Annotated in this window: 43 protein-coding genes and 8 tRNA genes; 9 read left to right on the plus strand and 42 right to left on the minus strand. The window is 61.0% G+C overall.

The window, feature by feature from the left end:
• Positions 1–242: 242 nt before the first annotated feature.
• The 19 genes from DCO47_RS07085 to leuC all read right to left on the minus strand — a co-directional run bounded on the left by DCO47_RS07085 (position 243) and on the right by leuC (position 19317).
• Positions 243–319, minus strand: a tRNA-Asp gene (locus DCO47_RS07085).
• A gap of 93 nt (positions 320–412) precedes the next feature.
• Positions 413–489 (minus strand) — tRNA-Asp (locus DCO47_RS07090).
• A gap of 55 nt (positions 490–544) precedes the next feature.
• A tRNA-Val gene (locus DCO47_RS07095) sits at positions 545–620 on the minus strand.
• 166 nt (positions 621–786) lie between these two features.
• A complete protein-coding gene (locus DCO47_RS07100) occupies positions 787–1563 on the minus strand; it encodes an SDR family oxidoreductase (protein WP_065615016.1) in 777 nt (258 codons plus the stop codon).
• The gene (locus DCO47_RS07105) at positions 1560–2771 is read right to left on the minus strand and encodes an O-succinylhomoserine sulfhydrylase (protein ID WP_116657790.1); all 1212 of its coding nucleotides are present in this window, start codon (positions 2769–2771) and stop codon (positions 1560–1562) included. The genes DCO47_RS07100 and DCO47_RS07105 overlap by 4 nt, the downstream gene beginning before the upstream one ends.
• 70 nt (positions 2772–2841) lie before the next feature.
• Positions 2842–4347, minus strand: coding sequence for an amidophosphoribosyltransferase (purF, locus tag DCO47_RS07110; RefSeq protein ID WP_116657791.1), 1506 nt, complete (start codon positions 4345–4347; stop codon positions 2842–2844).
• A gap of 41 nt (positions 4348–4388) precedes the next feature.
• A complete protein-coding gene (locus DCO47_RS07115) occupies positions 4389–4949 on the minus strand; it encodes a CvpA family protein (RefSeq protein WP_116657792.1) in 561 nt (186 codons plus the stop codon).
• 98 nt (positions 4950–5047) lie between these two features.
• Entirely contained in the window at positions 5048–5707 is a 660-nt protein-coding gene (locus tag DCO47_RS07120) for an SPOR domain-containing protein (protein ID WP_064363925.1), read from the minus strand.
• Positions 5691–6998: a bifunctional tetrahydrofolate synthase/dihydrofolate synthase gene (gene folC, locus DCO47_RS07125; protein WP_116657793.1), complete on the minus strand. Its 1308-nt coding sequence runs from the start codon at positions 6996–6998 to the stop codon at positions 5691–5693. The genes DCO47_RS07120 and folC overlap by 17 nt, the downstream gene beginning before the upstream one ends.
• A complete protein-coding gene (gene accD, locus DCO47_RS07130) occupies positions 6995–7915 on the minus strand; it encodes an acetyl-CoA carboxylase, carboxyltransferase subunit beta (protein WP_016773939.1) in 921 nt (306 codons plus the stop codon). Before accD ends, folC begins: the two co-directional genes overlap by 4 nt.
• Before the next feature lie 199 nt (positions 7916–8114).
• Positions 8115–8747 carry a phosphoribosylanthranilate isomerase gene (locus DCO47_RS07135; protein WP_116657794.1) on the minus strand — a complete coding sequence of 211 codons (633 nt, stop codon included), beginning with the start codon at positions 8745–8747 and terminating at the stop codon, positions 8115–8117.
• A gap of 64 nt (positions 8748–8811) precedes the next feature.
• Complete coding sequence (gene truA, locus DCO47_RS07140) at positions 8812–9636, minus strand: tRNA pseudouridine(38-40) synthase TruA (RefSeq protein ID WP_042609431.1); 825 nt, start codon at positions 9634–9636, stop codon at positions 8812–8814.
• A gap of 266 nt (positions 9637–9902) precedes the next feature.
• Positions 9903–12572: a FimV/HubP family polar landmark protein gene (locus tag DCO47_RS07145; protein ID WP_116657796.1), complete on the minus strand. Its 2670-nt coding sequence runs from the start codon at positions 12570–12572 to the stop codon at positions 9903–9905.
• Positions 12573–12780: 208 nt separating this feature from the next.
• Positions 12781–13791 (minus strand): aspartate-semialdehyde dehydrogenase, encoded by a 1011-nt coding sequence (locus tag DCO47_RS07150; protein WP_116657797.1) that lies wholly within the window; start codon positions 13789–13791, stop codon positions 12781–12783.
• 235 nt (positions 13792–14026) lie between these two features.
• Entirely contained in the window at positions 14027–15139 is a 1113-nt protein-coding gene (gene asd, locus DCO47_RS07155) for an aspartate-semialdehyde dehydrogenase (RefSeq protein ID WP_064363920.1), read from the minus strand.
• A 66-nt stretch (positions 15140–15205) separates the two neighbouring features.
• Positions 15206–16288 carry a 3-isopropylmalate dehydrogenase gene (gene leuB, locus DCO47_RS07160; RefSeq protein ID WP_042609427.1) on the minus strand — a complete coding sequence of 361 codons (1083 nt, stop codon included), beginning with the start codon at positions 16286–16288 and terminating at the stop codon, positions 15206–15208.
• A gap of 55 nt (positions 16289–16343) precedes the next feature.
• Positions 16344–17111, minus strand: a complete 768-nt coding sequence (locus DCO47_RS07165; protein WP_065615010.1) for a class I SAM-dependent methyltransferase — start codon at positions 17109–17111, stop codon at positions 16344–16346.
• Between the two features lie 128 nt (positions 17112–17239).
• Entirely contained in the window at positions 17240–17884 is a 645-nt protein-coding gene (gene leuD / locus DCO47_RS07170; RefSeq protein ID WP_116657798.1) for a 3-isopropylmalate dehydratase small subunit, read from the minus strand.
• Positions 17885–17886: 2 nt separating this feature from the next.
• Positions 17887–19317: a 3-isopropylmalate dehydratase large subunit gene (leuC, locus tag DCO47_RS07175; RefSeq protein WP_116657799.1), complete on the minus strand. Its 1431-nt coding sequence runs from the start codon at positions 19315–19317 to the stop codon at positions 17887–17889.
• 139 nt (positions 19318–19456) lie between these two features.
• Between leuC and DCO47_RS07180 the strand changes: the two genes are divergently transcribed.
• A complete protein-coding gene (locus DCO47_RS07180; RefSeq protein ID WP_116657800.1) occupies positions 19457–20347 on the plus strand; it encodes a LysR family transcriptional regulator in 891 nt (296 codons plus the stop codon).
• A 64-nt stretch (positions 20348–20411) separates the two neighbouring features.
• Entirely contained in the window at positions 20412–23690 is a 3279-nt protein-coding gene (locus DCO47_RS07185) for a PAS domain S-box protein (protein WP_116657801.1), read from the plus strand.
• A 50-nt stretch (positions 23691–23740) separates the two neighbouring features.
• Here the strand turns inward: DCO47_RS07185 and DCO47_RS07190 are convergent, their stop codons facing one another.
• From DCO47_RS07190 to uvrB, 11 genes are all read right to left on the minus strand, one after another.
• Positions 23741–24184, minus strand: coding sequence for an Hsp20 family protein (locus tag DCO47_RS07190; protein ID WP_039762036.1), 444 nt, complete (start codon positions 24182–24184; stop codon positions 23741–23743).
• 119 nt (positions 24185–24303) lie between these two features.
• Positions 24304–25263, minus strand: coding sequence for a tRNA-dihydrouridine synthase (locus DCO47_RS07195; RefSeq protein ID WP_042609421.1), 960 nt, complete (start codon positions 25261–25263; stop codon positions 24304–24306).
• A 159-nt stretch (positions 25264–25422) separates the two neighbouring features.
• Positions 25423–25872, minus strand: a complete 450-nt coding sequence (locus DCO47_RS07200; RefSeq protein WP_116657802.1) for a thioesterase family protein — start codon at positions 25870–25872, stop codon at positions 25423–25425.
• A 46-nt stretch (positions 25873–25918) separates the two neighbouring features.
• Positions 25919–26752 (minus strand): alpha/beta fold hydrolase, encoded by an 834-nt coding sequence (locus DCO47_RS07205; protein WP_016773922.1) that lies wholly within the window; start codon positions 26750–26752, stop codon positions 25919–25921.
• A 30-nt stretch (positions 26753–26782) separates the two neighbouring features.
• Positions 26783–27322, minus strand: a complete 540-nt coding sequence (locus tag DCO47_RS07210) for a TetR/AcrR family transcriptional regulator (protein WP_116657803.1) — start codon at positions 27320–27322, stop codon at positions 26783–26785.
• 182 nt (positions 27323–27504) lie between these two features.
• A tRNA-Glu gene (locus DCO47_RS07215) sits at positions 27505–27580 on the minus strand.
• Between the two features lie 80 nt (positions 27581–27660).
• Positions 27661–27736 (minus strand) — tRNA-Ala (locus tag DCO47_RS07220).
• Positions 27737–27789: 53 nt separating this feature from the next.
• Positions 27790–27865, minus strand: a tRNA-Glu gene (locus tag DCO47_RS07225).
• 79 nt (positions 27866–27944) lie between these two features.
• Positions 27945–28020 (minus strand) — tRNA-Ala (locus DCO47_RS07230).
• A gap of 189 nt (positions 28021–28209) precedes the next feature.
• On the minus strand, positions 28210–29691 hold the full coding sequence (gene gltX, locus DCO47_RS07235) for a glutamate--tRNA ligase (protein ID WP_116657811.1): 1482 nt from the start codon (positions 29689–29691) through the stop codon (positions 28210–28212).
• Between the two features lie 215 nt (positions 29692–29906).
• On the minus strand, positions 29907–31922 hold the full coding sequence (uvrB, locus tag DCO47_RS07240; RefSeq protein ID WP_042609418.1) for an excinuclease ABC subunit UvrB: 2016 nt from the start codon (positions 31920–31922) through the stop codon (positions 29907–29909).
• A gap of 337 nt (positions 31923–32259) precedes the next feature.
• Here uvrB and DCO47_RS07245 point away from each other — a divergent pair, with 337 nt between their 5' ends.
• Complete coding sequence (locus tag DCO47_RS07245) at positions 32260–33456, plus strand: amino acid aminotransferase (RefSeq protein ID WP_083353170.1); 1197 nt, start codon at positions 32260–32262, stop codon at positions 33454–33456.
• A gap of 247 nt (positions 33457–33703) precedes the next feature.
• On the plus strand, positions 33704–33904 hold the full coding sequence (locus DCO47_RS07250) for a hypothetical protein (protein WP_016773917.1): 201 nt from the start codon (positions 33704–33706) through the stop codon (positions 33902–33904).
• Here DCO47_RS07250 and DCO47_RS07255 read toward each other — a convergent pair.
• Positions 33901–34131 carry a hypothetical protein gene (locus DCO47_RS07255; protein ID WP_042609416.1) on the minus strand — a complete coding sequence of 77 codons (231 nt, stop codon included), beginning with the start codon at positions 34129–34131 and terminating at the stop codon, positions 33901–33903. The genes DCO47_RS07250 and DCO47_RS07255 overlap by 4 nt on opposite strands.
• A gap of 220 nt (positions 34132–34351) precedes the next feature.
• Here DCO47_RS07255 and DCO47_RS07260 point away from each other — a divergent pair.
• A tRNA-Asn gene (locus DCO47_RS07260) sits at positions 34352–34427 on the plus strand.
• 199 nt (positions 34428–34626) lie between these two features.
• On the opposite strand, the gene DCO47_RS07265 is transcribed toward DCO47_RS07260, so the two are convergent.
• Entirely contained in the window at positions 34627–36150 is a 1524-nt protein-coding gene (locus DCO47_RS07265) for a nucleobase:cation symporter-2 family protein (protein ID WP_042609415.1), read from the minus strand.
• 301 nt (positions 36151–36451) lie between these two features.
• Between DCO47_RS07265 and DCO47_RS07270 the strand changes: the two genes are divergently transcribed.
• Positions 36452–36787, plus strand: a complete 336-nt coding sequence (locus DCO47_RS07270; protein ID WP_042609414.1) for a BrnA antitoxin family protein — start codon at positions 36452–36454, stop codon at positions 36785–36787.
• Here the strand turns inward: DCO47_RS07270 and DCO47_RS07275 are convergent.
• The 10 genes from DCO47_RS07275 to DCO47_RS07325 all read right to left on the minus strand — a co-directional run bounded on the left by DCO47_RS07275 (position 36784) and on the right by DCO47_RS07325 (position 51140).
• Positions 36784–37617 (minus strand): arylamine N-acetyltransferase, encoded by an 834-nt coding sequence (locus tag DCO47_RS07275; protein ID WP_116657804.1) that lies wholly within the window; start codon positions 37615–37617, stop codon positions 36784–36786. The genes DCO47_RS07270 and DCO47_RS07275 overlap by 4 nt on opposite strands.
• A 101-nt stretch (positions 37618–37718) precedes the next feature.
• Complete coding sequence (xth, locus tag DCO47_RS07280) at positions 37719–38513, minus strand: exodeoxyribonuclease III (protein WP_083353173.1); 795 nt, start codon at positions 38511–38513, stop codon at positions 37719–37721.
• 84 nt (positions 38514–38597) lie between these two features.
• Positions 38598–40040 carry a mechanosensitive ion channel family protein gene (locus tag DCO47_RS07285; RefSeq protein ID WP_042609411.1) on the minus strand — a complete coding sequence of 481 codons (1443 nt, stop codon included), beginning with the start codon at positions 40038–40040 and terminating at the stop codon, positions 38598–38600.
• A gap of 227 nt (positions 40041–40267) precedes the next feature.
• Positions 40268–41134 (minus strand): pirin family protein, encoded by an 867-nt coding sequence (locus DCO47_RS07290; protein ID WP_116657805.1) that lies wholly within the window; start codon positions 41132–41134, stop codon positions 40268–40270.
• 155 nt (positions 41135–41289) lie between these two features.
• Entirely contained in the window at positions 41290–44496 is a 3207-nt protein-coding gene (locus DCO47_RS07295; protein ID WP_116657806.1) for a transporter substrate-binding domain-containing protein, read from the minus strand.
• Positions 44497–44505: 9 nt separating this feature from the next.
• Complete coding sequence (locus tag DCO47_RS07300; protein WP_042609408.1) at positions 44506–45138, minus strand: response regulator transcription factor; 633 nt, start codon at positions 45136–45138, stop codon at positions 44506–44508.
• 128 nt (positions 45139–45266) lie between these two features.
• Entirely contained in the window at positions 45267–45701 is a 435-nt protein-coding gene (locus tag DCO47_RS07305) for a chemotaxis protein CheY (protein ID WP_116657807.1), read from the minus strand.
• Between the two features lie 228 nt (positions 45702–45929).
• On the minus strand, positions 45930–48629 hold the full coding sequence (gene mgtA, locus DCO47_RS07315) for a magnesium-translocating P-type ATPase (protein ID WP_116657808.1): 2700 nt from the start codon (positions 48627–48629) through the stop codon (positions 45930–45932).
• 558 nt (positions 48630–49187) lie between these two features.
• Entirely contained in the window at positions 49188–50525 is a 1338-nt protein-coding gene (locus tag DCO47_RS07320) for a lysine N(6)-hydroxylase/L-ornithine N(5)-oxygenase family protein (protein ID WP_065614999.1), read from the minus strand.
• Positions 50526–50657: 132 nt separating this feature from the next.
• Positions 50658–51140: a sigma-70 family RNA polymerase sigma factor gene (locus tag DCO47_RS07325; protein ID WP_041478511.1), complete on the minus strand. Its 483-nt coding sequence runs from the start codon at positions 51138–51140 to the stop codon at positions 50658–50660.
• 280 nt (positions 51141–51420) lie between these two features.
• Here DCO47_RS07325 and DCO47_RS07330 point away from each other — a divergent pair, with 280 nt between their 5' ends.
• From DCO47_RS07330 to DCO47_RS07340, 3 genes are read left to right on the plus strand one after another with little or no spacing between them, the layout of a single operon-like run.
• Positions 51421–52584: an efflux RND transporter periplasmic adaptor subunit gene (locus DCO47_RS07330; protein ID WP_064363904.1), complete on the plus strand. Its 1164-nt coding sequence runs from the start codon at positions 51421–51423 to the stop codon at positions 52582–52584.
• On the plus strand, positions 52585–54555 hold the full coding sequence (locus DCO47_RS07335; protein ID WP_116657809.1) for a MacB family efflux pump subunit: 1971 nt from the start codon (positions 52585–52587) through the stop codon (positions 54553–54555). It begins immediately after the preceding gene.
• A 7-nt stretch (positions 54556–54562) separates the two neighbouring features.
• On the plus strand, positions 54563–55948 hold the full coding sequence (locus DCO47_RS07340; RefSeq protein ID WP_116657810.1) for an efflux transporter outer membrane subunit: 1386 nt from the start codon (positions 54563–54565) through the stop codon (positions 55946–55948).
• The last annotated feature ends 630 nt before the right edge of the window (positions 55949–56578 follow it).

Below are 56578 nucleotides of genomic sequence, written 5' to 3' on the forward strand. Positions count from 1 at the left end.
CTTGTAGGCGTGAGCCTGCTCGCGATGGCGGTGTATCAGTTGCGGATACCGGCGACTGGAATATAGCTATCGCGAGCAGGCTCACTCCTACAGAAGGATTTGTGCAGGAGTTCGAGAGGGGAATAGCCAAATTTCAGACACAAAAAACCCCGGTCTTTCGACCAGGGTCTTTGCTATCGATCCGATTCAGCCTGTGGCTGGTTTCGGCGCTTCAAGGCGTTCAGTGGTCCTTGAGGCAGATATGGCGCAGCGGACGGGACTCGAACCCGCGACCCCCGGCGTGACAGGCCGGTATTCTAACCGACTGAACTACCGCTGCGTATCGCTTTGAGCTTGCGCTCAAGTAACTCGTGTTGATCGCAGGCTTCGGTGCCTGGCAATCGCGAATCAGATAAATCTGACTCGTAAAATATGGCGCAGCGGACGGGACTCGAACCCGCGACCCCCGGCGTGACAGGCCGGTATTCTAACCGACTGAACTACCGCTGCGCGTCGGTGCAGGCACTTTCAGCCTACTCTCTTGCTTGCGCAAGCTTCTCGGGAGTGGTGGGTGATGACGGGATCGAACCGCCGACATTCTGCTTGTAAGGCAGACGCTCTCCCAGCTGAGCTAATCACCCGTTTGCATCTCCGAGGCCGCGAAATTTACGCAGGTGGCGAAGCTAAGTCAATAGCAGGATTGGAGTTTTTCTGAAAAAGACAAAATTGCTTCATTCCTGAAGAAGCCATCGACCCATAGACCGCATTCGCGAGCAGGCTCGCTCCCACAGGACGCGGCTTCGCTTGTTATTCGCTGTAGATCATCTTTTTCGTCATACCGCCATCGACGACGAATTCCTGCCCGGTGACAAACCCGGCATTGCGCGACAGCAGCCAAGCGACCATCGCCGCCACGTCCTCGACGGTTCCCACCCTGCCCGCCGGATGCTGAGCATGATCGGCGTCGGCCAATGGTTCGGCGCGACGCACCGAGGGATCACGCGCATCGATCCAGCCCGGGCTGACAGCATTCACACGAATTTCCGGCCCGAGGCTGATTGCCAGCGCATGGGTCAGCGCCAGCAACCCGCCCTTGCTTGCAGCGTAAGCCTCGGTATCCGGTTCCGACTGCGCGGCGCGGGTCGAGGCCAGATTGACGATCGAACCGTTGTGCGCACGCAGATAGGGCGCACAGTGCTTGGCGAGCAACATCGGCCCGCTCAGGTTCACCGCCAGCACCCGATTCCAATAGGCAAGATCAAGGCTTTCCAGGGTGATGTTGTGCGGATCGGCCACCGCTGCGTTGCAGACCAGCGCATCCAGGCGACCGAACTGCCCCAGCACCTCGGCCACGCCCAGCGCGACCTGATTTTCGTCTGCGACGTCCATGGCGATGAACCAGGCGTTCTCGCCGAGCACCTTCGCCACTTTCGAACCACGCGCCCGATCGAGATCGGTCAGCACCACCTGCCAGCCTTCGCTGATCAGCCAGGCGGCAATTCCGAGGCCGATGCCGCGCGCAGCGCCAGTGACCAGCGCCACGCGGCCATGGGTATTGGCCGCCGGTGTGGACAACTCGATCACAACGCCGCCAGACCGCGCGCCAGATCAGCTTGCAGGTCAGCCACATCCTCCAGACCGACCGCGACGCGGATAAGGCTGTCGCGAATGCCTGCCGCTTCACGCTCCTGGGGCGCCAGACGGCCGTGGGAGGTGGTGCTCGGATGGGTGATAGTGGTTTTGCTGTCGCCGAGGTTGGCAGTGATCGAAATCAACCGCGTGGAATCGATAAAGCGCCACGCGCCCTCTTTGCCGCCCTTGACCTCGAAGCTGACCACGGCACCGAAGCCCTTCTGCTGGCGCTGAGCCAACTCGTGCTGCGGATGGCTCTTGAGACCGGCGTAATGGACTTTCTCGATGCCGTCCTGCTGCTCCAGCCATTCGGCCAGCGCCTGGGCGTTGGCGCAGTGAGCTTTCATGCGCAGGTTCAGCGTCTCGAGACCCTTGAGGAAGATCCACGCGTTGAACGGGCTGAGGGTCGGCCCGGCGGTCCGCAGGAAACCGACCACTTCCTTCATCTGTTCGCCGCGACCGGCGACAACGCCGCCCATGCAACGGCCCTGACCGTCGATGAACTTGGTCGCCGAGTGCACGACAATGTCCGCGCCGAGCTTCAGCGGCTGTTGCAGCGCCGGGGTGCAGAAGCAATTGTCGACCACCAGTTGCGCGTCCTTGGCATGGGCGATTTCTGCCAGCGCGGCGATATCTACCAGCTCGGCCAACGGGTTGGACGGCGACTCGACGAAAAGCAGTCTGGTGTTGGATTTGATCGCCGCATCCCAGGCCGACAGATCGGCCAGCGGCACGTAATCAACTTCGACGCCGAAGCGCTTGAAATACTTTTCGAACAGACTGATGGTCGAGCCGAACACACTGCGCGACACCAGCACATGATCGCCAGCACTGCACAGACTCATCACCACCGCCATGATCGCGGCCATGCCGGTTGCCGTGGCGACGGCTTGCTCGGCGCCCTCCAGCGCGGCGATGCGCTCTTCGAACGCGCGCACGGTCGGGTTGGTGTAACGCGAATAAACGTTGCCCGGCACTTCGCCGGCAAACCGCGCCGCCGCATCGGCAGCGGTGCGGAACACGTAGCTGGAGGTGAAGAACATCGGATCACCGTGCTCGCCTTCCGGCGTGCGGTGCTGACCGGCACGGACGGCCAGGGTATCGAACGCTACGCCTTCGAGGTCGCTGTCCAGCCGACCGGCATCCCATTCCTGACTCATGCTGTCTCTCCTTGCTGTGTTCTCGAAAAAATGTCAGATACAAAACCGGCCCCTCAGGGCCGGTGGAAACTCAGTTGTTGTACAGATCGATGATCGCACTGACTGCCTGGGTCTTGACCTTCGAGGCATCGTTGCGCGCCTGTTCGATCTTGTCCAGGTAAGCCTCGTCGACATCACCGGTCACGTACTTGCCATCGAATACCGCGCAATCGAAGTTTTCGATCTTGATCTTGCCGCCGCCGACCGCTTCGATCAAGTCAGGCAAGTCCTGATAGATCAGCCAGTCGGCGCCGATGAGATCAGCCACGTCCTGGGTCGAACGGTTGTGCGCGATCAGTTCGTGAGCGCTCGGCATATCGATACCGTAGACGTTCGGGAAGCGCACCGCGGGTGCCGCCGAGCAGAAATAGACGTTCTTCGCACCGGCTTCGCGAGCCATCTGGATGATCTGCTTGCAGGTGGTGCCGCGTACGATCGAGTCGTCGACCAGCATCACGTTCTTGCCGCGGAACTCCAGCTCGATGGCATTGAGCTTCTGGCGTACCGATTTCTTGCGCGCAGCCTGGCCGGGCATGATGAAGGTACGACCGATGTAACGGTTCTTGACGAAGCCTTCACGGAACTTCACGCCCAGGTGATTGGCCAGTTCCAGCGCCGCGGTACGGCTGGTATCGGGAATCGGGATGACCACGTCGATGTCGTGCTCAGGACGCTCGCGCAGGATCTTTTCGGCGAGTTTCTCGCCCATGCGCAGACGCGCCTTGTACACCGATACGCCGTCGATGATCGAGTCCGGACGCGCCAGGTAGACGTGTTCGAAAATGCACGGGGTCAGCGACGGATTGGACGCGCACTGACGGGTGTGCAGTTTGCCGTCTTCGGTGATGTACACCGCTTCGCCCGGTGCGAGGTCGCGGATCAGGGTAAAACCGAGCACGTCCAGCGAAACGCTTTCCGAGGCAATCATGTACTCCACGCCTTCGTCAGTGTGACGCTGGCCGAACACGATTGGACGAATGCCGTGCGGGTCGCGGAAACCGACGATGCCGTAACCGGTGATCATCGCCACAACGGCGTAACCGCCGACGCAACGGTTGTGCACGTCGGTCACGGCGGCGAAAACGTCCTCTTCGGTCGGCTGCAGTTTGCCGCGCTGGGCCAGCTCGTGGGCGAACACGTTGAGCAGCACTTCCGAGTCGGAACTGGTGTTGACGTGACGCAGATCGGATTCGTAGATCTCTTTGGCCAACTGTTCAACGTTGGTCAGGTTACCGTTGTGCGCCAGGGTGATGCCGTACGGCGAGTTGACGTAGAACGGCTGGGCTTCGGCCGACGTCGAGCTGCCGGCAGTCGGGTAACGGACGTGGCCGATACCCATGTGGCCGACCAGACGCTGCATGTGACGCTGCTGGAACACGTCACGCACCAGGCCATTATCCTTGCGCAGGAACAACCGGCCATCATGGCTGGTCACGATACCGGCAGCGTCCTGGCCGCGGTGCTGGAGCACGGTTAGCGCGTCATACAGCGCCTGATTGACGTTCGACTTACCGACGATACCGACGATGCCACACATGCGACGCAACCCCTACTTAATGGATCTGAACTGAACAACACTCACTGAGGCGTTTTCGCCGTCGGCAAGAGCTGCTCCTTGAACGGAATCTCAGCGGGTACGCTGATTCCGCTGGCAAGCCACTGACTGCTCCACCCCAATATCAGGTTCTTGGACCAGTCGGCGACCAATAGAAACTTGGGCACGAGCTGTGATTCTTTCCACCACCCGTCCTGCTGTACCGGCCCCAGGCTCAACAGCCCGACCGCCACGACCACCAGCAACACGCCACGCGCTGCACCGAAGGCCATGCCGAGGAATCGATCGGTTCCGGACAACCCGGTGACGCGAACCAACTCGCCGATAAGATAATTGATCATTGCGCCCACGATCAGTGTGGCGACAAACATGATGGCACAGCCCGCGATCACGCGAGCCGATGGGGTTTCGATGTATCCGGCGAAGTACTCGGACAGTGAGCCACCAAACATCCAGGCAACCGCTCCTGCGATGATCCAGGTCAGCAGCGATAAAGCTTCTTTTACGAAGCCGCGGCTCAGACTGATCAAAGCGGAGATGGCGATGATTGCAACGATCGCCCAGTCAACCCAGGTAAATGGCACAGTGCAGCCTACAGACGGATAAGGCGGCGCATTTTAGCAGAGCGCATGGCTGTCGGTAAGCTGCGATTGTCAGTGGTTTTCAATCGAGGTGATAGATTTCAGCCACGTTCAGGCTGAAAACGGACAACGAAGCCTTTGAGGTTCTGCTGGCGACTCAGCAGATCGCGCAAGCGATCGGCTTCGGCACGCTCGATCAGCGGACCGACGAACACCCGATTCTTGCCATCAGCCGAACGGATATAGGCGTTGTAGCCCTGGCTGCGCAGGTTTTTCTGCAGGCTTTCGGCGCTGGCGCGGCTCGACAGACTGGCCAGCTGCACCGACCAGCTCACCGACAGACCGTTGGCATCGACGCGGCTCTGCGTGGTATCGGGCTTGCTCGTTGCCGAGGTGATCGGCTGGGCCGGCGCCGGGATCGGCTTGGCCACCGGTGGCGGCGTTGCCGGGCGGGCAATCTGCGCAGGGATGGTCGGTGCTGGCGCAGCCGGGGCTGCCGGAGCAGCCGGGGCGGCTTCTTCAGCGACTTCTTCGTCCGTCGGCACCGGCTCTTGCGGCAGGGCTTGCGGTTCAGGCACGGCGACCGGATCCATTTGCACTTGCGGCATCGTCGGAGCTTGCGGCGCCGCCGGGGCCTCGACCGTCACCTGACGCTGCTCGTCCTGGCGGGAAAACAGCATCGGCAGGAAGATCACCGCCAGCGCCACCAGCACCAGCGCGCCCACCATGCGCTGCTTGTACGCTTTATCCAGCAAAGCCATTTGCCGCTTCCTCCGTGGAGCGCCGGGCCAGCCATTCAAGGGCCTCGGCGACACAATAAAATGATCCGAACAACAGAATCTCGTCGTCACTGGTCGCTACCGCGCACTGGCCTTCCAGAGCAGCGGCGATGCTGTCGTAGGACGCGACCGCAGCGCCAAGGTTCTGCAGCGCTGCCTGCAACTCTGCGACCGGGCGCGCGCGTGGCGAATCCAGCGGCGCGACAGCCCAATGCGCGACACTAGCATTCAATTCGCCAACAACACCATCGAGATCCTTGTCAGCCAGCAGGCCGAACACCGCCAGGCGCTTGCCAACCGGCGGCCGTGCGGCCAGACGCCGCGCAAGGTATTCGGCGGCATGCGGGTTGTGACCGACGTCCAGCAACAGATTCAGACGCTTGCCATTCCACTCGAATGAACGACGATCAAGGCGTCCGACCACGCGCGTCGCCCGCAATGCAGCGACAATTTGTTCGGCATTCCATGGCAACCCCGTCAGCAGATAGGCTTGCAGCGCCAGCGCGGCGTTTTCCATCGGCAGATCAAGCAGTGGCAAGTCGCGCAGTTCGACCACTTGGCCCTGTGCATCGCTACCGCGCCACTGCCAATGCTGCTCGGTGATGCCGAGATCGAAATCGCGTCCACGCAGGAAAAACGGGCAAGCCAGCTCGCGGGCCTTATCCAGCAGTGGTTGCGGGGGATTCAGATCGCCACACAGGGCCGGTTTCCCTTGCCGGAAGATGCCGGCCTTTTCGAAAGCCACGGATTCGCGGGTATCGCCCAGATAATCGGCGTGATCGACGCCAATGCTGGTGACCAGTGCGATATCGGCATCGACTACATTGACGGTATCCAGACGTCCGCCCAGCCCCACCTCAAGCACCACAGCGTCAAGCGCGGACTGCTGGAACAGCCAGAACGCCGCCAGGGTGCCCATTTCGAAGTAGGTCAGAGAAGTGTCGCCGCGGCCAGCCTCGACCGCAGCAAAGGCTTCGCACAGCTGGGCGTCAGTGGCTTCGACGCCGTTGAGCTGCACCCGCTCGTTGTAACGCAGCAGGTGCGGAGAATTGTAGACCCCAACGCTCAGGCCCTGCGCGCGCAGCAACGAAGCCACGAACGCACAGGTCGAACCTTTGCCGTTGGTGCCGGTGACTGTAATCACCCGAGGTGCAGGCTGGCCCAGCCCCATGCGGGACGCGACCTGTTGCGAACGCTCCAGGCCCATGTCGATGGCCGACGGATGCAACTGCTCGAGGTAGGCGAGCCATTCACCAAGGGTGCGCTGGGTCATACGTTGGCAGGCACCGGCGGCACCACGATCGGCTCGATCGGCGCGGCAACGAACTTCGGCGTCGGCTTGCCGGTCATCTGCGCCAGCAGGTTACCCAGACGCGGGCGCAGCTCCTGACGGTGAATGATCATGTCGATCGCGCCGTGCTCCAGCAGGAATTCGCTGCGCTGGAAGCCTTCCGGCAGTTTCTCGCGCACGGTCTGCTCGATCACACGCGGGCCGGCGAAGCCGATCAGGGCCTTCGGCTCGCCAACGATGACATCGCCGAGCATCGCCAGACTGGCAGAAACACCGCCGTAGACCGGGTCGGTCAATACGGAGATGAACGGAATGCCTTCTTCACGCAGACGCGCCAGCACGGCCGAAGTCTTGGCCATCTGCATCAGCGAGATCAGCGCTTCCTGCATGCGCGCACCACCGGAAGCGGCGAAGCAGATCATCGGGCAGCGGTTTTCCAGGGCGTAGTTGGCAGCGCGAACGAAGCGCTCACCGACGATGGCGCCCATGGAACCGCCCATGAAGTTGAATTCGAATGCCGAAACCACCACCGGCATGCCCAGCAAGGTACCGCTGACCGAGATCAGCGCGTCTTTTTCGCCGGTCTGCTTCTGCGCGGCAACCAGACGATCCTTGTACTTCTTGCCGTCGCGGAATTTCAGGCGGTCAACCGGCTCCAGATCGGCGCCCAGTTCGTTGCGGCCTTCCGGATCGAGAAAAATGTCGATACGCGCACGTGCGCCGATGCGCATGTGATGGTTGCACTTGGGGCAAACGTCCAGGGTCTTTTCCAGCTCTGGACGGTACAACACCGCCTCGCAGGACGGGCATTTGTGCCACAGACCTTCAGGCACCGAGCTCTTCTTGACCTCCGAGCGCATGATCGAAGGGATCAGTTTGTCTACTAACCAGTTGCTCATGCTTTCTTTCTCCAGTACCGGCGGCCCGAACGCTCTGGTTCGCAGCCCCGCGTATGCCCTTGAGCTAAATTCATGTGTGTGGCGATGATTGGGGAACGGTCGCGGTCAGCGCGAAACATGACTCGCATACGATTCAGCAACCCTCAGCCGCGCCTGCTTTGTGCAAGTGCATTGATGGACGGCGGCAGACTGCCAGCCGTCACATCGACGATGTATTGCCGCGCACCGCGTTGATGAATGCGCGAATCTTGTGGTGATCCTTGATGCCTTTGCTCGCCTCTACCCCGCCGCTGACATCCACCGCGTAGGGCTTGACCCGTGCCACCGCGTCGGCAACGTTCTCCGGTGTCAGGCCACCGGCCAGAATCAGCGGTTTGCTCAGGCGTTGCGGAATCAGTGACCAGTCAAACGCCTCGCCGGTTCCACCGGGCACCCCTTCGACATAGGTGTCGAGCAGCACGCCACTGGCGCCGGGAAAGGCATCGCAGGCAGCAGCAATGTCATCACCCGCCTTGACCCGCAGCGCTTTGATGTACGGACGATGCCAGCCTTCGCACTCCTGCGCGCTTTCGTCGCCATGGAACTGCAGCAGATCCAGCGGCACCGCATCGAGGATTTCTCCGAGCTCGCAACGGCTGGCATTGACGAACAGCCCCACGGTGGTAACGAACGGCGGCAGTGCCTGGATGATCGCCCGCGCCTGCTGCACGTTCACCGCCCGCGGACTCTTGGCGTAAAACACCAGGCCGATCGCGTCGGCACCGGCTTCGACGGCGGCCAGCGCATCTTCGATGCGGGTAATGCCGCAGATCTTGCTGCGAACGGCTGACATGTCAGGAAAACCTCAAGGCAAAATCCGAAAACGTCCCGGATGGTAACAAAAGCGTTCGAGGGCGTCAGCCGTCAAGTTCGGAGAAACCCGTAAGGAAATGTGGACCGATAAAGCGCTCGGGCAACGGAAATTCGTCGTGATACTCGACCTGCACCAGATACAACCCGTAGGGATGCGCCGTGACCCCGCCGGAGCGACGCTCGCGACTTTCCAGCACTTCCTTCATCCACTCCACCGGACGCTCACCGGCACCGATGGTCATCAGCACACCGGCAATATTGCGCACCATGTGGTGCAGGAACGCATTGGCACGAATATCGAGCACGATCATCTTGCCGTGACGGGTTACGCGCAGGTGATGCATCTTCTTGATCGGCGACTTGGCCTGGCACTGACCAGCCCGGAACGCGCTGAAATCGTGGGTACCAATCAGGTACTGCGCGGCCTCGGCCATGCGTTCTACGTCGAGCGGACGGTGGTTCCAGGTGATTTCTTCGTTGAGGTGCGCCGGGCGAATCTGATCGTTGTAGATCACATAGCGATAACGCCGGGCGATGGCTTTGAAGCGGGCGTGAAAATGCGCGGGCATGACCCTCGCCCAACTGACGCTGATATCGTGGGGCAGATTGATGTTGGCACCCATGACCCAGGCTTTCAGCGAGCGATCAACCTGAGTGTCGAAGTGCACTACCTGGCCGCAGGCATGCACGCCAGCGTCGGTACGCCCGGCGCATTGCAGGGATACCGGCGAATCGGCGACTTTCGACAAGGCTTTTTCAAGCTCTTCCTGCACCGTCGCCACGCCGGTCAACTGCCGCTGCCAGCCGCTGTAGCGCGAGCCTTTGTACTCAACGCCCAGCGCGACGCGGTAAAAGCCGTCGGGCGCCATTTCGGCGACCGGGTTATCTATGTTTGCCAAGGTGGGACAGCCTGCTGATTTGCAAAGGCGGGCATTATAAGGCGGCGGGCCGGGGATGCCAGAGCTCTCTGTTGCCAGTTCGGCCCCAATCGCGAGCAGGCTCACTCCTACAAGGGGTACGCATTTCAACTGTAGGAGTGAGCCTGCTCGCGATAGCGATTTTCTGAACACCGCAGAAACGGGCACAAAAAAAAACGGCAGCCTCACCGGGCTGCCGTTTTTGTTTGTTGCTGAACTCAGACCAGGTTGGAAAGCATTTCCTTCGCCTCGCCCCGCTGCTTCTCGTCACCCTCGGTCAACACTTCGTTGAGGATGTCACGCGCACCGTCGGCGTCGCCCATGTCGATGTAAGCCTGGGCCAGATCGAGTTTGGTCGCCGCTTCGTCGGTACCGGCGAGGAAGTCGAAATCATCTTCGCCCAAGTCATCGCCCAACGCTGCGTCCGCTTCGGTAAAGGTCGGTTCGGCCATGCTTTGCGACAGGCGATCGAGCTCGGCATTGACGTCGTCCAGTTCGGCCGCGAACGCATCAGGCTCGGCGGCTGGATTGGTGTCCATTTCGTCGGCCAGTGACAGGTCGAAATCGGCTGGCAACTCCAGATCATCCTGCGGCACCTCAGCGACTGCCGGCGTCTCGACCGCAGGCAAATCTTTCACGCCCTCGTCCAGATCCAGCAGGAAGTCATCTTCAGCCAAAGTGGCAGGCGATGGTTCGGCGCCAAGATCCATGTCCAGATCGAAGTCCGACAGATCGTCGAGATTGTCTTTCATCTCGGTCTGCTCTTGCAGCACCGAGGCGAAGCTCAGATCGTCTTCAGCCGGGAACTCATCCAGCTCGACCGGCGCTTCTGGCTCAACCACTGGTGCAGGGTCGACCGGAGTGATGTTGTCGAGATCATCCAGGCTCAAATCGAACGCCGTGTCCAGATCGTCAGTCGCAGGCTCAGGCGTTTGCGGCTCGTCCTGCAACAGATCCTTGACGTATTGCGCATCCAGTTCGGCAGCAACGGCGGCCGCCGCCAGCCCACCGGCAGCGACCACGGCCATGGCCGGGAAGCGGCTTTTCAGTGCTTCGACCTTGGCGAAGTTATCGCCATTGGCCACCAGTTGACGCTCTTGCGCGACGAACGCATCGCGGTCGCCCTGCTGACCGTAGACTTCCATCAGTTTCAGGCGCAGATCGCTGCGTTCCGGCTCGAGGCTGACACCCTCTTCCAGCAGCGCGGCGGCCTGATTCAGGCGACCGGCATTGATGTGCGATTGCGCCTTGTCGAGCACGTCATCCGAGCGCTCGCCGGCCGGGGCCACCAGAGGCGCGGCGATCGGCGCAGCCATCACCACCGGAGTGACAACCGGTGCGGGCGTTGGCGCAGGTGCCGGAGCAGGCGTGTTGAGCTTGACGCTCGCCGCGGGAGTTTCCAGGCCAGAGAAGCTGCTTTCCGGCAAATCATGCTCGGCGGAAAACTCTTGTTCTTCAGCCAGGGCGCGGGCCATGCGCAGATGCTTTTCAGCTTCCTGCTGGGCTTTGCGACGGCGCGCCAGCAGCAACAACAGAAGCAGCAGAACCACCGCACCGCCGCCGATCAGGCCGAGCAGGATCGGATTGGTCAGCAGGTCGTTGAAGGCCTTGTCATCGTCAGCAGCAGCCGGTGTGGTTTCGACCACCGGTTCTACAACCGGCTCCACTGGCGTTTCCGCTGGCGGCGCAATCGCCGACTCCGGGGTGGGCGAAGTCGCTGCGGCGTCCGCCGGAGTCGCCGGGGGAGTCGCGGCCAGTTCGGCGGTAATCGCCGGCACCGGCGGCACAGCACCGTTGGCGCCAGCCGCTGCGCCCGGCGCGACACCGGTGCCATCAGCCTGCATCTTCGCCAATTGATTGTTCTTCAGCTCAATCAGCTTCTGCAGCTTGTCCAGCTGACTTTGCAGATCAGCCATGCGGCTTTTCAGTTCCTCGTTGTCACGACGGGTCGTGTCGAGGTTTTCCTGAGTGATCGCCAGTTTGTTGCTCAGCGCCTTGGCATCACCTGCCGGGCCTTTCGCGCCGGGCTTGGCGTTTTCCGCCGAGACCAGGCTCAGGTTGTCCTGGGTATTGGGCGCAGCCCCCGTGTTGCCACGGCCGCGATTGGTTGCGTCGAGTTGCTGCTGACCGGTGCCTGGCTTGGCCACGTAACGACGGCCCTGACGCCAGGCTTCGTTCTGCGCCGCCACTTCAGCGATGGCCGCAGACTGTGGCAGCGCCGTGCTTTGCACCGAGTCCGGCAGACGCAGCACCTGACCGGTTTTCAGACGGTTGATGTTGCCGTCGATAAAGGCATTCGGATTGAGTGCCTGAATCGCCAGCATGGTCTGCTGCACCGAGCCGCCATTGCGCGCCTTCGCGGCGATTTCCCACAGGGTGTCGCGCGGTGTGGTGGTGTATTGATTGCGATGGGTGGCGCCAGTGGTTGGTGCGGTGATGGTCTGCGACGGCGCCGGTTGCGCGGCAGCGTCAGCGGTCTGCGGCGAGAACTTCGACGGATCCAGCAGCACGCTGTAATCACGCAGCAAGCGGCCATTGGGCCACATCACTTGCACGAGGAACTTCACCATCGGTTCCGACAACGGTTGGCTCGAGGTGACGCGCAACACGCTTTTGCCGTTGGCGTTGAGCACCGGGGTGAAGGTCAGATCATTGAGAAACGCCTGGCGGTCGACGCCGGCCTTGGCGAAATCTTCGGGTGAAGCCAGGCTCGGCACCACCTCGGCGGCGGTGAGATCCTTGACGTCGAGCAGCTCGATTTCAGCCACCAACGGCTGGTTCAGGGTCGACTTCAGGGTCAGCTCCCCGAGCCCGAGGGCATGCGCCATACCGGAGGACAGCGCCGAGGCGGCCGCTATTGCTAACACCAGTTTGCGAACTTGAACCATAGCCTCATCCTTTGTTTGAACGTTCCTCGGCCAGCGAGAAGCTTTTGAATACCGCTGCCGTAAGGCATTGCGCGCGACGACGGAAGTCGCCGCGCGCGATCATTTCTGTGCTGCCCCGGAAAGTCCCGGAGAGTGACTCGTCATCGATCGCTTCGGGCAAGCATAGCGCGCACCTAGAATCAGTCGACAAATTGTTGCCAAGTATCTTTTACAGCAGGTCTTTTATCAACAACTCAGCCAGTTGCACGGCATTGAGCGCCGCGCCTTTGCGTACGTTATCTGACGTCAGCCAAAGATTTAGTTCCGCCGGGTCGTCGACGCCGCTGCGCACGCGCCCGACATAGACCACGTCCTGCCCCACTGCATCGCCGACAGCGGTCGGATAATCGCCGGCATCAACCAGCTCGATGCCCGGCGCAGCTTCGAGCGCTGCGTTGACCTTTTCCAGGTCAACAGCACTTGCTGACTGCAAGGTCACGCTAAAGCTATCGCCAAAAAACACCGGGGCTTGAACGCAAGTGGCAGAAATCTTCAATAAAGGTTTCGTCAGTACCTGCCGCAGCTCACGTACCAGACGTTTTTCCAGCAGCGTATGGCCCTGCGCATCCGGCGTGCCGACCTGGGCCAGCAGGTTGAACGCCATCTGCCGATCAAAGAACGTCGGCTCCAGCGGACGCATGTTCAGAAGCTCGGCGGTCTGCCGCGCGAGTTCGGTGACCGCCTCACGACCTTGCGCAGAAACCGCCAGATTGGCGGTGACGTTGACGTATTGCAGGTCGATCAGATCGAGCAGCGGCGCCAACACCACCGCAAGGGTCGTGGCCGACGGGCTCGGGCTGCTGACCTGGAATGGGCTTTTCAGACTGGCGAGGACTTCGGCATTGGCCTCCGGCACCACCTGCGGCGCCTGATCCGCCGGCAAGGCGCCGGACAGGTCGATCAACGAGCAACCGGCGGCGTGGGCGCGCGCCGCGTAGCTCAGGGACACCGCAGCGCCGGCGGCGAAGAACACCAGTCTGACCTTGCTGAAATCGAACTCGTCGACCTCACGCACGCGCACGTTCTTGTTGCGGAACAGCACCGAACTGCCAGCCGATTCACTGCTGGCCAACAGGTGCAGGTTGCCGACCGGAAAGTCGCGCTCTTCGAGAATCTGTACGAGGGTTTCGCCGACAGTACCAGTGGCGCCGATAACGGCGATATCGAAAGTCTGGGTCATGGAGCTACCTCTGGCAAAACGTGGGGAGCGGCACTTTACCGGCTGACTGCCATGCAGGCAATTCGGGGGTGCCTGTAACGCCTTCTTCGCGAGCAGGCTCGCTCCCACAGGGAGAATGCATTTCAAAGGTGGGAGCGAGCCTGCTCGCGGAGATGCCAGGCAAGGCACCGCATCTTCAGGCATAAAAAAACCCGCACCTCTTGCAAGGCGCGGGCTCTTTCATCGCCTCAAGCGATCAACGCTCCAGCAGAATCCGCAGCATGCGGCGCAGCGGTTCAGCCGCGCCCCACAGCAGCTGGTCGCCGACGGTGAAGGCACCAACGAATTGCGAACCCATGTTCAGCTTGCGCAGACGGCCGACCGGGACGTTCAGGGTGCCGGTGACCTTGGTCGGGCTCAGCTCCTGCATGCTGATCTCGCGCTGGTTCGGCACCAGTTTGACCCAAGGGTTGTGCTGGCTGATCAGCCCTTCGATGTCGGCGATCGGCACGTCTTTGTTCAGCTTGATGGTCAATGCCTGGCTATGGCAGCGCATGGCACCGATGCGCACGCAGATGCCGTCGACCGGGATCGGGCTCTTGAAGCGACCGAGGATCTTGTTGGTCTCGGCCTGGGCCTTCCATTCTTCGCGGCTCTGGCCGTTCGGCAGTTCCTTGTCGATCCACGGGATCAGGCTGCCGGCCAGCGGTACGCCGAAGTTTTCCGTCGGGTACGCATCACTGCGCATGGCTTCGGCCACGCGACGGTCGATGTCGAGAATCGCGCTGGCCGGGTCGGCCAGTTGATCGGCAACAGCGGCATGGGTCGCGCCCATCTGCTTGATCAGTTCACGCATGTTCTGCGCGCCGGCACCGGAGGCCGCCTGATAGGTCATGGCGCTCATCCACTCGACCAGACCGGCTTCGAACAGACCGCCCAGGCCCATCAGCATCAGGCTGACGGTGCAGTTGCCGCCGATGTAGTTCTTGGTACCCGCGTCCAGCTGCTGGTCAATGACCTTGCGGTTGACCGGGTCAAGAATGATCACCGCGTCATCGTTCATGCGCAGGCTCGACGCCGCATCGATCCAGTAACCCTGCCAGCCGGCTTCGCGCAGCTTGGGGAATACTTCGCTGGTGTAGTCGCCGCCCTGGCAGGTCAGGATCACGTCGAGGGTCTTCAGCTCGTCAATGCTGTAAGCGTCCTTGAGCGGAGCAATGTCCTTGCCCACGGACGGGCCTTGGCCACCGACATTGGACGTGGTGAAAAACACCGGCTCGATAAGATCGAAATCCTGCTCTTCCAGCATCCGCTGCATGAGCACGGAACCGACCATCCCGCGCCAACCGATCAGACCTACACGTTTCATCGCAACTACACCTTCTTGAAAAGTGGGCCGCTGCTTTGTATTGAATTTCGCAGCGGGCCCGAGAGATTACAGATTCCGCAGCGCGGCGACTACTGCGTCGCCCATTTCCTGCGTACCGACTTTGGTACAACCGGCGGAATGAATGTCGCCGGTGCGCAAGCCCTGATCGAGCACGACGCTGACGGCTTTTTCGATGGCATCGGCAGCATCGTGCAGATTGAAGCTGTAACGCAGCATCATCGACACCGACAGGATCGTCGCCAGCGGGTTGGCAATGCCTTTACCGGCAATGTCCGGGGCCGAACCGTGGCACGGCTCGTACATGCCCTTGTTGTTGGAATCCAGCGAAGCCGACGGCAGCATGCCGATCGAACCGGTGAGCATCGACGCTTCGTCGGAGAGGATATCGCCGAACAGGTTGTCGGTGACGATCACGTCGAACTGCTTCGGCGCACGCACCAGTTGCATGGCGGCGTTGTCGACGTACATGTGGCTCAGTTCGACTTCCGGGTAATCCTTTGCAACCTGCTCTACCACTTCACGCCACAACTGGCTGGACGCCAGGACGTTGGCCTTGTCCACCGAGCAGAGCTTCTTGCCACGGACCATGGCCATGTCGAAACCGACACGGGCGATGCGGCGGATTTCGCTTTCGCTGTACGGCAGCGTGTCGTAGGACTGACGCTCGCCGTTGTCCAGCGTACGGGTGCCACGCGGCGCGCCGAAGTAGATGCCGCCGGTCAGCTCACGGACGATGAGAATGTCCAGGCCGGCGACGATTTCCGGTTTCAGGCTCGACGCGTCGGCCAGTTGCGGATACAGGATTGCCGGGCGCAGGTTGCCGAACAGACCCAGTTGCGCACGGATTTTCAGCAGACCGCGCTCGGGGCGGATGTCACGCTCGATGGTGTCCCATTTCGGACCACCGACCGCGCCCAGCAGCACGGCATCGGCAGCACGGGCGCGATCGAGGGTTTCGTCGGCCAGCGGCACGCCGTGCTTGTCGATGGCCGCGCCACCGATGACGTCGTGGCTCAGCTCGAAGCCCAGGCTGTACTTGTCATTGGCCAGTTCCAGCACCTTGACCGCTTCGGCCATGATTTCCGGACCAATACCGTCACCCGGGAGAATCAAAATCTGCTTGCTCATGCTTTCCTCGTGTCTTCAAGCGGTGCGCCACTGAACGGCGCGCCCGGAAAAATGCTTATCGCTCAGCCATCAGTACGATCACATCGGTACTGAACGAGCCGTCGGCATCAATTTCAAAATATTCACGCACTTCGCTGCCCATCGACTGCTGCAACTGGCGAATCGCCGCGCGCAGCACTTCAGGCGTGCGCATGCGCTCGACCCAGCTGTTGTACTCCAGACGCAGGCGCTGGCGCGAGGTGCTGCGCACATGCAGACCGGCCTCGCTGACCTGGCGCAGCCACTCGGCAGCGGAGTAGTCGCGGACATGACTGGTATCGCGCAGTACTTCAACGCTTTGCAGGTAAGTGTCGAACAAGGGACTGCCCGGTGACAACACATCGACGAACGCCGCCACCCCGCCCGGCTTGAGCACCCGGCGCACCTCGCGCAGGGCCAGACCGAGGTCGCTCCAGTGATGCGCCGAATAGCGGCTGAACACAAAATCGAACTCGCCCTCGGCGAACGGCAAGCGCTCGGCAGCGCCATTGACCGTGACGATATTGCTCAAGCCGCGATCGACGGCAGCGCCGGCAACCACATCAAGCATTTGCTGCGACAGGTCGTAAGCCACAACCTCCTTGACCAGCGGTGCGACATGAAAACTGACATGCCCGGCGCCACAACCCAGATCCAGCACCCGTGCCGCGCCCTGCCCGGCCAGCTCGGCCTGCAGCAGTGCGAATTCACTGCCTTGGGCGTGAACGGCGCTGCTCAGGTAAGCGGCGGCCTGTTCGCCGAATTGTGTCTGGACGACCTGGGAGTGCTGGGTGGTGCTGGTCATGGGGACATCCTGTTCAATTTTGTGTTGCTTTGGAGGGCCCCATCGCGAGCAGGCTCACTCCTACAGGGGAACGCATTTCAAATGTAGGAGTGAGCCTGCTCGCGCTAGCGCCATTCGCCATACGCAAATCAGGCGTCGCGAAACAACCACGGCTGGCTAACCCGATGCTTCGCCTCGAACGTCGCAATCGCATCGCCGTCCTGCAGGGTCAGGCCGATATCGTCCAGACCATTGAGCAGGCAATGCTTGCGAAACGCGTCGATCTCGAAGCTGTAGATTTTGCCATCCGGGCGGGTCACGGTCTGCGCTTGCAGATCGATCCGCAATTGATAACCCGGCTCGGCTTCAACCTGCTTAAACAGTTCATCAACTTCTGCATCGCTGAGGATGATCGGCAGCAGGCCGTTCTTGAAACTGTTGTTGAAGAAGATGTCGGCATAACTGGGCGCGATGATGCTGCGAAAACCATACTCTTCCAGCGCCCACGGCGCGTGTTCACGGCTCGAACCGCAGCCGAAGTTCTCGCGGGCGAGCAGCACGCTGGCCCCCTGATAACGCTCGGCGTTGAGGACGAAATCCTTGTTCAACGGGCGCTTGGAGTTGTCCTGATACGGCTGGCCAACATCCAGATAACGCCACTCGTCGAACAGGTTCGGACCAAAACCGGTGCGCTTGATCGACTTCAAGAACTGCTTGGGAATGATCTGATCGGTATCGACGTTGGCACGATCCAGAGGCGCGACAAGACCAGTGTGCTGAGTAAATGCCTTCATCTTTACTGTGCTCCTTGGATCAATTCACGAACGTCGATGAAACGGCCGTTCACCGCTGCTGCCGCCGCCATGGCCGGGCTGACGAGGTGGGTACGGCCACCGGCGCCCTGACGGCCTTCGAAGTTGCGGTTGGAAGTCGAGGCGCAATGCTCGCCGGACTCCAAACGGTCCGGGTTCATCGCCAGGCACATCGAGCAACCCGGCTCGCGCCATTCGAAACCGGCCTCGAGGAAAATCTTGTCCAGCCCTTCGGCTTCGGCCTGCGCCTTGACCAGACCCGAGCCCGGCACGACGATCGCCTGCTTGATGGTCGAGGCGACCTTGCGACCCTTGGCGATGACCGCAGCCGCGCGCAAGTCTTCGATGCGCGAGTTGGTGCAGGAACCGATGAACACGCGATCAAGCTGAATGTCGGTGATCGCCTGATTGGCGGTCAAACCCATGTATTTCAGGGCGCGGACGATTGAGTCGCGCTTGACCAGATCCATTTCCTTCGCCGGGTCCGGCACGTTCTGATCAACAGCCAAAACCATTTCCGGGGAAGTGCCCCAGCTGACTTGCGGCTTGATCTGCGCGGCGTCCAACTCGACCACGGTGTCGAATTTGGCATCAACGTCGGAAACCAGATCTTTCCAGGCTTCGACGGCCATGTCCCACTGCTCGCCCTTCGGCGCGAATGGACGACCTTTGACGTAATCGATGGTCTTCTGATCCGCCGCCACCAGGCCGACACGGGCGCCGGCTTCGATGGACATGTTGCAGATGGTCATGCGGCCTTCGACGGACAGATCGCGGATCGCGCTGCCGGCAAATTCGATGGCATGGCCGTTACCGCCGGCGGTGCCGATCTTGCCGATCACGGCGAGGACGATGTCCTTGGCGGTCACGCCGAACGGCAGTTGGCCTTCGACGCGCACCAGCATGTTTTTCATTTTCTTCGCCACCAGGCATTGCGTGGCGAGCACGTGCTCGACCTCGGAAGTGCCGATGCCGTGGGCCAATGCACCGAATGCGCCATGGGTCGAGGTGTGCGAGTCGCCGCAGACCACGGTCATGCCCGGCAAGGTCGCGCCCTGCTCCGGGCTGATGACGTGGACGATGCCCTGGCGCACGTCGTTCATCTTGAACTCGACAATGCCGTATTCATCGCAGTTGTCGTCGAGGGTCTGTACCTGCAAACGCGAAACCTGGTCGGCAATGGCTTCGATGCCGCCCTTGCGCTCCGGGGTGGTCGGTACGTTGTGGTCCGGGGTGGCGATGTTGGCGTCGATGCGCCAAGGCTTGCGCCCGGCCAGACGCAGGCCTTCGAAGGCTTGCGGCGAAGTCACTTCGTGAATGATGTGACGATCGATATAGATCAGCGCCGAGCCATCGTCGCGCTGCTTGACCAAATGCGAATCCCAGAGCTTGTCGTAGAGCGTTTTGCCGGCCATCAGACGGTTCCTCATCAGCTTGTTTCTATGCCCTGGGCTTATCAATGACCCTTTGGCTTGTGAGGCCGATCCTATGGGGTTAGATTAAATAACTCAAATTCATATTTTTCATGCTTTGGATAACCAACTGGAATGCGACATGGACCTGGCTAACCTCAATGCGTTTATTGCCATCGCCGAGACCGGCAGCTTCTCCGGCGCAGGCGAACGCCTGCACCTGACCCAACCGGCGATCAGCAAGCGCATTGCCGGGCTTGAGCAGCAATTAAAGGTGCGCCTGTTCGATCGCCTGGGACGTGAAGTGGGCCTGACCGAGGCTGGCCGCGCCCTGCTGCCACGGGCTTATCAGATTCTCAATGTGCTCGACGACACCCGCCGCGCCCTGACCAACCTGACCGGGGAAGTCAGCGGTCGCCTGACCCTGGCCACCAGTCACCACATCGGCCTGCACCGCTTGCCTCCTCTATTAAGGGAGTTCACTCGCCGCTACCCACAGGTTGCGCTGGATATTCAGTTCCTCGATTCGGAAGTGGCCTACGAGGAAATTCTCCACGGCCGCGCGGAACTGGCGGTCATCACCCTGGCGCCGGAGCCGCACACCCTGGTCAAAGCCACGCCGGTGTGGGACGACCCGCTGGATTTCGTCGTGGCCCCGGAGCACTCGCTGATCAACAATGGCGCCGCCAGCCTGGCGGACATTGCCGGCCATCCGGCGGTTTTCCCCGGTGGCAATACGTTTACCCATCACATCGTCCAGCGTTTGTTCGAAGCCCAGGGCCTGACGCCGAACATCGCCATGAGCACCAACTACCTGGAAACCATCAAGATGATGGTCTCCATCGGCCTGGCCTGGAGCGTGCTGCCGCGCACCATGCTCGATGAGCAAGTGGCAAGCATCGCATTGCCGGGCATACAGCTCACTCGCCAGCTAGGCTATATCTTGCACACCGAACGGACGCTATCGAATGCAGCAAGAGCCTTCATGGCCCTGCTGGATGCACAAATCGATCGGCCAGGGACTCCGGCCTGACTTGTGCTAATCCTATAGAGCCGCCCCCTGTGCCTAACGCCACTCAGCTCAAGGCCCGCTGACAATGCCGAAATCTGTTGACCGAATTCCGCCGATGCCGCGAATCCAGGCTGTTGATCCGCGCCATTCCGAGCAGAGCTGGGAAAGCGCGCCGCAATTGCTCGCCGCGCTCAACGGCGCGCGGCTCGGTGCCTGGTATTGGGACATCGAGCGCGGGCAGATCAGCTGGTCGCGGGGCACTCAGGCATTGTTCGGGTTTGATCCACGGCAGCCATTACCCGCCGATCTGGAATACCTCGACCTGTTGCCGCCGGAAGACCGCGCGAAAACCGTGCGCGCCTTCCACGCGGTGATCGCCGGCGCCCCGCTGGAACAGGCGATGCATCACCGCATTCGCTGGCCCGACGGCAGTCTGCATTGGCTGGAAATCAGCGGCAGCCTGTTGCCGGACAAGAACGGCCGGCCCCGAATGATCGGGGTGATTCGCGAAATCACCCACCAACGCCAGCGCGAGCAGGCCCTGAGCAGCTCGGAGAAACGTTTCGCTACACTTTTCCACCTGTGCCCTAACATGGTTCTGCTGACCCGTCAGGAGGACGGTCTGATCAGCGAAGCCAATCAGTATTTCGAAAGCCTGTTCGGCTGGCCGGTGCAAAGCGCCATCGGCCGCACCACGCTGGAACTGGGCTTGTGGGTGCATCCCAAGCAACGTGCCGAACTGGTGAAAAAAACCAAGGCCAAGGGCGAACTGATCAGCATGGAAGTGCAGTTCCGCGCCAGCAACGGCCAAGTCCACGACGGCATCCTCAGCGCGCAGAAAGTCGAGCTCGAAGGCCAGCCCTATCTACTCAGCACGTTCCTCGACACCACCGAACGCAAAGCCGCCGAACTGGCCTTGAAGGACAGCCAGGAACGCCTCGACCTGGCGCTGGACTCGGCGCAACTCGGCACCTGGGACTGGCACATCCCCAGCGGCATGCTCTACGGCTCGGCGCGCGCCGCGCAATTGCACGGGCTGGAGCCGATTCCATTCCATGAATCATTCGAGGAGTTTTTCGAAGGGGTACCCGGTGAGGAACGCGACACCATGCGCGACGCCTACCGCAGTCTGCGCGAAGGCCCCGCCGGCAATTATCAACTGACCTATCGCGTGCAATTGCCCGACGGCAGCTCGCGCTATCTGGAAAGCCGCGCCCGCCTCTACCGCGACGACAACGGCGCGCCGCTGCGCATGGCCGGCACGCTGCTGGACATCACCGATCAGGTCGAGCGCGAACAGCGCCTGGTGGCTTCGGAAGAGAAATTCGCCACGCTGTTTCAGGTCAGCCCTGATCCGATCTGCGTCACGCGCCAGGAAACCGGGGAATTCATCGAGATCAACTCCAGCTTCAGCCAGACCTTTGGCTGGAGCGCCGCCGACGTCATCGGCCACACTGCCGAAGAAATCGGCCTATGGGACGCCTCGGCCAAAAGCCTGCAACGCATCGAACGGGTCATTCGCGAACAAGGCCTGAGCAACGTGGCGATTCTGGTTCAGCACAAGGACGGCCAGTCGCTGACCTGCGTGATTTCCAGTCGGCAGATCAGCGTCGGCGATCAGCCGTGCATCGTCACCACCCTGCGTGACATCACCCAACAACAGCGCTCGGAAGCGGCGCTGAAGGCCAGTGAAGAAAAGTTCGCCAAGGCATTTCACTCCAGCCCCGACGCCATCACCATCACCGAACGCGACACCGGGCGTTATCTGGAGGTCAACGACGGCTTCTGTCGCCTCACCGGCTACCGCGCCGACGAAGTGGTGGGCAAAACCGTTTATCAAGTAGGGATCTGGGCCGAAGAAAAACAGCGCTCGACGCTACTCGCCGAACTGCAGATCAAGGGCCGCGTGCATCATCAGGAAATGCTCGGGCGCAACAAGCGCGGCGAATTGCTCACGGTAGAGGTTTCGGTCGAACCGATCACCCTTAACGAAACCGCGTGCCTGCTGCTTACGGCGCGCGACGTCAGCCTGCTGAAGAACGCCGAAGCGCAGATCCGTCATTTGGCCTATCACGACCCGCTGACCAACCTGCCGAACCGCGCGCTGCTGATGGATCGCCTGAGTCAGCAGATCGCTCTGCTCAAGCGCCACAATCTGCGTGGCGCCTTGCTGTTTCTCGATCTCGATCACTTCAAACACATCAACGATTCCCTCGGCCACCCGGTCGGCGACACCGTGCTGAAAATCATCACCGCACGGCTCGAAGCCAGCGTGCGCATGGAAGACACCGTGGCGCGCCTCGGTGGCGACGAATTCGTGGTGTTGCTCAGCGGCCTCGAAGGTTCGCGCAGTGAAGTCAGCGAGCAAGTGCGCGCGCTGGCCGACACCATTCGCGAACTGCTCTCGGAGCCGATGTTCCTCGACGGCCAACGCCTGCAAGTGACGCCGAGCATCGGCGTGGCTTTGATTCCCGATCACGGTTCGACCCCGACCGACCTGCTCAAACGCGCCGACATCGCCCTGTACCGGGCCAAGGATTCCGGGCGCAACACCACGCAGATGTACCACAACACCATGCAGAAGGCGGCCAGCGAACGCCTGCGCATGGAGACCGACCTGCGTCTGGCGCTGTCCCGCGGCGAGTTCAACGTGCACTTCCAGCCGCAAGTCGATGCCCGCGACAACCGCATCATCGGCGCCGAAGCCCTGGTGCGCTGGAACCATCCCGAACTCGGCGCGCAATCGCCCACCGAGTTCATCAAGGTGCTGGAAGACAGCGGCCTGATCCTTGAAGTCGGCACCTGGATTCTCGATGAAGCCTGCAACGCCTTCAAACAACTGATCGCGCTGAAACTCGTCGACCCGTTCAACTTCAGCCTGTGCGTGAACATCAGCCCGCGGCAGTTCCGCCAGAACGATTTCGTCGAACGCATCGAACACAGCATGACCAGCCACGGCCTGCCGTGTTCGCTGCTGAAACTGGAAATCACCGAAGGCATCGTCATCCAGAATCTGGACGACACCATCAGCAAAATGCGCCGCTTGAAAAAACTTGGCGTGAGCTTCGCCATGGACGATTTCGGCACCGGTTATTCATCGCTGACGTACCTGAAACGCCTGCCGGTCGACACGCTGAAAATCGATCAGTCGTTCATCCGCGATGCGACCACCGACTCCAATGTCGCGGAGATCATTCGCGCAATTGTCGCGATGGCCCGCAGCCTCGAGCTGGAAGTCATTGCCGAAGGCGTGGAGACGTCGGCCCAACTGGCGTTTTTGCAGGGGCTGGACTGCCATTTGTATCAGGGCTATCTGCACAGCCGGCCGGTGGGGTTGGAGGATCTGAAAAAACTGCTCGAATAGCGGACACAAAAAAGGGCGCCATCACTGGCGCCCTTTTTGTTGCCCTGGGGTTATTGCAGGACAGGCTGCTGCGCTCCATTGATCGGGATGCGCTTGGCTTTCGCTTCTTCCGGGATCACACGGAGCAGGTCGATGCTCAGCAGACCGTTGCGCAGCGCAGCGTCCTTGATCTCGATGTGATCGGCCAGACGGAACGACAGCTTGAAGGCTCGCTGGGCGATGCCTTGATGCAAGAACGTGACGCTTTCGTCAGTGTCGCGCTTGCCGCCACTGATAGTCAGCACACCCTTCTCGACTTGCAGGTCCAGGTCTTCTTCCTGGAAACCGGCGGCCGCAACGACGATGCGGTATTGGTCATCACCGTGTTTTTCGACGTTGTAGGGTGGGTAGCTGCTGCCTGGCTCGTTACGCAGGGCGGTTTCGAACAGGTCGTTGAAACGATCGAAACCTACCGAGGAACGGAACAGTGGCGCGAGGGAAAATGCAGTACTCATGATTCAAATCTCCTGAAAACAATCAGCAAGGTTTTGTGTCTCCGCGACCCGAATTCGGCATCGCGTACCCCTTAGATAGGGACCGCTGTTTTGATTTCAAGAGATTATTTTCAGATTTTTTACGCGGCCTCGACGAGCGGCAATCCGAGCAAACGCGAGACGTGATCAGGCTCGGTTTCGCGGCGCAGAACGGTGAAAAGCTCGGCGGCTTCCGGGTAGTTGCGCGTCAGCATGGCCAGCCATTGCTTGAGGCGACCGGGCGATTGGCGCGCGGTCATCTGCGCTTTGGCCTGCAGCCAGAAGTCCTGAATCAGCGGCATCAGCTCGGCCCAGGTCATCTCGACGACTTCTTCGCCGGCGCGGGCGGCAGCGATCTGCCGCGCCAGATCCGGGCGAGAGACCAGACCACGACCGAGCATGATGTCTTCGACGCCACTGATTTCGCGGCAACGGCGCCAGTCTTCGACGCTCCAGATATCACCGTTGGCGAACACCGGCACTTTGACCACGTCTTGTACGCGCGGGATCCACTCCCAATGTGCCGGCGGTTTGTAGCCGTCCATTTTCGTCCGCGCATGTACGACGATGTGCTCCGCCCCGCCTTCGGCCAGCGCCGTGGCGCAGACCAGCGAACCGTCAGGACTGTCGAAACCCAGGCGCATTTTTGCCGTGACCGGGATGTGCGCCGGTACGGCACGACGCACGTGCTCGACGATCTGATTGAGCAGCTCCGGCTCTTTCAGCAGCACGGCACCGCCGCGGGATTTGTTGACGGTCTTGGCCGGGCAGCCGAAGTTGAGGTCGATCACTTCAGAACCGAGTTCGCAGGCCAGCGCGGCGTTTTCCGCCAGGCACACCGGATCGGAACCAAGCAACTGCACGCGCAGCGGCACGCCAGACGCGGTGCGGGCGCCGTTGAGCAGCTCGGGGCCGAACTTGTGGAAGTACGCCGGGGTGAGCAACTGGTCGTTGACCCGAATGAATTCGGTCACGCACCAATCGATGCCGCCAACGCGGGTCAGCACGTCGCGCAGGATGTCGTCGACCAACCCCTCCATGGGCGCCAGAGCAATTTGCATGGGGAAACACTACTTGAGGAAAAAACGTGCGGCAGTTTACTGGATTACGCGCAAAACCGCAGATCCCTTGTAGGAGTGAGCCTGCTCGCGATAGCGGTGTGCCAGGCGATGCATACGTGGCGGATACACCGCCATCGCGAGCAGGCTCACTCCTACAGGTTAGATTTGAGCAGATTCCGGGATATGGATCGCCGGGCCGTAACCTTCGATGAACTCGGCCGGCATCCGCTTGGGCTTGCCGGTCGACAGCTCGATGCAGACGAACGTGGTCTGCGCGCGCAACAGGGTGGCGTTGTCGCTGGGGCGTTTGAGCTGGAAATGCCGGGTCATTTTCAGGCGCTGATCCCAATCGACGATCCAGGTCGCCAGTTGCAGTTCATCACCCTCATAGGCCGCGGCCAGGTAATCGATTTCGTGGCGGACGACAGCCATCGCCCGATCCAGTCGCCGGTATTCGACCAGGTCCAGGCCGAGGCGCTGCGAGTGGCGCCAGGCGCAGCGTTCAAGCCAGGTCACGTACACGGCGTTATTGGCGTGCCCGAGCCCGTCAATGTCCTCGGCGCCTACTTGCAGATCAATGGTAAACGGCGTTTCCCGATCCCAGCCCATGCCCCACTCCCGGTCAAAGTTTTCAACCGGGGCAGTGTAACGGAGCTCAGGCCGATTGGCGCGCCTGAAGGCTGCGACCGGCGAGCAGTGATAACACGCCATCAATCACTCGAGGGTCGGCCAGCACCCGTTGATGACCACCACTCTCCAGGCGCAGCAGACGGCTGTCGAACCAGGCCTCGTGAATCAGTTGCGATTCCTTGACCGAGACGAAGTTGTCGTCCTCGGCGTGCACGATCAGGCCGGGCATATCCAGTTGATAGTGGGCAACGTCAAGCGTCGCGGCGCGCATGCCGACGTCCTGCTCGACCTGACGAATGAACGCCGAGCGCGCACGCGGCGGCATGCCGACCATGCGCGCGAATCCGCGCAGTACGCCGAGAATGCGCGACGGTGCGGCGATGCTGACCAGGGTTTCGGTGCGCAACCCCAATTGCACGGCGAGCATTGCGCTGGCGCCACCCATGGAGTGACCGATCACCGCTTGCAGCGGCGGCAACTCGGCAGCGGCTTCAAGCATGGCGCGGGCGAACAGCACCACGTTGGCTTCGCGCCCGGGCGAACGACCATGGGCCGGGCCGTCGAGTGCGACGACCGTGTAACCGGCGTCGACCAGCGCATTGATCAGCGAAGCGAACTGCGTGGGCCGCCCTTCCCAACCATGCATGAGCAACACCGTAGGGCCTTGCCCCCAACGCAGCGCCGACAGGCCGAAGCGCAAAGTGATGCGCTCGGAACTCGCCAGCAGCGGCAGCTCCCAGTCCCGCAGCGGAAGCGCGCGGGGCGTCATGAACGCCAGGCGCATTTTGCTCGCCACCAGTTTCGGTGCAAACCAGCCCAAGGTACCGTTAACGCCACGAACCCACTTCAACGCGTTCATCGCACTCTCCTCAGGCTTGTTGCCTTCAGGTCAACGCACCGCCGACTTGGCGGCGCGCAGCAATCGATCGGATAACTCTCCCGGACCCAGCGCTCTTGCCAGCGCAAGACCACCTACCATCAGCGCGACATCGGCCAGGGCCTTGTCGGTGTCTTCAGGACTGGCAGCCAGTTGCGCCACCATCAGCTCAAGATGCTCGTTCAGCGCAGTGCGGAACGATTCCGGCAAACGCCCCAGTTCGCCGATCGAGGCCGGAATCGGGCACGCCGCATCGCTGGAATCCCGGTGTTTGCGCGACAGGTAGAACGCAGCCACCAAGGCGCGACGTTCTTCGCCGGTCAGGTCGGCATCCATGTCGGCGATCAGATCGCGACGCCGGCCCAGCAGCTGCTTGAACGCTTCGAGCATCATTGCGTCCTTGCTTTCGAAGTGCGCATAGAAGCCACCGACGGTCAGGCCGGCTGCGCCCATCACTTCGCCCACGCTCGGGTCGGCCGGGCCACGCTGGATCAGTGCGGCGCTGGCAGCCTTGAGGATACGTTCGCGGGTTTGAGCTTTTTTATCGTTCATCGTTGCCTCCGAATATTACGACTAGAATATTATTCGCATAATAATATTCCGCAAGTCATGAATATGACCGCTGGTCTGAAGCACAGTGTAAGGAAAATGGAGAGTTGGCCAAACGCCAGACAAACAAAAGGGCCATTCAATAATTGAATGACCCTTATAAAATCCCGCAGAGCGGGTAATCGTGGCGTCCCCTAGGGGACTCGAACCCCTGTTACCGCCGTGAAAGGGCGGTGTCCTAGGCCACTAGACGAAGGGGACACAAACCCTTCTATACAACTGATCAGTGCTGAGAGCTGATCGATTCAAGGCCGGTGTGGCCAGACCTTGAACTGTAAAATTGGTGGAGCTAAGCGGGATCGAACCGCTGACCTCCTGCATGCCATGCAGGCGCTCTCCCAGCTGAGCTATAGCCCCGGATTTTTCGCCTCGCGGCGGAGTGATCTCTTGCAACATCACTTCTGTAAAACTGGCGTCCCCTAGGGGACTCGAACCCCTGTTACCGCCGTGAAAGGGCGGTGTCCTAGGCCACTAGACGAAGGGGACGCAAACCCTTCTATACAACCGATCAACGCTGAGTGTTGATCGCTTCAAGGCCGGTGTGGCCAGACCTCGAAGTGTAAATTGGTGGAGCTAGACGGGATCGAACCGTCGACCTCTTGCATGCCATGCAAGCGCTCTCCCAGCTGAGCTATAGCCCCTCATCGCTGAGGACGGGGCGAATCTTAAGGGCGTATCGAAAGCCTGTCAAACTTATTTTTGAAAAATTTCAAAATTTTTTGTCGGGATAACAATCACTTACCGCCCTCCCCCGTAAATTCGGGAGAAACGCCGAAGGCAGGATCAAAAGATCGCAGCCTTCGGCAGCTCCTACAGAGAAGCAAAAGCAATCAAGCGATGGCGCCCAGAAGCTTTTCCCACTCTTTGTTTTCTTTCTTCGACACGCCACCCAGCAGGTCAATCGCCTGGCGCAAGCGGAAACGGGTCAGGTCCGGGCCAAGGATTTCCATCGCATCAAGCACCGACACCGAACTGGCCTGCCCGGTGATCGCGGCAAACATCAGCGGCATCGCGTCGCGCAGTTTCAATTCGAGGGAATCCACCACCGCCTGAATCGTCGCGGTGATGTTGTCCTTCTCCCACTGACGCAGGCTTTCCAGCTTCCACAAGATCAGCTGCATCAACTGGCGAACCTGATCGCCGGAGAGCTTTTTCGATTCAAACAGCTTGGCATCCGGGTTAACGCCGCCGGCAAAGAAGAATCCCGCCAGCGGTGCGACCTGGCTGAAGGTTTCGACGCGCCCCTGCACGTGAGGCGCGATCTTCATCATGTATTCGGAATTGAACGCCCACTTCTGCACGCGGGCGGCAAACTCTTCCACCGGCAGATCGCGCAGCCACTGACCGTTGAGCCACGACAATTTCTCGATATCGAAGATCGGCCCGCCGAGGGAAACGCGCTTGAGATCGAAATTGTCGACCATTTCCTGCAGCGAGAACTTCTCGCGCTCGTCCGGCATCGACCAGCCCATGCGGCCGAGGTAGTTGAGCATGGCTTCGGGCATGAAGCCCATGCGCTCGTAGAACGTCACCGAGGTCGGGTTCTTGCGCTTGGACAGCTTGCTCTTGTCCGGGTTACGCAGCAGCGGCATGTAGCACAGCTCTGGTTGTTCCCAGCCGAAGTATTCATAAAGCAGGATCAGTTTTGGCGCCGATGGCAGCCATTCTTCGCCACGCAGGACGTGGGTGATGCCCATCAGATGGTCATCGACGACGTTGGCGAGGAAGTACGTCGGCAGGCCGTCGGTCTTCATCAGCACTTGCATGTCCATGCGATCCCACGGGATCTCGACGTCGCCACGGAGCATGTCCGGCACCACGCAGACGCCTTCGCTCGGCACTTTCATGCGGATCACGTGCGGTTCGCCAGCAGCCAGGCGCGCGGCGACTTCTTCTTTCGACAACAGCAGTGCGCGGCCGTCGTAGCGCGGGGTTTCGCCGCGAGCCATTTGCTCGGCGCGCATCTGATCGAGTTCTTCAGCGGTGCAGAAGCACGGGAACGCATGGCCCATGTCGACCAGTTGCTGGCAATACTTCTGATAGATATCGCCGCGCTCGCTCTGCCGGTATGGGCCGTGCGGGCCGCCGACATCCGGGCCTTCGCTCCAGTCGATGCCAAGCCAGCGCAGGGCGTCGAAGATCTGCTGTTCGGACTCGCGGGTCGAGCGCAACTGATCGGTGTCTTCGATGCGCAGGATGAATTCACCGCCGTGCTGCTTGGCAAAGCAGTAGTTGAACAATGCGATGTAAGCGGTACCTACGTGGGGGTCCCCGGTAGGCGATGGCGCGATGCGAGTGCGGACGGTGGTCATGGCATGTCTCGAAAAAATGAAGAGCAGAACAATCAAGCGGCGAATGGTAACAGGCGACACCGGCCCCGCTCCAGCGGGCAGGGTATTTAAGCCAGATGCCCCAAGGCCTTGCGATTGTGTGAAGGCCATTCGCGAGCAGGCTCGCTCCCACAGGGACAGGCAATTGCTCTGTGGGAGCGAGCGTGCTCGCGAAGAGGCCGGTCAGGCGATGAAAATCAAACGGTGAGCAATCGTTCGCGCAGTTTGGCAATCTCGTCGCGCATCTGCGCCGCCGCTTCGAACTCCAGATCCCGCGCCAACTGATACATCTTCTCTTCCAGTGCGCGGATGCGTTTGGTGATTTCGCTGGGCGAGCGCAGTTCGGCTTCGTACTTGGCGTTCTCTTCGGCGGCCTTGGCCATGCCTTTGCGCTTCTTGCTGCGCGAGCCCGGTACCGTGGCGCCTTCCATGATGTCGGCGACGTCCTTGAACACGCCTTTCGGAGTAATGCCGTTTTCCAGGTTGAAGGCGATCTGCTTCTCACGACGACGCTCGGTCTCGCCAATCGCCCGCTCCATCGACCCGGTCATGCGATCAGCGTAGAGAATCGCCCGGCCATTGAGGTTACGCGCCGCGCGGCCGATGGTCTGGATCAGCGAGCGCTCGGAACGCAGGAAGCCTTCCTTGTCGGCATCGAGAATCGCTACCAGCGACACTTCCGGCATGTCGAGGCCTTCACGTAGCAGGTTGATGCCGACCAGCACATCGAACACGCCAAGGCGCAAATCGCGGATGATCTCGACGCGTTCGACAGTGTCGATGTCCGAGTGCAGGTAACGCACGCGCACGCCGTGGTCGGCGAGGTAATCAGTCAAGTCTTCGGCCATGCGCTTGGTCAGCGTGGTGACCAGCACGCGCTCTTCGATCGCCACACGCTTGGTAATTTCCGAGAGCAAGTCGTCGACCTGGGTCAGCGCCGGCCGCACTTCAACCTGCGGGTCGACCAGACCGGTCGGCCGTACCACCTGCTCGACCACGCGCCCGGCGTGCTCGGCTTCGTAGTTGCCGGGGGTTGCGGATACGAAAATGGTTTGCGGGCTGACCCCTTCCCACTCGTCGAAACGCATTGGCCGGTTGTCCAGCGCCGATGGCAGGCGGAAACCGTACTCGACCAGGGTTTCCTTGCGCGAACGGTCGCCCTTATACATCGCGCCAACCTGCGGCACGCTGACGTGAGATTCGTCGATTACCAACAGCGCGTCGGCGGGCAAGTAGTCGTAAAGCGTGGGTGGCGCCGCGCCGGATGGCCGCCCGGACAGGTAGCGCGAGTAGTTCTCGATGCCGTTGCAGTAACCCAGTTCGAGAATCATCTCGAGGTCGAAACGGGTACGCTGCTCCAGGCGCTGGGCCTCTACCAATTTGTTGTTGCTGCGCAGGTATTCGAGACGCTCCTGCAGTTCGACCTTGATGCCTTCGATGGCGTCGAGCAGGGTTTCACGAGGTGTCACGTAGTGACTCTTCGGATAAAAGGTGAAGCGCGGCATCTTGCGAATGACTTCGCCGGTCAGCGGATCGAACGCGGAAATGCTCTCGACCTCGTCATCGAACAGCTCGATGCGGATCGCTTCCAGATCGGATTCCGCCGGGAAGATATCGATGACGTCGCCACGCACGCGGAACGTCGCCCGGGCGAAATCCATGTCGTTGCGGGTGTATTGCAGATCCGCCAGGCGCCGCAGCAGCGCACGCTGATCGAGCTTGTCGCCACGATCAACGTGCAAGACCATTTTCAGATACGTCTCCGGGCTGCCCAGACCGTAGATGCACGACACCGTGGTGACGATGATCGCGTCCTTGCGCTCCAGCAACGCTTTGGTCGCGGACAGCCGCATCTGCTCGATGTGGTCGTTGATCGACGCATCCTTCTCGATGAAGGTGTCGGACGACGGCACATACGCTTCGGGCTGATAGTAGTCGTAGTAGGAAACGAAATATTCCACCGCGTTGTTCGGGAAGAACGCCTTGAACTCCCCGTACAGCTGCGCGGCCAGGGTCTTGTTCGGCGCCAGCACCAGCGTCGGACGCTGTACCTGTGAGATGACGTTGGCGATGCTGAAGGTCTTGCCCGAGCCGGTCACACCGAGCAGTGTCTGGTGCGCCAGCCCGGCATCAATGCCCTCAACCAACTGGCGAATGGCTTCCGGCTGATCGCCGGCAGGCTCGAAGCGGGTGACTAGCTGGAATTCCGACATACACACCTCTGGAATCGTGGCGTTCCGCGTCAGACGGAGCACCACGAGGACGACCGCAAACGACCGATGTCGCGCAAGAAAAAACCTGGATTGTGCTTAATGTGGTGGCGATTGCCTGACCTTTCAAGGCAAACGTCCTACATCCGGTAAAGACTCTGACAAAGTCAATCGACTAACGGTCAAGAAATAATCGGAAAAACTTACCGCAAAAGCCGATTCGCCTGTCGCCATCGCGCGGTGATGGCCTCTATACTAGCTCCCCGTTTGTGCACCGCTCTAGTGCATTCGGCTGGAGCGCGACACGTCCCTCCACTCTCCATTCAGAGCCGCCGTAATAATGAGCCTGTTCTCCGCTGTCGAAATGGCACCCCGCGATCCAATCCTGGGCCTCAACGAAGCATTCAACGCCGATACCCGGACCACCAAGGTCAACCTGGGCGTGGGCGTGTACTGCAACGAAGAGGGGCGAATTCCACTGCTGCGCGCGGTGATCGAAGCCGAGACGATTCGCGTCGCTCAACACGCTTCGCGCGGTTACCTGCCGATCGATGGCATCGCTGCCTACGACCAGGCCGTGCAAAAACTGCTGTTCGGCAACGACTCGCCGCTGATCAGCTCCGGTCGCGTCATCACGACCCAGGCGGTCGGCGGGACTGGCGCACTGAAAATCGGTGCCGACTTCCTCAAGCAACTGCTGCCAAACGCTGTCGTGGCGATCAGCGATCCAAGCTGGGAAAACCACCGCGCGCTGTTCGAAACCGCTGGTTTCCCGGTGCAGAACTACCGTTATTACGACGCTGCCACCCACGACGTAAATCGTGCCGGCATGCTCGACGACCTCAACGCCCTGCCGAACGGCTCGATCGTTGTCCTGCACGCTTGCTGCCACAACCCGACCGGCGTCGACCTGACCCCAACGGACTGGAAAAACGTGCTGGACGTGGTCAAGGCCAAGGGACACGTACCGTTCCTCGATATGGCTTACCAAGGTTTCGGCGACGGCATCGATGAAGACGCCGGCGCTGTGCGCCTGTTCGCCGAATCCGGTCTGACCTTCTTCGTCTCGAGCTCGTTCTCCAAGTCGTTCTCGCTGTACGGCGAACGTGTTGGCGCACTGTCAATCATCAGCGAATCGAAAGAAGAAAGCGCGCGCGTGCTGTCGCAGGTCAAACGCGTGATCCGCACCAACTACTCCAACCCGCCGACCCACGGCGCCAGCATCGTTGCGGCTGTACTGAACAGTCCGGAACTGCGTGCACAGTGGGAAGCTGAACTCGCGGAGATGCGTCTGCGCATTCGCGGCATGCGCGAGCAGATGGTTGCCCTGCTGGCAGAGAAAGCCCCGGGCCGCGATTTCAGCTTCGTCGGTCGTCAGCGCGGCATGTTCTCCTACTCCGGCCTGACCACCGAACAGGTGCATCGCCTGCGTAACGAGTTCGGCATCTACGCCCTGGACACTGGCCGCATCTGCGTGGCCGCACTGAACCAGAGCAACATCAAGGCTGTGACGGACGCGATCGTGCAGGTCATCTGATTTCGCCGCGTGATCAAAAAACGGGAAGCCTTGAACGGCTTCCCGTTTTTATTTGTCCCGGAAAGATGTCCACACCCTCTAGACTGCACACAAATCAGAACCGTAGGAGCTCGTAGGAGCTGACGAGTGAAACGAGGCTGCGATCTTTTGATCTTGTTTTTTAAGATCAAGATCAAGATCAAAAGATCGCAGCGTTCCGCAGCTCCTACCGGTTTTGCGTACACCCAAGAATTTTGAGAGAAGCCACATGAAAAACGACAACCTGCGCGCCGACCGTGACGATCTGGATGATTTCATCCCGCGCGCCCCGGCCAAGCGTGAGAAGAGCCTGGTGCTGCAAGTGGCCACCGGGGTATTCCTCGGCGGCCTGGCCCTGTGGCTGGTGCAACTGGCGGCGACGGCAGCCTATGCCAAGCTGATGCTCGGCACGATCACCTTCGGCAGTTAAGCCAGTTCGGCCGAGCGCTGAGCGGCGGCGTCGTCGTAAATCACATACAGGGATTCGGCGATCTGGCTCTTGATGGCCTTGCTGCTTTCGAGGCCGAGCACGAAACCCTCGGCCTTGCCGCCGGCACGATTCAATTCTTCGGCGGTGCTGGCGCCGGTGATGGCATCGAAAAGTTTCTCGGCGTGCGGGCCGATGCCTTTGGGCAGGCTGATCTGTGCGGTACTCATGCGAGCACCTCGGTGTTGCGAGTGATTTCAATCATTGGCGCGTACCTTTGCGGCGAATGGCCGGCAGCGCGTGTGACCACTTCCGGGCTGCCATGGTAGACCTCTGAGGCCATTCTGGTAACCGCCAATCGCTGACAAAACACCGTCTGTCCAGGCGAAACGCAAAAAACGCCAGGCGACGCTTGACTTCTCTTTTTGAATCAGTAACATACGCACCAATTCCGCAATAGCTCAGTTGGTAGAGCAAGTGACTGTTAATCACTGGGTCCCTGGTTCGAGTCCAGGTTGTGGAGCCAAATAGCAAAGCCCCTGAATCGCAAGGTTCAGGGGCTTTTTTGTGGGCGCCTGAAAAGATCAAAAGATCGCAGCCTTCGGCGGCTCCTGCAAAGAAACGCTGATCCCGATGTAGGAGCTGCCGAAGGCCGCGATCTTTTAATCTGCAAACGAAAAGGCCGATCTGTACAACCAGATCGGCCCTTCTATATTCAGCAGCAGTCAGACATGTTCGCTGCTTTTCACCTGCACCTTCGGCGCGCCATGCCCATGGTCGTGGTCATCTGGCTCGATCACCGGTACCTCCTTGCCATCGCAATCATGCAGCTTGCCGTCGCTGAAGTAGTCGCCTTCGCGCAGCGCGGCCAGATCGCGATAACGCAGGGTGCGCTCTTCCGCTGCGGCAAACACCGACTGCTGATCCGAGTTGCCAGCCGTAAAGTGGTTGAACGCCAGGTTGAGCAGGATCGCCATGATTGCCGACGAGCTGATGCCCGAATGGAAAATCGTCGCGAACCAGCTCGGGAAATGATCGTAGAAGTTCGGCGCGGCGATCGGGATCATGCCGAAACCTATCGAGGTGGCAACGATGATCAGGTTTACGTTGTTGCGGTAATCCACCTTCGACAACGTGCGGATGCCGCTCGCGGCCACGGTGCCGAACAGCACGATTCCCGCGCCGCCGAGTACCGACGTCGGCACAGCGGCAATCACCCGGCCCATGAACGGCAGCAGGCCGAGGACCACCAGGAACACGCCGCCGGTGGCGACCACGAAACGGCTCTTGATCCCGGTCACCGCCACCAGCCCGACGTTCTGCGCGAAAGCACTTTGCGTGAACGAACCGAAGATCGGCGCAAACATGCTCGACAGCATGTCGGCACGCAGGCCGTTGCCCAAGCGTTTCGAGTCGACCTTGGTGCCGATGATTTCACCCACGGCGAGGATGTCCGCCGAGGTCTCCACCAGGGTCACCATGACCACAATGCACATCGACAGAATCGCGGCGAAATGGAAGGTTGGCATGCCGAAGTGGAACGGCGTCGGGAAGCCGAACATCGGGCCGGTGGTGACACTGGAGAAATCCGCCATGCCGAGGAACACCGCCAGCACCGTGCCGATGACCATGGCCAGGAGGATCGACAACCGCGAAATGGTCGAACTGCCGACCTTGCTCAGCAGCAACACCAGCACCAGCGTTACCGCCGCCAGGCCGATGTTCTGCATGCTGCCGAAGTCCGGCGCGTGGCTGTTGCCACCCATTGCCCAGCGTGCGGCAACGGGCATCAGCGTCAGGCCGATGGTGGTGATCACGATGCCGGTGACCAGCGGCGGGAAAAACTTGGTGATACGCGAGAACACGGGCGTGATCAGCAAGCCGATCAACGAGGCGGCAATCACCGCGCCCAGCACCGATTGGAAACCGCCCTCCCCGCCGCTGCTGACAATCGCGACCATGGTCGCCACGCCGGAGAACGACACGCCCTGAACCAGCGGCAGCTGACAGCCAAAAAACGGTAGACCCAGGGTTTGCAGCAATGTCGCCAGCCCCCCCGCAAACAATGAAGCAGCAATCAACAGACCAATGTCCGCCGGCGACAGACCGGCCGCCTGGCCAATGATCAGTGGCACCGCAACGATACCGCCGTACATGGTCAGAACATGTTGCAGGCCGTAAGCCATATTCGCGCCGACCCCGAGGTTTTCGTCCTCGGGCCGTTGGTGTGAAACATGGGGCGTTTTCATGGTGGGGGGTTCCCTGGTTTTTGTTATGCGCACACTGTATTCAATCATCAGGACAAATGTCCATAGAGTTGTATACAACTTATCGGTCACATAATGGTTAGGTAGCCACCCAAGCTTCTGGCCCGCGGCTTTCGCGCCCACAAACCCGGCAACACATCCACGCTGCGTTCGCGCCAGTGCCCACTAGGCTGAAGTGTTCACGGCGACCGACGGTAAAGTCGCGCTCTTTTTTATGCATATAATGTATGCATAGTGAAATCAGTGGGATTTATTAACGACGGGAGTTAAGGAGGCTTGACCGATGAAAGACGAATATGACTTTTCTGCAGGCAAACGCGGCGCAGTAGCGCCGAGCAAGGGCAAGACGCGCATCACCATCATGCTTGATGACGCGGTGATCGAAGCGGCGCGCACCGCCGCAGAAACCGAAGGCTTTGGCTACCAGACTGTGATCAACAATACCCTTCGCCATGCTCTGCTTGATGGCGCACGCCAGCCGGAGCGCGCTGACGATTCAGGTTTGACGGGGCAATTCAAGAAAGGCATCACCGCTACCGATCTCAAGAGTCTCGAGCGAAAGCTCTCGGCAGCCATCGGCGAAATCCGTCGCGTGCTGGAGCCTGACGTGAAGCCCTAGACCGGTACTGGCGCGATTACCCGAGCCAGCGCTTGTCGCACGCCGGGTGATTCAGGCACCTGAAGATCAAACTCATGCCGCAGCAACCCCATCAACTCGTCGACGTCCGCCACTTCGCGCCGCTGACTTTCTGCCCCCATCGGGTGAATGGCAAAACTGCCGTTGTTCAGGGTCTTGCGCCAGCCATCGCCGGTACGCGCGACCATCAGGCGCTGGGCGAAAGGTGATTCTGGATGGGTCGAGACGTACCAGTTGCCGACGGTGTAATCGATGTCTTCCTGGCGTTGCAGATCAAACAGGTACATCGGTCGCCACTCTCCTGCCACCTTGGCGCGCAGCAAGTAGCCATCGGTCTGCTTGTCGATGCGGTAGGGTTCGTGCGCAGTGGATTGCTCATCTTCGCTGTCGAGCAGCAGCGGTGCCGTTGGCACCATGCCGCCGAAGCCGACGTCGGCGATATAGCGAGTGTCGTCGATGGTGACCAGGCTCAAGCGATGCGTGCGCGGCGTCCAACTGCCTTCCGGTTGATTCATCACCACGCGACCGCTGATGCCGCGCGCTTCAAAACCCAGTTCAAGCAGCAGCGCATAGAACAAATGGTTGAGCTCATAACAGTAGCCGCCCCGTCCTCGCCGTAGCACCTTGTCTTCGATAGAGACCAGGTCGATCAACACCGGCACTCCGCTGATGGTTGCCAGATTTTCGAAAACAAACTCAGCGGTATGGCGCAGCTGCAATTGACGCAACGTGTCCAGCGTCGGCGGCGGCGCTGTGTCGAATCCCAGGCGTTGCAAGTACAGATTGGTATCGGTCAGCCGTGGCGCACTCATTGCTCAGTCCTTATGCATGGGGCCGCAGAACACTGCGTGAATGTTGCCCTGTATACGGGATCAAGCACGGCTTGCGACAATTGATTTCGCCAATCGCCCGCTCAGCGCTTTTTCCGCGAGCCAATACGAATCCAGGTCGGTGCATGGTCACTGGCGTGCGGCTCATTGCGCACCCAGGCGTCGACGCCGGCGTCATGCAGATACGGAGCCAATGCCGGGTTGAGCAGCAAGTGATCGATGCGCAGGCCGGAGTTGGTTTGCCAATGATTGCGGAAGTAATCCCAGAAGGTGTAGATGCGTTCTTCGGGATACACGTGGCGCAGGGAATCGGTCCATCCCTGATCCAGCAGCCGCTGGTAGCACTCGCGGCTTTCCGGTTGCAACAAGGCATCCTTGAGCCACGAGCGGGTGTTGTAGATGTCCATGTCGGTGGGCACGACATTGAAGTCACCGGCCAGCACCACCGGATGATCGCTGCTCTGCAAGTCTTTGGCGTAACTGATCAGGCGTTCGAACCAGGCCAGTTTGTAATCGAATTTCGGCCCCGGCTGCGGGTTGCCATTGGGCAGATACAGGCAACCGACCAACACACCATGCACCGCTGCTTCGATATAGCGGCTGTGGGTGTCATCGGGATCGCCGGGCAAACCACGCCGACTTTCCAGCGGCTGCGCATCCCGCGCCAGAATCGCCACGCCATTCCATGATGCCTGGCCCTGCCAGATCGCACCGTAACCGGCCGCTTCCAGTTCTGCGGCGGGAAACGCGCTGTCCACCGATTTCAGTTCTTGCAGACAGGCGATGTCCGGCTGCTCGCGCTCGAGCCATTCCAGCAGATTCGGCAGCCGCGCACGCATGCCGTTGACGTTGAAGGTGGCGATTCGCAGGTTTTTCATCGTCCGCAACTCCTGCCCGGTGGGATTGAAAATTGTGACCCCGCGAGCGCCGCCCAGGTTGCATCGAATGACGCAGAGATAGCCTCAGACGCGATTACGCAACCACTGCAGAAAGCCTCTTTTTGGCGCGACTACGGGCGCTTCCTCGGTCAGCGATTGCGCCTTGTGCAGGCGGAAATCGAGCAATGCCTGCATCGCATCGTGGATGTCGTGGCGCGCGTCCAGGCAGGGTTTCAGGTAGGACTTCTCGATGCGATACAGGGCGCAGAAAGTCTTCGCGGAAAAATCCGCCGGCAGCGCGGTGTCCGAGAGGATCCCGGCCTCGCCGATCACCTCGCCCGGCCCCATGCGTCCGGACTCCAGTGGCGCGCCGTGGCGCTTGAGCGTCACGGAAACCACGCCGGATTCAATGATGAACAAATGATCGCTGACCTCCCCGCCCGCCAGAATCGTTTCGCCGGCGCGGAAGGTTTGCAGGGTCATGTTCTGGCTGAAGGTGTCTTTCTCTTCTTCGCGCAGGGTCGAGAAGATCGGCGAGCTTTCCAGCAGCGCCCGTGGCCGCGACAAATGCGGCGCGGCGCTGGTTTCGGTGCTCGACAGCAGATTGACCCCGGACGCCTGCAAGTGTCGGTAAGCGAGATCGAACAGCTGATTGCGCACCACGCGCTTCTCGCCCATCGAGGCGACAAACCCGCTGATCTCGTATTCCGCGCCGCCGCTGGCAGAGCTTTTCAGCGCCACGCTGGGCGCGGGTGTGTCGAGCAACTGGCGGCAGCCCTGCATCGCTCGCTCCAGCGCCTCGATCACCGAGCTGGGCCGGGCATGGGGGCTGACAGGCACGCTGACCGAAACACCGAACATGTTGCTTGGGCGACTGAAGTTGATGATCTTGGCTTTGGCCGCCAGCGAGTTGGGAATCACTGCCATGCTGCCCTGGCTGGTCTGTAAACGCGTGGCGCGCCAGTCGATGTCGGTGACGCGGCCCTCGGTGCCGTCGATCGAGATCCAGTCGTCGAGTTGATAGGGCTTGGTGGTGTTGAGGACGATTCCGGAGAACACGTCGCTCAACGTGCTCTGCAAGGCCAGACCGACAATGATCGCCAACGCGCCGGAGGTCGCCAGCACGCCTTTGACCGGCAGATCGAGCACGTAAGCCAGTGCCGCGATGATCGCGATGAGAAAAATTACCGCGCCGAGCAAGTCCTGCAACAGCCGGCCGGTGTGGCCGACCCGTTGCATCATCACCGCACCGATCAACACCGTCAGGGTGCGCGCGCCGAACAGCCACCAACCGATCTGCAACCCGGTCGCCGCCAGATGCAACGGCACGTTGTCGGCCCACGGCGCCGGCTCCATCGGATTGAGGCCTTCGTTGAACAGAACAATGCTGAACAGGGCGAAAATCAGCACCCGCACCAGCAGTTTCCATTCGCTGCCGCGAGAGCTGATCAGCCGCCACAGGCCCAGATCGAGCAGGATCAGGATCAATGCGCAAAACAACGGATGTTCGGTCAGCAGAGACAGCATCAAACAACTCCGACAAAGGCCAATCGCGAGAAGATCGCACAGATTGGCTCAGTGTAGGAGCAATTGATTTCGGCGAATGACCAGCGTCTCGAAAACGCTGAAAAACCTGTGGGAGCGAGCCTGCTCGCGAAGGCGTTCTGTCAGTCACTACCCCTTAGACTGAATCAGAGCATTCGCGAGCAGGCTCGCTCCCACAGGGGCGTTTCAGTTGCCAGTAAAGCTCAGCGTCAGGCCTGCATCTGGCCAAAGCGCCCGGACTGGAAGTCGGCAAAGGCCTGGTGGATTTCCTGCTCGGTGTTCATCACGAACGGGCCATGGCCGACGATCGGTTCGTCGATCGGCTCGCCGCTGAGCAGCAATACCACAGCGTCTTCGCTGGCTTGCAGGGTGAGTCGATCACCGTCGCGTTCGAACAGCGCCAACTGCCCCACTGCCACCGATTCCGCGCCGTTGACCTGCACCGAGCCCTTCAACACCACCAGCGCGGTGTTGCGTCCTTCGTGCAAATCAAGCGTCAGCAACTTGCCAGCATTGAGGCGCAGATCCCAGACGTCGATGGGCGTGAACGTCCGCGACGGGCCGGTGTGCCCGGCGAATTCACCGGCGATCAGACGCAGGCTGCCGGCGTCGTCCTTGAGCGCGATGTTCGGAATATCCCGATCGAGAATGGTCTGGTAACCCGGCGCGGCCATTTTGTCCTTGGCCGGCAGGTTGACCCACAGCTGGACCATTTCCAGCTTGCCGCCGGTTCTGGCGAAGTTCTCCGAATGAAACTCTTCATGGAGAATGCCGGACGCTGCGGTCATCCACTGTACGTCACCCGGGCCGATGGTGCCGCCACTGCCAGTGGAGTCGCGGTGCTGCACTTCACCGTCATAAACGATGGTCACGGTTTCGAAACCACGGTGCGGGTGCTGGCCGACGCCACGCTGTTCTGTGGTCGGGGTGAATTCGGCGGGTCCGGCGTGATCGAGCAACAGAAACGGGCTGATGTGCTTGCCCAGGTTGTCGTAGGAAAACAGCGTGCGCACCGGGAAACCATCGCCGACCCAATGGCCGCGCGGGCTGGTGTAGATGCCGATGATGTTTTTCATGGGGTCTCCAATGTGTCATTGCATTGGATTCAGCCTAAAGGCATATCGAATATTCGACTAGAGGGTGCAAATCGGCCTGAGTGTTCCATAGACAGAACAATGGCCCGGTAGCGCCTTTCGCGAGCAGGCTTGCTCCTACAGGAGGCGGCATGGGCTCAGAGACAGCGCGCGAGGCTGTGCATGGCTTCGCGCAACCTGTCGATGGCGTGGCTGATGACCCCGTTGTCCCTGTCTCGGCAAGCCGTTTCCAGCTCAACACACGCCGCAACAACCCGCGCAGCCCCGACCATCTGCGCCCCGCCCCTGATGCGATGGGCCAACTCGCGCAAGTCTTCGCGGTCGCTCGCCTGCAATTGATCCAGAGCCTGGAGATCATCGCGCAGGCTGTTGCCGACTTCCTTGCGCAAGCGTTCGATCAACGAGTGGTCGGCACCGGCCATCTGTTCCAGGGCACTCAGATCAATCTCGACAGGCTCGGCGGCCGGCAGGTGAGCCTCGTGCGGCTCGCAAGAGTGGGCGCCGCTCAGGGCTTGCGCCAGATCATGCAAGCGAATCGGTTTGAACAGGCAGCCGTCCATGCCGGCATCCAGACAGCGCAGACGCTCTTCGATCTGCGCGTTGGCGGTAAAACCGAGAATCAGGCAACGCCTGCGTCCGGTGGCGGCTTCTTCGTCGCGAATCGCCTGCGCCAGCTCATAGCCATTGCGTCGCGGCATGTTGCAGTCGGTGATTAGCACATCGAAGGCCTGGGTTCGCCAGCGATCCAACCCCTGTTCACCATCACCGACGTCTACCGTGCTATGCCCGAGTTCGCTCAGTTGCCAGCACATCAGCAAGCGGTTGACCGGGTGATCGTCCACCACCAGCACGTTCAATACACAGGTGGCGGCCGCCGCGTCGGGGGTTGCCGCGGTGGTCGCCATCGCGGTCAGCAGTGGCAACTGCAGGTTGATTTCCACGCGTGTGCCTTGCCCGGGATCGCTGTCCAGACGCAACGTGCCGCCCATCATTTCGCAAAGGTTGCGACTGATCACCAGCCCCAGACCGGACCCGCTGCGCGCCGCTTGTGGACTATTGCCTGCTTGAACGAAGGGATTGAACAGGCGCTTTTGATCGGCGGCACTGATACCGATGCCGCTGTCTTGGATAAGCACTCGCACATTCACCTGCTCGTCCAATATCGCACCGATCTGCAGTTGAAGGCTGACCTCGCCGGCCTCGGTGAACTTGATCGCATTGCTCAGCAGATTCGACAGCACCTGCTTGAAGCGTGTCGGATCGATCAGCACGTCCATGTCGGCGCGCGGATCGAGTTCGATGCGCCACAACAAACGCTTCTGCCGCGCCAGCCCCTCGAACACCCGGCACACCGATGAAACGGTCTCGCGCAGATTGGCCCGCTCGGGGGCGAGGGACAAATGCCCCGACTCGATGCGGGCGATATCGAGAATATCGCCGATCAACGCCAACAGTTGCTGGCCGGCATTCGAGGCCACTTGAATCGCCAAGCGGTCAGTTACGCCCTCCTCCGCACGCTTGAGGGCCAGTTCGAGCATGCCGATCAACGCGTTCATGGGTGTGCGGATCTCATGGCTCATGGTCGCCAGAAAGGTGCTCTTGGCCCGATTGGCCTCGTCTGCGACATCCTTGGCCTGTTGCAGCTGCAGCAACCACTGTTGACGCTGGTGAATCTGCCGACGCTGCCAGCCGATCCAGAGCATTGCCAGCAGGAGCAAGGCCGCTGCGCCGGCGAAACCCAGCAGAATCTCCTGACGGTGGCGCAGCCAGTAGCTGTCTTCGACCACCACATCGTGGCTCCAGCGCTCGACCAGTTCATCCATCTGCTGCGGCGCGATGCTCAGCAACGCCTTGTTCAGAATCGAATGCAGCAACGCCGATTGCGGCGCCGTGGCCAAAGCGATGCGCGCCGGCTGGTCGCCAACGGTGCCGGTGATCCGCAGGCGGTCGCGGTACTGCCGGGCGATCAGAAAACGCGCCACCAGTAATGAGCTCACCGTCACATCGACCTGTCCTCTGGCAATCAGCGCCATGCCTTCGGCGGGGCTCTTGACCTCGACCAGACGCAGACCGGGCACGCGTTGCAGCAGGTAATCGCGCAATGGGTGGCCGCGATAGATGGCCAGGCGTTTGCCCGCCAGCGCCTCCAGCGGCAGTGGATGCGGCCCATGCGCAGCGCTGACCAGCACGAACGGATTGTTCAGATAGGCGCGGGTGAATTGCAGCTGCGCTTCACGCTCGGTGCTGGGCGTCACCACTGGCAATACATCGAGCTCACCGGCCTGGAGTTGTTCGAACTGATCGTTCAGTGAAGCGCCGCGCACGATCTCGAAATTCAGCCCGCTGCGCTGCGCAATCAGGCTCAATAACTGCGCCGACAATCCGCTGAAACGCCCGTCGGCACCGAAAAACGCCAGGGGCGCAAAGTCCTCGACAGCGCCCACCCGCACCGTCGGATGCTGTTCCAGCCACTGCTGCTCGGCGGCGCTGAGCTGCACCCGGGACTGTTCGGCCATTTCGGCGAGGCCGACACTCCAGCGCTGTTCGATCAGATGCCGGCGCTCCATGGGCACGGCCTGCAATGCCTTGTCGACGAGGCGCTTGAGCACCACGTCGCTGCGCAACAACGCAAAAGCGAAGGGGTTGGCGTCAAGCCCCGACGGCCCGGCCAATTGCAGGTCGTTGCGGTAATTGTTGTTGATCAGGTAGTTGGCACTGATGAAGTCGCCCAGATAGGCATCGTCGGCACCGAAAGCGACCGCGCCGAGTGCATCCATTGCCGAGGCATAAAGTTGCACCTGCGCGTCGGGGTAGAACGCCTGAACAGCGGCCAGTGGCAGGTAATCTTCGACCAGGGCGATGCGTTTGGCCGCCAGATCGGCAGGCAGTTTTTCGTCGTGGCGGGTGACCAGCATCGGCTGATCTTCAGCGTAGGGGCGCGAAAGGATAAAAGCCGGGTCAGCCACTTCAAAACTGTTCGATGTGCCCAGCAGATCGATCTCGCCGCGCTTGAGTGCGGCCATGACCGCAGGACGATCGGAGAAGCGCTGCACCTGGAGTTCGACGCCGAGCAGTTGCGCCACGAGATCGGCGTAATCGGCGGTGAGCCCTTCAAGCTCGTGCCGATTGCGGGTGATCTCGAACGGCGGATAGTCCCGCCCCGAAATGCCCATGCGCAACAGCGGATGCTCACGCAGCCACTGGCGTTCCCGCTCGTCGAGGCGAACCTGGACGTTGCCCGGTTCGGGGCGGGCCAGCACCTCCAGTATCTGCGGCGGTGCACCGGCGCAGACCGACGTCACCAGCCCCAGCCACAGCCATAGAATCCGCAGTCCCTGCGTCATGTCGGACACTCAGATCAAGTGATTGCGCTTGGCAAATTCGCGCAGGAGCACCAGTGACCCCAGACAGAGTTTCGCCATCATGCGGGTTTTATAGGTGCTGACGGTCTTGTGGCTCAAGTGCATTTCCTGAGCAATGGCCTTGTTCGGCTTGCCCAGCGCCAATTGCACGAAAATACATAACTCTCGATCGGACAGTTGATCGATCATCTCCTTTTCAGTGCGTTGCACAGCGTTGTACAGACCGCTGGTATTAGGCAACGCGGAGAAATAGGTGTGGCCGGACATCAGTGCCTTGATGGCTTCGTGCAGCAGGGTCAACTGATTGCTCTTGGTCACGTAGCCCATCGCCCCGGCACGCAAACAGCGCTCTTGATAATGCGTGGGCTCATGCATGCTGAACACCAGGACCCGGCAGCGCGCCGTCGGCGCCTTGATCTGGATGCGCGTGAGCACTTCCAGCCCGTCCATGGAGCCCAGCCCCAGATCGAGCACCACCAGTTGCGGATCATGCTCGCGGATCAACGGCACGACTTCATTGCCGTTGGACGCTTCATGAATCTGGGTGAAACCTTGAGCCTGCAGGACGATTCGGATAGCCGCGCGCACTACGGGGTGATCATCAACGATCAGCGCTGACTTCATTGGCACTCCTGCACAATCGTAAAAGACACCGCACCAGCCCGTTTCGGAGTTGGTGGCTGCGCCGGCACTGTTACATGGATGGACAAGCGAATCACCTGTCAAGTCTGACAGTTGTGCAGTCTGGATTTTTATGCATTGGCATGGCGCAACAACCAGTGTGTGTCAGGTGCTTGCCGGCGTTCGCCGGCGGCTTCGACCCTTGCCATCACCTGCCCGACGAGCTGTGAATTGGGCAGTGGCGCCGGGCTGATCTGCACGTTTTCCTGAGCGAAGCCTGCCAGTGCCTGCAACGGTGCTGACTGTTCGTTGTAGATCAGAGCGTGGCGAACCTGTGGGTTATCGAGCAGAAAGCCCAGCAGGTCCAGGGAGCCTGCCGCCAGTTCTGCATTGATCACCAGTACATCGAACGGCTCGCAGCCGTAGTCGACCAGAGTCAACAATTCGCCGAGATTCTGCACCGGGGCCACGCGGTAGTAGCCGAGCTCATTGAACAGGCGCTCGATTTTCATTCGATGAAAATGCTGCGGGTCGGCGATCAGGATGCGCAACGCTTTGTTGCTCATGGTCATTCTCCCGGTGAGGTTTGGGGAGGGCAAGACTACGCAAGCGCCGAGGCTAGCTCTGTAGGACTTTTCCTAAAAATCCGGCCATTCATCCGGGCATCCCCGCACTGACGGACGCACCGGTACTCCTGTAGGAGTGAGCCTGCTCGCGATGGCGGTGTGTCAGTCAACTTCAATGTCACTGCAATACCGCTATCGCGAGCAGGCTCACTCCTATAGGGGGCAGCATTACTGCCAGCCGAACCGACGGATGTAGAAGCCCTTCACCGCCTGGGTCAGCGCCATGTACGCCAGCAGGATCAGCGGCAGAAACAGGAAATACAGCGGCGGCAGCGCCTGCAATTTGAAGTAGTGCGCCAGCGGCCCCATCGGCAGGAAAACTCCCACCGCCATGATGATCGCGGTCATGACCATCAACGGCATGGCTGCACGGCTTTGCAGGAACGCAATCTTCGGCGTGCGGATCATGTGCACGATCAGCGTCTGGGTCAGCAACCCGACCACGAACCAGCCGGACTGGAACAGCGTCTGGTGATCCGCGGTGTTGGCATCGAACACGTACCACATCAAGGCGAACGTGGTGATGTCGAAAATCGAACTGATCGGGCCGAAGAACAGCATGAAGCGCCCGACATCCCCCGGTTGCCAGCGTTGCGGTTGTTTCAGCATCTCCTCATCGACGTTGTCGAAGGGAATGGCGATCTGCGAAATGTCGTAGAGCAGATTCTGCACCAGCAGGTGCATCGGCAGCATCGGCAGGAACGGGATGAACGCACTGGCGACCAGCACCGAGAACACATTGCCGAAGTTGGAACTGGCGGTCATCTTGATGTACTTGAGCATGTTGGCGAAGGTGCGCCGCCCTTCGAGCACGCCCTCCTCCAGCACCATCAGGCTTTTTTCCAACAGAATGATGTCCGCCGCTTCCTTGGCGATGTCTACCGCGCTGTCGACGGAAATGCCGATATCGGCGGTGCGCAGCGCCGGCGCGTCGTTGATGCCGTCGCCCATGAACCCGACCACATGGCCATTGCCCTTGAGCACACGGACGATGCGCTCCTTGTGCGACGGCGTCAGTCTGGCGAAGACGTTGGTGCTCTCGACCGCCACGGCCAGTTCGGCATCGCTCATGCGCTCGAGGTCGTTGCCCAGCAGCAACCCCTGTTGGGCGAGGCCGACCTCGCGGCAGATCTTCGCCGTGACCAGTTCGTTGTCGCCGGTCAGCACCTTCACCGCTACGCCATGCTCGGCCAAGGCCTTGAGCGCCGGTGCGGTGCTGTCCTTCGGTGGATCGAGGAACGCCACGTAACCGATCAGGGTCAGTTCATTTTCATCAGCCAGGCTGTAAGTGTCGCGACCTTCGGACATCGAGCGGGCGGCCACGGCCACCACGCGCAAGCCTTCAGCGTTGAATGCTGCGGTGACCTGACGAATCCGGGTCAGCAATTCATCGCTCAAGGCTTCATCGACTTCGCCATGACGCACGCGACTGCACACCGCCAGCACTTCCTCGACCGCGCCTTTGCAGATCAGCTGATGTGGCTGATCGCGGCCCTCCACGACGACCGACATACGCCGGCGATTGAAGTCGAACGGGATCTCGTCGACCTTGCGAAACGCCGTGCCGACTTTCAGTTCACGGTGGATTTCCACGTGTTCCAACACCGCTACATCCAGCAGGTTTTTCAGGCCGGTCTGGTAGTAGCTGTTGAGGTAGGCCAGTTCCAGCACTTCGTCGCTGTCTTCGCCCCAGACGTCGACGTTGCGCGCGAGAAAGATCTTGTCCTGAGTCAGCGTGCCGGTCTTGTCGGTACACAGCACGTCCATGGCGCCGAAGTTCTGGATCGCATCAAGGCGTTTGACGATGACCTTTTTGCGCGACAGAAACACGGCGCCTTTGGCCAGGGTCGAGGTGACGATCATCGGCAGCATTTCCGGGGTCAGGCCGACGGCAATCGACAGCGCGAACAGCAGCGCTTCGGTCCAGTCGCCCTTGGTGAAACCGTTGATGAACAGCACCAGCGGCGCCATGACGAACATGAAGCGGATCAGCAGCCAGCTGACCTTGTTGACGCCCTGCTGGAACGAGGTCACCGCCCGGTCCGTCGCGCCGACCCGTTGTGCCAGCGCGCCGAAATAGGTGCTGTTGCCGGTGGTGAGAATCAGCGCAACAGCACTGCCGGAGACGACGTTGGTGCCCATGAACAGAAGGTTGTCCAGCTCCAGCGGATTGCGCGTGTCGCGATTCCCCTGATGAATGAATTTCTCCACCGGCATCGATTCGCCGGTCATCGCAGCCTGACTGACGAACAGGTCCTTGGCGCTGAGCACGCGGCAATCGGCGGGAATCATGTCACCGGCCGACAGTACGATGAGATCGCCGGGCACCAGTTGCCTGATCGGCACTTCCCGGCGTGGGCCATCCCGGCGCAGCACCGTGGCGGTGTTGCTGACCATGGCTTTGAGCGCATCGGCGGCCTGATTGGATTTGCTCTCCTGCCAGAAGCGCAGCAGCGTCGACAGCACCACCATGGAGAAAATCACCACGGCAGCCTTGAGGTCTTCGGTCAGCCAGGAGATCACCGCGAGCAAGGTCAGCAGCAGGTTGAACGGGTTTTTGTAGCAGTGCCACAGATGGGTCCACCACGGCAGCGGTTGCTCGTGTTCGACCTCATTGAGGCCATGTCGCGCGCGCAGTGCATCGGCTTCGACATCGGTGAGGCCCTCGCCGTGGGTGCCCAGTGACGACAGCAACGCAGCGCTGTCCTCATGGGCGGCGGCAACCAGCTTACTGGCGAGCGTCGGCGGCACTTCACGGCTGACCGTGGTGTCGTTGATCGAGTCCAGCAGCGCCAGACGACGAAAGTGTCGGGCGATATGGCGGCTGCGCAGAAAGCCTGCGAAAAATTCCTTGAGCTTCAGTTTCATGGCTGTGTCCCCTGTGGTCAGCCGGGAAACCGTCGAGCAGGTACCGCCACGCCTCGGCACCGGGAAAAACCGGCACGGCAAGGCGTGGCGCGCCGGTCGGCAATGACAGGCGTGTCGATAGGCGGCGATGACGACTGAGGTCGTCAGCACGCTTGGTTCAGTGTCGATGAGAGGGACGTCGAGACATGACCCAGGACTGGCCATGCACGGGATGCCGCTGCTCGCTGTTACGGCGAGACAACGGCAGGGAAAGACTGCGCGTTATCTTGCCGAGAATCTGCCGGTGATCGAGACCGGCCGACAACTGTCACTCGAACAAGTACCCACTGTGGGTCTCCGCAATTGATGAAAACGCGCGCAGCTTACGCCCGCAGCGAAATGGCTGGAAGAGGTGTTGGCGGGGAATGTGGCGGGTGTTCAGGAAGGGTTCAGGATTCAGCTTTGCGGTGCTGGCAAAGGCTCCTTCGCGAGCAGGCTCACTCCTACATTTGTCCTGCGTACACAGATCCTTGTAGGAGCGAGCCTGCTCGCGAAGGCGGTATGTCAGGCAATGCAGACTCAGCTGGCAGTCGCCAACAGCAACTCCGCCACCGAGCGACTATGCCCGCGCTGTTTGCCATGCTCATACAGCGAGCCGGCGATTTCGTCGGCGCGGATCGGCAGCACCGACAGCAGCGTATCGCTCAGGCCATGGCTGGCCTGGCAGAAGCCCTGCATATAAATGCCAGCCTTGCAGCGCTCGTCGGTGATCAGTTTGTAATTGCGATCGACTTCGAATTCGCCGAGGTACTCCTCCAGCGGCGCGAGCAATTTGCGGTGCATCTGCCGCTCGTAACCGGTGGCGAGCACCACGGCGTCATAAATGCGCACCGTGACCTCGCCTGTGGCGTTGTTGCGCACCGCCAGTTCGATGCCGTTTGCCGTGGCAGTGGCGCTCTCGACGGTGGTCAGGGTGCGGAAGGCATGGCGGGCAATCCCGGAAACCTTCTGCCGGTAGAAGATGCCGTAGATGCGTTCGATCAGGTCGATGTCGACCACCGAATAGTTGGTGTTGTGGTACTCGTTGACCAGCCGTTCGCGCTCGACGCTGTTCTGCTGGAACACCAGGTCGGTGAACTCCGGCGAAAACACTTCGTTGACGAACGGGCTGTCGTCCGCAGGCTTCAAGGCCGAGCCGCGCAGGATCATGTCGACCTGCACCGAAGGGAACGAATCATTGAGGTCAATGAAGGCTTCCGCCGCGCTCTGCCCGCCACCGATGATCGCGATGCTCATCGGTTGATTGCTCACACAGGGCTGGCGGGCCATTTGCGACAGGTATTGCGAATGGTGGAACACCCGGTGATCGCCCTTGAGCGCCTTGAATGCCTCCGGAATACGCGGTGTGCCGCCGGCGCTGACCACCACCGAACGCGTGGTGCGCACGAACTGCTGGCCGTCGCTGCCGCGGGAAATCACGCGCAAGGCTTCCACCTGCTGGTTATGCAGGACCGGTTCGATGAACTGCACTTCTTCACCGTAACGGCTCTGCTCGGTGAACTGCCCGGCGACCCAGCGCAGGTAGTCGTTGTACTCCATGCGGCATGGATAGAAGGTGCCGAGGTTGATGAAATCGACCAGCCGTCCGTGGTGCTTGAGGTAATTGACGAAGGAATACGGGCTGGTGGGATTGCGCAGGGTCACCAGGTCCTTGAGGAAGGAAATCTGCAATTCGCTCTGCGTCGACAATGTATTGCCGTGCCAGCTGTAATTGGCCTGCTTGTCGAGGAACAGCACATCCAGTTCGCCCTGGGTCGTACCGCGTTCCTGCAAGGCGATGGCCAGTGCCAGGTTCGAAGGGCCGAAACCGACGCCGATCAGGTCGTGAACGATGGGCGATGCATTTGCCTGTGTCATTTCCAGTGTCCTCTGGATGAACCCCTCAACGCGGGGAAAAAAGCCTGGGTGGCCTGACCGGCCTGAATCAGGTCAGCAGGTCGTCTGTTGAGTAGGAACGAGGACGATGAGAGGAAATTTAACCGGCGCGGATCACTGGCCATCCCATTGCTGGATGCGCAAGCGGCAATGCTTCATGGCGTTGACGATGTGTTTTTCCACCAGCGCCCGGGAGATGCCGAGGGTCTGGGCGATTTCCGGGTGGGACAGGCCTTCGATCTTGCGCAGCAGAAAACTGTCGCGACACAGCGGCGGCAATTCGGCCAGCGCGCGCTGGAGCATTTCCAGACGCTGACCATGATCGAGGGTGCCATGAGGCGAGGGAGTGAAATAGCGCTCTTCGTTATCCAGCACGTCCAGCGATTCAACCTGGCGCAGCGCGTTGCGGCGGTGATCGTCGATAACCAGGTTCAGCGCGGTGCGATAAAGGAAGGCCCGCGGTTGTTCGATCGGCACTTCGCTGGAGCGCTCCAGCACGCGTACATAGGCGTCATGCACCACATCCTCGGCGACCTGACGGTTGCCCAGTCTGGCGTTGAGGAAACACACCAGCTCACGATAGTAGTTTTCCAACATGACTCCCGACCGCATCGATGCCGTTTCTGTCCTTGAGCGCACTGATCCGGCCTGCGGATAACGCAGTAGCAAGATAGTGGCAACTTGAAGTGCGTAATTTATAGTAATTCTCATATAGATTTAAAGAGCTGATTCCATATACCGGACAAATAGTGGTAGTCCGGCGCGCGGCAACGCGATGTGTCCGCGGCTAAATTCCATGGCCCATGCCTCGTTTACAGGACAGCCCCTGTGTCCGTCGTGCCTTGCGACGGGCCGCAACCACTGGCCGGAACCCTGCATGAATCGTCCCCGCCCCGCCCGACGCGCGCTGTTCGCCGCCCTCTGTCTGATTCCCGTGATCGCCGTTGCTGCCTGGCAGGTTTTGCCGCCCGGTCGCGACGCCGTTGCCACCGTGCAGGTCAGCCGGGGCGATATCGAAAACAGCGTGACGGCGCTCGGTACCTTGCAACCGCGCCGCTACGTGGATGTCGGCGCGCAGGCCTCGGGGCAAATTCAGAAGATTCACGTCGAGGCCGGCGACGCGGTCAAGGAAGGCCAACTGCTGGTGGAAATCGACCCCTCAACGCAGAAAGCCAAGCTCGATGCCGGACGCTTCTCCATCGAAAATCTCAAGGCGCAGCTGCAGGAGCAACGTGCCCAGCACGATCTGGCGCAGCAGAAATACCAGCGCCAGCAGAAACTGGCCGCCGGTGGCGCCACCCGCGAGGAAGACGTGCAGACCGCCCGCGCCGAGGTGCGTGCGACCCAGGCGCGCATCGACATGTTCCAGGCACAGATCCGTCAGGCTCAGGCCAGCCTGCGCAGCGACGAGGCGGAGCTCGGCTACACGCGCATCTACGCACCGATGAGCGGAACCGTCGTGGCCATTGGTGCGCGCGAAGGCCAGACCCTCAACGCCCAGCAACAGACCCCGCTGATCCTGCGCATCGCCAGGCTTTCACCGATGACGGTCTGGGCCGAGGTTTCGGAGGCCGACATCGGCCATGTCAAACCGGGCATGACCGCCTATTTCACTACTCTCAGCGGCGGCAACCGACGCTGGAGCAGCACCGTGCGGCAGATCCTGCCGGTGCCGCCGCGCCCGCTCGAACAGAATCAGGGCGGCAGTCCCACCAGTGGCCGCAGCGGCAGCGAACGCGTGGTTCTGTATACCGTGCTGCTCGACGTCGATAATGCCGATCACAGCCTGATGACCGACATGACCGCCCAGGTGTTCTTCGTCGCGCAACAGGCGCAGGACACCCTGACCGTGCCGAGCGCCGCCCTGCAACCGGGCTCGCGTCCACAGTGGCAACGGGCGCAGATCGTCGCCGCCAACGGTGATATTCAGGCGCGGGAAGTGCGCACCGGCATCAGCGATCGCCTGCGCACCCAAGTCCTGGAAGGTCTGGCCGAGGGCGAACATATTCTCAGCGCGCCGGCCAGCGGTCATGGGGGCTGAATGCACACGCGTCTGATCGACCTGCGGCAGATCCGCAAAGCCTACGGCGGTGATGACAGCCCGCTGGTGGAAGTGCTGCGCGGGATCGATCTGTCGATCCACGCCGGCGAATTCGTCGCCATTGTCGGCGCCTCCGGTTCGGGCAAGTCGACGCTGATGAACATCCTCGGTTGCCTTGACCGGCCTACCAGCGGCGAATATCGCTTCGCCGGGGAAAATGTCGCTCAGCTGGACAGCGATGAACTGGCCTGGCTGCGCCGCGAAGCATTCGGATTTGTCTTTCAGGGCTATCACCTGATCCCCTCCGGCTCGGCGCAGGAAAACGTCGAGATGCCGGCCATCTACGCCGGCACCCCGGCCGCCGAGCGGCATGCCCGCGCCTTTGCGCTACTGGAACGTCTTGGCCTCGGCAGTCGCACCGGCAACCGTCCGCATCAGCTTTCCGGCGGTCAGCAACAGCGGGTGTCGATTGCCCGTGCGCTGATGAACGGCGGCCACATCATCCTCGCCGACGAGCCGACCGGCGCTCTCGACAGCCACAGCGGCGCCGAGGTCATGACCCTGCTCGACGAGCTCGCCGATCAGGGTCACGTCGTCATCCTCATCACCCACGACCGCGAAGTGGCGCAACGGGCCAAGCGCATCATCGAAATCCGCGACGGTCTGATCATCAGTGACAGCGCCGGGCATGCGTCCACGCCCTCTTCGGCCAATCCCGGCGCGCTGCAAGCGGTCGACCTGCGCCAGCGCCTGAGCAGTGGCAGCAGCCAGACCGGAGCCTGGAAAGGTGAACTGGTCGACGCCGTGCAAGCCGCGTGGCGAGTGATGTGGATCAACCGTTTTCGCACGGCGCTGACACTGCTGGGCATCGTTATTGGTGTGGCCTCAGTGGTAGTGATGCTCGCCGTTGGCGAAGGCAGCAAGCGCCAGGTCATGGCGCAAATGGGTGCGTTCGGCTCCAACATCATTTACCTCAGCGGCTCGGCACCGAACCCGCGCACGCCCGAGGGCATCATCACCCTCGACGACGTCGCCGAACTGTCCGCCCTGCCCCAGGTGGAGCGGATCATGCCGGTCAACGGCTCGACCGCCGGCGTGCGGTTTGGCAATGCCGACCACAGCAGTTACGTCGGCGGCAATGACACCAATTTCCCGGTGATTTTCAATTGGCCGGTGATCCAGGGCAGCTATTTCACCCAGGCCGATGAAGACAGCGCCGCCGCTGTCGCGGTGATCGGCACCAAGGTCCGCGACAAGTTGCTCAAGGATGTCGCCAACCCGATCGGTCAATACATCCTCATCGAAAATGTGCCGTTCCAGATCCTCGGCGTGCTCGCGGAAAAAGGCGCCAGCTCTGGCGACTCGGATAGTGACAACCGCATCGCCGTGCCCTATTCGGCGGCGAGCATGCGCCTGTTCGGCAGTCGCAATCCGCAATACGTGGTGATCGCCGCCAAGGATGCGCGCAAGGTCAAGGACGCCGAACAGGCGATCGAGCAGGCGATGCTGCGGCGGCACCACGGCAAGAAGGATTTCGAGCTGACCAACAATGCCGCCATGATCCAGGCCGAGGCGCGCACGCAAGGCACGCTGTCGCTGATGCTGGGTGCGATTGCGGCGATTTCCCTGCTGGTCGGCGGCATCGGCGTGATGAACATCATGCTCATGACCGTGCGCGAACGTACGCGGGAGATCGGTATTCGCATGGCCACTGGCGCACGCCAGCGCGACATCCTGCGCCAGTTCCTCACTGAAGCGGTGATGCTGTCGGTGGTCGGCGGTATTGCCGGGATCGGCCTGGCGCTGCTGGTCGGCGGCGTGTTGTTGCTCAGCGGTGTGTCGGTTGCCTTTCAAGCGCTGGCGGTGATCGGCGCGTTTGCCTGTGCGCTGGTCACCGGTGTCATTTTCGGCTTCATGCCGGCCCGCAAAGCTGCCCGGCTCGACCCGGTCACGGCCCTCACCAGTGAATGATCGACCTATGAAAGTGCGACTGACGTTTCTCGCCGCCAGCCTGTTGCTGGCGGCCTGCAGCAGCCCGGCGCCGCGCCTCGACAGCGGCGTGCAGCCACCAAGCGCGTGGCAGTCCGCCGACAGCCACGGCGCGTTGCAAAGCAATCGGCAATGGTGGACGCAGTTCGGCAGCCCTGAACTGGAGCGGCTGGTGGAACAGGCGCGGCTGGGCAGCTACGACCTCGCCGCCGCGATGGCGCGGGTCCGACAGGCCCAGGCCAGCGCAACCATTGCCGGCGCTCCGCTGCTGCCGGAACTCAAGGCCGGATTGAATGCCAACCGGCAGAAACTGATCCACGGCAAGGGCTACAGCCAACTGGATGTCAGCCCGGAAAATCGTTCGCTGGATTATTACGATGCCGAGCTCAGCGCCAGTTACGAGATCGATTTCTGGGGCGCCAATCGTGCCGCGCGCGACAGTGCCGTGTTCGCTGTGCAGGCCAGCGAGTTCGACCGCGCCACCGTCGAACTGACCTTGCTCAGCGGCGTCGCCAACAGCTACACCCAGGCCCTCGCCTTGCGTGAGCAGGCGCGCATTGCCGAACTCAATCTGAAAAATGCGCAGAACGTGCTGCATCTGGTGCAGACTCGTTTCGACGCCGGCAGCGCCACCGCGCTGGAACTGGCCCAGCAGAAAAGTCTGGTGGCCGAACAACAACGTCGCCTGCCGCTGGTGCAACAACAGGCCCGCGAAGCATTGATCAGCCTCGCCGCCCTGCTCGGCCAGCCGGTGCAGGCGTTGCGGTTGCCCGAGCAATCCTTCGCCCAATTGCACTGGCCGGACATCGCCAGTGGCGTGCCGAGCGACTTGCTGAGCCGCCGCCCGGACATTGCCAGCGCTGAAGCCAGACTGGCAGCGGCGCAGGCTGATGTCACTGTTGCCCGCGCCGCGATGCTGCCGAAAATCACCCTCAAGGCGAGCCTCGGCAGCGGCGCCGATCTGGCCGCCGACCTGCTGCGCACGACGTTCTACAACCTGTCGTCAGGACTCACCGCGCCAATCTTCAACAACGGCCGCCTCAGCGCCGAACGCGACAAGGCCAAGGCCCGCCAGGACGAACTGCTGGAGTCCTATCGCGGGGCGATCATCAACGGTTTCGCCGACGTCGAAAAAGCCCTCAGCAGCATCCGCGGCCTCGACGAACAGCGGCAATGGCAAAGCGAAGAACTGACCCAGGCACAAACCGCCTTTGACATCGCCCAGAGCCGCTACCAGGCCGGCGCCGAAGACCTGCTCACCGTCCTGCAAACCCAGCGCACGCTGTATGCCGCGCAGGATCTGAACGTGCAACTGCGCCAGTCGCGGCTGCAGGCGAGCATTGCGCTGTACAAAGCGTTGGGGGGTGGCTGGTAGGAGCTGACGAGTGCAACGAGGCTGCGATCTTTTGATCTTGATCCTTAAATGCAAGAGCAAAAGATCGCAGCCTTCGGCAGCTCCTACACGGATATCGTGTCCACCGTGTGCAAATCCAGGGCACGCTGAATGCGGTGCTTGCGCTGTACAACGCGCTGGGGGGGGGCTGGGAAGAGATCTGAGAGCGACGCGGCGACTGGACTGACGCCTTCGCGAGCAGGCTCGCTCCCACAGGGATCTGTCAGTCCGGCCAAAATACTCGCCCCGCCAAATACCTCCTGTAGGAGTGAGCCTGCTCGCGAAGAGGTCGTGTCAGGCAATGATGCATTGGATGACACACCGCATTTGCGGGCAGGCTCTCAAAGTGGGTATTGGGCATTTTGAGATAGCTATCGCGAGCAGGCTCACTCCTACAAGAGCAAGAGCAAGAGCAAAAGATCGCAGCCTTCGGCAGCTCCTACAGTCTCCGCGTTCACCTCTAGGTCGAGTGTCAGCTCGCCTGCGGCTTTTGATCTTGATCCTCCAGCGACGTCGGAAGGCTGAGCGGAGGGATTGATCCGGGCGTGGGAGCGTAGCGACCGTCTGGCGCAGCCAGACACAGCGGAAGGAGGTGCAGCGAAGCAAACCGGA

The organism is Pseudomonas sp. NDM, assembly GCF_003105095.1.
GTDB classification, from domain to species: Bacteria; Pseudomonadota; Gammaproteobacteria; order Pseudomonadales; family Pseudomonadaceae; genus Aquipseudomonas; species Aquipseudomonas moraviensis_A.

What these genes read in the sequence shown, in the direction of transcription:
- DCO47_RS07105 (WP_116657790.1), bottom strand. Translation starts at nt 2,771, where the DNA reads ATGAGTCAGGAATGGGATGCCGGTCGGCTGGACAGCGACCTCGAAGGC.
- purF (WP_116657791.1), bottom strand. Translation starts at nt 4,347, where the DNA reads ATGTGTGGCATCGTCGGTATCGTCGGTAAGTCGAACGTCAATCAGGCG.
- DCO47_RS07120 (WP_064363925.1), bottom strand. Translation starts at nt 5,707, where the DNA reads ATGGCTTTGCTGGATAAAGCGTACAAGCAGCGCATGGTGGGCGCGCTG.
- folC (WP_116657793.1), bottom strand. Translation starts at nt 6,998, where the DNA reads ATGACCCAGCGCACCCTTGGTGAATGGCTCGCCTACCTCGAGCAGTTG.
- accD (WP_016773939.1), bottom strand. Translation starts at nt 7,915, where the DNA reads ATGAGCAACTGGTTAGTAGACAAACTGATCCCTTCGATCATGCGCTCG.
- DCO47_RS07135 (WP_116657794.1), bottom strand. Translation starts at nt 8,747, where the DNA reads ATGTCAGCCGTTCGCAGCAAGATCTGCGGCATTACCCGCATCGAAGAT.
- truA (WP_042609431.1), bottom strand. Translation starts at nt 9,636, where the DNA reads ATGGCGCCCGACGGCTTTTACCGCGTCGCGCTGGGCGTTGAGTACAAA.
- DCO47_RS07145 (WP_116657796.1), bottom strand. Translation starts at nt 12,572, where the DNA reads ATGGTTCAAGTTCGCAAACTGGTGTTAGCAATAGCGGCCGCCTCGGCG.
- DCO47_RS07150 (WP_116657797.1), bottom strand. Translation starts at nt 13,791, where the DNA reads ATGACCCAGACTTTCGATATCGCCGTTATCGGCGCCACTGGTACTGTC.
- asd (WP_064363920.1), bottom strand. Translation starts at nt 15,139, where the DNA reads ATGAAACGTGTAGGTCTGATCGGTTGGCGCGGGATGGTCGGTTCCGTG.
- leuB (WP_042609427.1), bottom strand. Translation starts at nt 16,288, where the DNA reads ATGAGCAAGCAGATTTTGATTCTCCCGGGTGACGGTATTGGTCCGGAA.
- DCO47_RS07165 (WP_065615010.1), bottom strand. Translation starts at nt 17,111, where the DNA reads ATGACCAGCACCACCCAGCACTCCCAGGTCGTCCAGACACAATTCGGC.
- leuD (WP_116657798.1), bottom strand. Translation starts at nt 17,884, where the DNA reads ATGAAGGCATTTACTCAGCACACTGGTCTTGTCGCGCCTCTGGATCGT.
- leuC (WP_116657799.1), bottom strand. Translation starts at nt 19,317, where the DNA reads ATGGCCGGCAAAACGCTCTACGACAAGCTCTGGGATTCGCATTTGGTC.
- DCO47_RS07180 (WP_116657800.1), top strand. Translation starts at nt 19,457, where the DNA reads ATGGACCTGGCTAACCTCAATGCGTTTATTGCCATCGCCGAGACCGGC.
- DCO47_RS07185 (WP_116657801.1), top strand. Translation starts at nt 20,412, where the DNA reads ATGCCGAAATCTGTTGACCGAATTCCGCCGATGCCGCGAATCCAGGCT.
- DCO47_RS07190 (WP_039762036.1), bottom strand. Translation starts at nt 24,184, where the DNA reads ATGAGTACTGCATTTTCCCTCGCGCCACTGTTCCGTTCCTCGGTAGGT.
- DCO47_RS07195 (WP_042609421.1), bottom strand. Translation starts at nt 25,263, where the DNA reads ATGCAAATTGCTCTGGCGCCCATGGAGGGGTTGGTCGACGACATCCTG.
- DCO47_RS07200 (WP_116657802.1), bottom strand. Translation starts at nt 25,872, where the DNA reads ATGGGCTGGGATCGGGAAACGCCGTTTACCATTGATCTGCAAGTAGGC.
- DCO47_RS07205 (WP_016773922.1), bottom strand. Translation starts at nt 26,752, where the DNA reads ATGAACGCGTTGAAGTGGGTTCGTGGCGTTAACGGTACCTTGGGCTGG.
- DCO47_RS07210 (WP_116657803.1), bottom strand. Translation starts at nt 27,322, where the DNA reads ATGAACGATAAAAAAGCTCAAACCCGCGAACGTATCCTCAAGGCTGCC.
- gltX (WP_116657811.1), bottom strand. Translation starts at nt 29,691, where the DNA reads ATGACCACCGTCCGCACTCGCATCGCGCCATCGCCTACCGGGGACCCC.
- uvrB (WP_042609418.1), bottom strand. Translation starts at nt 31,922, where the DNA reads ATGTCGGAATTCCAGCTAGTCACCCGCTTCGAGCCTGCCGGCGATCAG.
- DCO47_RS07245 (WP_083353170.1), top strand. Translation starts at nt 32,260, where the DNA reads ATGAGCCTGTTCTCCGCTGTCGAAATGGCACCCCGCGATCCAATCCTG.
- DCO47_RS07250 (WP_016773917.1), top strand. Translation starts at nt 33,704, where the DNA reads ATGAAAAACGACAACCTGCGCGCCGACCGTGACGATCTGGATGATTTC.
- DCO47_RS07255 (WP_042609416.1), bottom strand. Translation starts at nt 34,131, where the DNA reads ATGAGTACCGCACAGATCAGCCTGCCCAAAGGCATCGGCCCGCACGCC.
- DCO47_RS07265 (WP_042609415.1), bottom strand. Translation starts at nt 36,150, where the DNA reads ATGAAAACGCCCCATGTTTCACACCAACGGCCCGAGGACGAAAACCTC.
- DCO47_RS07270 (WP_042609414.1), top strand. Translation starts at nt 36,452, where the DNA reads ATGAAAGACGAATATGACTTTTCTGCAGGCAAACGCGGCGCAGTAGCG.
- DCO47_RS07275 (WP_116657804.1), bottom strand. Translation starts at nt 37,617, where the DNA reads ATGAGTGCGCCACGGCTGACCGATACCAATCTGTACTTGCAACGCCTG.
- xth (WP_083353173.1), bottom strand. Translation starts at nt 38,513, where the DNA reads ATGAAAAACCTGCGAATCGCCACCTTCAACGTCAACGGCATGCGTGCG.
- DCO47_RS07285 (WP_042609411.1), bottom strand. Translation starts at nt 40,040, where the DNA reads ATGCTGTCTCTGCTGACCGAACATCCGTTGTTTTGCGCATTGATCCTG.
- DCO47_RS07290 (WP_116657805.1), bottom strand. Translation starts at nt 41,134, where the DNA reads ATGAAAAACATCATCGGCATCTACACCAGCCCGCGCGGCCATTGGGTC.
- DCO47_RS07295 (WP_116657806.1), bottom strand. Translation starts at nt 44,496, where the DNA reads ATGACGCAGGGACTGCGGATTCTATGGCTGTGGCTGGGGCTGGTGACG.
- DCO47_RS07300 (WP_042609408.1), bottom strand. Translation starts at nt 45,138, where the DNA reads ATGAAGTCAGCGCTGATCGTTGATGATCACCCCGTAGTGCGCGCGGCT.
- DCO47_RS07305 (WP_116657807.1), bottom strand. Translation starts at nt 45,701, where the DNA reads ATGAGCAACAAAGCGTTGCGCATCCTGATCGCCGACCCGCAGCATTTT.
- mgtA (WP_116657808.1), bottom strand. Translation starts at nt 48,629, where the DNA reads ATGAAACTGAAGCTCAAGGAATTTTTCGCAGGCTTTCTGCGCAGCCGC.
- DCO47_RS07320 (WP_065614999.1), bottom strand. Translation starts at nt 50,525, where the DNA reads ATGACACAGGCAAATGCATCGCCCATCGTTCACGACCTGATCGGCGTC.
- DCO47_RS07325 (WP_041478511.1), bottom strand. Translation starts at nt 51,140, where the DNA reads ATGTTGGAAAACTACTATCGTGAGCTGGTGTGTTTCCTCAACGCCAGA.
- DCO47_RS07330 (WP_064363904.1), top strand. Translation starts at nt 51,421, where the DNA reads ATGAATCGTCCCCGCCCCGCCCGACGCGCGCTGTTCGCCGCCCTCTGT.
- DCO47_RS07335 (WP_116657809.1), top strand. Translation starts at nt 52,585, where the DNA reads ATGCACACGCGTCTGATCGACCTGCGGCAGATCCGCAAAGCCTACGGC.
- DCO47_RS07340 (WP_116657810.1), top strand. Translation starts at nt 54,563, where the DNA reads ATGAAAGTGCGACTGACGTTTCTCGCCGCCAGCCTGTTGCTGGCGGCC.